At 67.4% G+C, this 54,861-nt stretch carries 54 protein-coding genes (1 of these 54 cut by a window edge); 13 read left to right on the top strand and 41 right to left on the bottom strand.

Annotation, left to right across the window (positions count from 1 at the left end):
- Positions 1-252: 252 nt before the first annotated feature.
- The 15 genes from bioB to GO999_RS15370 all read right to left on the bottom strand — a co-directional run bounded on the left by bioB (position 253) and on the right by GO999_RS15370 (position 15,123).
- On the bottom strand, positions 253-1,335 hold the full coding sequence (bioB, locus tag GO999_RS15440; protein ID WP_011000233.1) for a biotin synthase BioB: 1,083 nt from the start codon (positions 1,333-1,335) through the stop codon (positions 253-255).
- Between the two features lie 35 nt (positions 1,336-1,370).
- The gene (locus tag GO999_RS15435) at positions 1,371-2,165 is read right to left on the bottom strand and encodes an enoyl-CoA hydratase/isomerase family protein (protein WP_020831030.1); all 795 of its coding nucleotides are present in this window, start codon (positions 2,163-2,165) and stop codon (positions 1,371-1,373) included.
- Positions 2,162-3,088 carry a dienelactone hydrolase family protein gene (locus GO999_RS15430; RefSeq protein ID WP_011000235.1) on the bottom strand — a complete coding sequence of 309 codons (927 nt, stop codon included), beginning with the start codon at positions 3,086-3,088 and terminating at the stop codon, positions 2,162-2,164. The genes GO999_RS15435 and GO999_RS15430 overlap by 4 nt, the downstream gene beginning before the upstream one ends.
- A gap of 20 nt (positions 3,089-3,108) precedes the next feature.
- Positions 3,109-4,716 carry a carboxyl transferase domain-containing protein gene (locus GO999_RS15425; RefSeq protein WP_020831032.1) on the bottom strand — a complete coding sequence of 536 codons (1,608 nt, stop codon included), beginning with the start codon at positions 4,714-4,716 and terminating at the stop codon, positions 3,109-3,111.
- Positions 4,717-4,735: 19 nt separating this feature from the next.
- Positions 4,736-5,170 carry a YchJ family metal-binding protein gene (locus tag GO999_RS15420; RefSeq protein ID WP_020831033.1) on the bottom strand — a complete coding sequence of 145 codons (435 nt, stop codon included), beginning with the start codon at positions 5,168-5,170 and terminating at the stop codon, positions 4,736-4,738.
- The gene (locus GO999_RS15415) at positions 5,167-5,856 is read right to left on the bottom strand and encodes an HAD family hydrolase (RefSeq protein ID WP_020831034.1); all 690 of its coding nucleotides are present in this window, start codon (positions 5,854-5,856) and stop codon (positions 5,167-5,169) included. Before GO999_RS15415 ends, GO999_RS15420 begins: the two co-directional genes overlap by 4 nt.
- Complete coding sequence (locus GO999_RS15410) at positions 5,853-6,278, bottom strand: rhodanese-like domain-containing protein (protein ID WP_071015278.1); 426 nt, start codon at positions 6,276-6,278, stop codon at positions 5,853-5,855. The genes GO999_RS15415 and GO999_RS15410 overlap by 4 nt, the downstream gene beginning before the upstream one ends.
- Before the next feature lie 24 nt (positions 6,279-6,302).
- Positions 6,303-6,908, bottom strand: a complete 606-nt coding sequence (locus GO999_RS15405; protein WP_011000240.1) for a 2-hydroxychromene-2-carboxylate isomerase — start codon at positions 6,906-6,908, stop codon at positions 6,303-6,305.
- A 44-nt stretch (positions 6,909-6,952) separates the two neighbouring features.
- Positions 6,953-8,083, bottom strand: a complete 1,131-nt coding sequence (locus GO999_RS15400) for an acyl-CoA dehydrogenase family protein (protein ID WP_011000241.1) — start codon at positions 8,081-8,083, stop codon at positions 6,953-6,955.
- 10 nt (positions 8,084-8,093) lie between these two features.
- Positions 8,094-8,804, bottom strand: a complete 711-nt coding sequence (locus tag GO999_RS15395; RefSeq protein ID WP_211906365.1) for an SDR family oxidoreductase — start codon at positions 8,802-8,804, stop codon at positions 8,094-8,096.
- A 10-nt stretch (positions 8,805-8,814) separates the two neighbouring features.
- On the bottom strand, positions 8,815-9,996 hold the full coding sequence (locus GO999_RS15390) for an acetyl-CoA C-acetyltransferase (protein WP_211906364.1): 1,182 nt from the start codon (positions 9,994-9,996) through the stop codon (positions 8,815-8,817).
- 638 nt (positions 9,997-10,634) lie between these two features.
- Complete coding sequence (can, locus tag GO999_RS15385; protein ID WP_011000244.1) at positions 10,635-11,315, bottom strand: carbonate dehydratase; 681 nt, start codon at positions 11,313-11,315, stop codon at positions 10,635-10,637.
- A 26-nt stretch (positions 11,316-11,341) separates the two neighbouring features.
- Positions 11,342-13,168, bottom strand: a complete 1,827-nt coding sequence (aceK, locus tag GO999_RS15380; protein ID WP_011000245.1) for a bifunctional isocitrate dehydrogenase kinase/phosphatase — start codon at positions 13,166-13,168, stop codon at positions 11,342-11,344.
- Between the two features lie 107 nt (positions 13,169-13,275).
- The gene (locus GO999_RS15375; RefSeq protein WP_011000246.1) at positions 13,276-14,457 is read right to left on the bottom strand and encodes an isovaleryl-CoA dehydrogenase; all 1,182 of its coding nucleotides are present in this window, start codon (positions 14,455-14,457) and stop codon (positions 13,276-13,278) included.
- Between the two features lie 168 nt (positions 14,458-14,625).
- Entirely contained in the window at positions 14,626-15,123 is a 498-nt protein-coding gene (locus GO999_RS15370) for a MerR family transcriptional regulator (RefSeq protein ID WP_011000247.1), read from the bottom strand.
- A gap of 160 nt (positions 15,124-15,283) precedes the next feature.
- On the opposite strand from GO999_RS15370, the gene GO999_RS15365 reads away from it, so the two are divergent.
- Positions 15,284-16,363 (top strand): MBL fold metallo-hydrolase, encoded by a 1,080-nt coding sequence (locus tag GO999_RS15365; RefSeq protein ID WP_016722383.1) that lies wholly within the window; start codon positions 15,284-15,286, stop codon positions 16,361-16,363.
- 19 nt (positions 16,364-16,382) lie between these two features.
- Positions 16,383-16,766 carry an antibiotic biosynthesis monooxygenase family protein gene (locus GO999_RS15360; protein WP_197343789.1) on the top strand — a complete coding sequence of 128 codons (384 nt, stop codon included), beginning with the start codon at positions 16,383-16,385 and terminating at the stop codon, positions 16,764-16,766.
- A 146-nt stretch (positions 16,767-16,912) separates the two neighbouring features.
- On the opposite strand, the gene GO999_RS15355 is transcribed toward GO999_RS15360, so the two are convergent.
- Together GO999_RS15355 and GO999_RS15350 are read right to left on the bottom strand one after the other, a co-directional pair.
- Positions 16,913-18,598 carry an AcrVA2 family anti-CRISPR protein gene (locus GO999_RS15355; RefSeq protein WP_248283718.1) on the bottom strand — a complete coding sequence of 562 codons (1,686 nt, stop codon included), beginning with the start codon at positions 18,596-18,598 and terminating at the stop codon, positions 16,913-16,915.
- Positions 18,599-18,713: 115 nt separating this feature from the next.
- Positions 18,714-18,974, bottom strand: a complete 261-nt coding sequence (locus GO999_RS15350) for a PAAR domain-containing protein (RefSeq protein ID WP_211906791.1) — start codon at positions 18,972-18,974, stop codon at positions 18,714-18,716.
- A 42-nt stretch (positions 18,975-19,016) separates the two neighbouring features.
- On the opposite strand from GO999_RS15350, the gene GO999_RS15345 reads away from it, so the two are divergent.
- Positions 19,017-20,215, top strand: a protein-coding gene (locus GO999_RS15345; RefSeq protein ID WP_197362529.1) for an IS3 family transposase whose coding sequence is annotated in 2 segments (ribosomal slippage) — positions 19,017-19,332 and positions 19,332-20,215 — 1,200 coding nt in all. Because the reading frame shifts where the segments join, the coding sequence is not laid out codon by codon here.
- 154 nt (positions 20,216-20,369) lie between these two features.
- Here the strand turns inward: GO999_RS15345 and GO999_RS15340 are convergent.
- The 10 genes from GO999_RS15340 to argS all read right to left on the bottom strand — a co-directional run bounded on the left by GO999_RS15340 (position 20,370) and on the right by argS (position 33,255).
- Positions 20,370-21,032 carry a hypothetical protein gene (locus tag GO999_RS15340; protein ID WP_019717437.1) on the bottom strand — a complete coding sequence of 221 codons (663 nt, stop codon included), beginning with the start codon at positions 21,030-21,032 and terminating at the stop codon, positions 20,370-20,372.
- Positions 21,033-21,120: 88 nt separating this feature from the next.
- Positions 21,121-22,602 carry a virulence factor gene (locus GO999_RS15335; protein WP_211906363.1) on the bottom strand — a complete coding sequence of 494 codons (1,482 nt, stop codon included), beginning with the start codon at positions 22,600-22,602 and terminating at the stop codon, positions 21,121-21,123.
- Positions 22,599-24,809 (bottom strand): T6SS effector phospholipase Tle3 domain-containing protein, encoded by a 2,211-nt coding sequence (locus GO999_RS15330; protein WP_211906362.1) that lies wholly within the window; start codon positions 24,807-24,809, stop codon positions 22,599-22,601. The genes GO999_RS15335 and GO999_RS15330 overlap by 4 nt, the downstream gene beginning before the upstream one ends.
- A gap of 4 nt (positions 24,810-24,813) precedes the next feature.
- Entirely contained in the window at positions 24,814-27,543 is a 2,730-nt protein-coding gene (locus tag GO999_RS15325) for a type VI secretion system Vgr family protein (RefSeq protein ID WP_408004885.1), read from the bottom strand.
- 49 nt (positions 27,544-27,592) lie between these two features.
- Entirely contained in the window at positions 27,593-27,781 is a 189-nt protein-coding gene (locus tag GO999_RS15320; protein WP_211906360.1) for a hypothetical protein, read from the bottom strand.
- A gap of 379 nt (positions 27,782-28,160) precedes the next feature.
- Positions 28,161-29,006 (bottom strand): helical backbone metal receptor, encoded by an 846-nt coding sequence (locus GO999_RS15315; RefSeq protein WP_016724192.1) that lies wholly within the window; start codon positions 29,004-29,006, stop codon positions 28,161-28,163.
- On the bottom strand, positions 29,006-29,806 hold the full coding sequence (locus tag GO999_RS15310; protein ID WP_021155904.1) for an SDR family oxidoreductase: 801 nt from the start codon (positions 29,804-29,806) through the stop codon (positions 29,006-29,008). Before GO999_RS15310 ends, GO999_RS15315 begins: the two co-directional genes overlap by 1 nt.
- Positions 29,807-29,922: 116 nt before the next feature.
- On the bottom strand, positions 29,923-30,579 hold the full coding sequence (locus GO999_RS15305) for a thiol:disulfide interchange protein DsbA/DsbL (RefSeq protein ID WP_011000252.1): 657 nt from the start codon (positions 30,577-30,579) through the stop codon (positions 29,923-29,925).
- 101 nt (positions 30,580-30,680) lie between these two features.
- A complete protein-coding gene (locus tag GO999_RS15300) occupies positions 30,681-31,391 on the bottom strand; it encodes an SPOR domain-containing protein (protein WP_019717445.1) in 711 nt (236 codons plus the stop codon).
- A 61-nt stretch (positions 31,392-31,452) separates the two neighbouring features.
- The gene (gene argS, locus GO999_RS15295) at positions 31,453-33,255 is read right to left on the bottom strand and encodes an arginine--tRNA ligase (RefSeq protein ID WP_011000254.1); all 1,803 of its coding nucleotides are present in this window, start codon (positions 33,253-33,255) and stop codon (positions 31,453-31,455) included.
- A 179-nt stretch (positions 33,256-33,434) separates the two neighbouring features.
- On the opposite strand from argS, the gene GO999_RS15290 reads away from it, so the two are divergent.
- The gene (locus GO999_RS15290; RefSeq protein WP_011000255.1) at positions 33,435-33,752 is read left to right on the top strand and encodes a DUF1840 domain-containing protein; all 318 of its coding nucleotides are present in this window, start codon (positions 33,435-33,437) and stop codon (positions 33,750-33,752) included.
- 495 nt (positions 33,753-34,247) lie between these two features.
- Positions 34,248-35,672 carry a sensor histidine kinase gene (locus GO999_RS15285; RefSeq protein ID WP_011000256.1) on the top strand — a complete coding sequence of 475 codons (1,425 nt, stop codon included), beginning with the start codon at positions 34,248-34,250 and terminating at the stop codon, positions 35,670-35,672.
- 62 nt (positions 35,673-35,734) lie between these two features.
- Here the strand turns inward: GO999_RS15285 and GO999_RS15280 are convergent, their stop codons facing one another.
- The 6 genes from GO999_RS15280 to GO999_RS15255 all read right to left on the bottom strand — a co-directional run bounded on the left by GO999_RS15280 (position 35,735) and on the right by GO999_RS15255 (position 41,896).
- Positions 35,735-35,875 carry an entericidin A/B family lipoprotein gene (locus GO999_RS15280; protein WP_003264564.1) on the bottom strand — a complete coding sequence of 47 codons (141 nt, stop codon included), beginning with the start codon at positions 35,873-35,875 and terminating at the stop codon, positions 35,735-35,737.
- A gap of 70 nt (positions 35,876-35,945) precedes the next feature.
- Positions 35,946-36,386, bottom strand: a complete 441-nt coding sequence (locus GO999_RS15275) for a response regulator (protein WP_011000257.1) — start codon at positions 36,384-36,386, stop codon at positions 35,946-35,948.
- A gap of 114 nt (positions 36,387-36,500) precedes the next feature.
- A complete protein-coding gene (locus tag GO999_RS15270) occupies positions 36,501-37,133 on the bottom strand; it encodes a response regulator (protein ID WP_003278556.1) in 633 nt (210 codons plus the stop codon).
- 304 nt (positions 37,134-37,437) lie between these two features.
- Positions 37,438-37,824 carry a hypothetical protein gene (locus GO999_RS15265; RefSeq protein ID WP_016724197.1) on the bottom strand — a complete coding sequence of 129 codons (387 nt, stop codon included), beginning with the start codon at positions 37,822-37,824 and terminating at the stop codon, positions 37,438-37,440.
- A gap of 245 nt (positions 37,825-38,069) precedes the next feature.
- On the bottom strand, positions 38,070-40,787 hold the full coding sequence (gene metH, locus GO999_RS15260) for a methionine synthase (protein WP_211906359.1): 2,718 nt from the start codon (positions 40,785-40,787) through the stop codon (positions 38,070-38,072).
- A gap of 68 nt (positions 40,788-40,855) precedes the next feature.
- Complete coding sequence (locus tag GO999_RS15255) at positions 40,856-41,896, bottom strand: homocysteine S-methyltransferase family protein (protein WP_058908192.1); 1,041 nt, start codon at positions 41,894-41,896, stop codon at positions 40,856-40,858.
- Positions 41,897-42,037: 141 nt separating this feature from the next.
- On the opposite strand from GO999_RS15255, the gene GO999_RS15250 reads away from it, so the two are divergent.
- Entirely contained in the window at positions 42,038-42,430 is a 393-nt protein-coding gene (locus GO999_RS15250; protein WP_011000261.1) for a rhodanese-like domain-containing protein, read from the top strand.
- A gap of 133 nt (positions 42,431-42,563) precedes the next feature.
- Here the strand turns inward: GO999_RS15250 and GO999_RS15245 are convergent, their stop codons facing one another.
- The 4 genes from GO999_RS15245 to GO999_RS15230 all read right to left on the bottom strand — a co-directional run bounded on the left by GO999_RS15245 (position 42,564) and on the right by GO999_RS15230 (position 45,964).
- A complete protein-coding gene (locus tag GO999_RS15245) occupies positions 42,564-42,821 on the bottom strand; it encodes a BTH_I0359 family protein (protein WP_003264554.1) in 258 nt (85 codons plus the stop codon).
- 320 nt (positions 42,822-43,141) lie between these two features.
- Positions 43,142-43,981: an alpha/beta fold hydrolase gene (locus GO999_RS15240; RefSeq protein ID WP_071014409.1), complete on the bottom strand. Its 840-nt coding sequence runs from the start codon at positions 43,979-43,981 to the stop codon at positions 43,142-43,144.
- Entirely contained in the window at positions 43,978-45,126 is a 1,149-nt protein-coding gene (locus tag GO999_RS15235) for a DUF3108 domain-containing protein (protein WP_019717450.1), read from the bottom strand. Before GO999_RS15235 ends, GO999_RS15240 begins: the two co-directional genes overlap by 4 nt.
- Positions 45,092-45,964 carry an IclR family transcriptional regulator gene (locus tag GO999_RS15230; RefSeq protein WP_016724203.1) on the bottom strand — a complete coding sequence of 291 codons (873 nt, stop codon included), beginning with the start codon at positions 45,962-45,964 and terminating at the stop codon, positions 45,092-45,094. Before GO999_RS15230 ends, GO999_RS15235 begins: the two co-directional genes overlap by 35 nt.
- Before the next feature lie 84 nt (positions 45,965-46,048).
- Here GO999_RS15230 and GO999_RS15225 point away from each other — a divergent pair, with 84 nt between their 5' ends.
- Positions 46,049-47,041, top strand: a complete 993-nt coding sequence (locus GO999_RS15225) for a fumarylacetoacetate hydrolase family protein (protein ID WP_071014401.1) — start codon at positions 46,049-46,051, stop codon at positions 47,039-47,041.
- A 24-nt stretch (positions 47,042-47,065) separates the two neighbouring features.
- Here GO999_RS15225 and GO999_RS15220 read toward each other — a convergent pair whose 3' ends face one another.
- The gene (locus GO999_RS15220) at positions 47,066-47,953 is read right to left on the bottom strand and encodes an IclR family transcriptional regulator (RefSeq protein ID WP_011000266.1); all 888 of its coding nucleotides are present in this window, start codon (positions 47,951-47,953) and stop codon (positions 47,066-47,068) included.
- 1 nt (position 47,954) lies between these two features.
- On the opposite strand from GO999_RS15220, the gene GO999_RS15215 reads away from it, so the two are divergent.
- Genes GO999_RS15215 through GO999_RS15200 form a run of 4 tightly spaced genes read left to right on the top strand, consistent with a single transcriptional unit; the run spans position 47,955 to position 51,213 of the window.
- Positions 47,955-48,245, top strand: coding sequence for a hypothetical protein (locus GO999_RS15215; RefSeq protein WP_226951766.1), 291 nt, complete (start codon positions 47,955-47,957; stop codon positions 48,243-48,245).
- An 18-nt stretch (positions 48,246-48,263) separates the two neighbouring features.
- Positions 48,264-49,082 carry an enoyl-CoA hydratase/isomerase family protein gene (locus GO999_RS15210; protein WP_011000268.1) on the top strand — a complete coding sequence of 273 codons (819 nt, stop codon included), beginning with the start codon at positions 48,264-48,266 and terminating at the stop codon, positions 49,080-49,082.
- Between the two features lie 43 nt (positions 49,083-49,125).
- Positions 49,126-50,010: a PhaM family polyhydroxyalkanoate granule multifunctional regulatory protein gene (locus GO999_RS15205; protein WP_211906358.1), complete on the top strand. Its 885-nt coding sequence runs from the start codon at positions 49,126-49,128 to the stop codon at positions 50,008-50,010.
- Between the two features lie 27 nt (positions 50,011-50,037).
- Positions 50,038-51,213 (top strand): patatin-like phospholipase family protein, encoded by a 1,176-nt coding sequence (locus GO999_RS15200; RefSeq protein ID WP_011000270.1) that lies wholly within the window; start codon positions 50,038-50,040, stop codon positions 51,211-51,213.
- An 8-nt stretch (positions 51,214-51,221) separates the two neighbouring features.
- Here the strand turns inward: GO999_RS15200 and GO999_RS15195 are convergent, their stop codons facing one another.
- Complete coding sequence (locus tag GO999_RS15195; protein ID WP_016726563.1) at positions 51,222-51,923, bottom strand: glutathione peroxidase; 702 nt, start codon at positions 51,921-51,923, stop codon at positions 51,222-51,224.
- 399 nt (positions 51,924-52,322) lie between these two features.
- Here GO999_RS15195 and GO999_RS15190 point away from each other — a divergent pair, with 399 nt between their 5' ends.
- Positions 52,323-53,192, top strand: a complete 870-nt coding sequence (locus tag GO999_RS15190; RefSeq protein ID WP_011000272.1) for a ferritin family protein — start codon at positions 52,323-52,325, stop codon at positions 53,190-53,192.
- Between the two features lie 77 nt (positions 53,193-53,269).
- Positions 53,270-53,770, top strand: coding sequence for a D-glycero-beta-D-manno-heptose 1-phosphate adenylyltransferase (gene rfaE2, locus GO999_RS15185; protein WP_028852530.1), 501 nt, complete (start codon positions 53,270-53,272; stop codon positions 53,768-53,770).
- A gap of 22 nt (positions 53,771-53,792) precedes the next feature.
- Here rfaE2 and GO999_RS15180 read toward each other — a convergent pair whose 3' ends face one another.
- Both GO999_RS15180 and GO999_RS15175 read right to left on the bottom strand, forming a co-directional pair.
- Positions 53,793-54,611 (bottom strand): SPOR domain-containing protein, encoded by an 819-nt coding sequence (locus GO999_RS15180; protein ID WP_019717455.1) that lies wholly within the window; start codon positions 54,609-54,611, stop codon positions 53,793-53,795.
- Positions 54,612-54,690: 79 nt separating this feature from the next.
- Positions 54,691-54,861: the 3' portion of a type III pantothenate kinase gene (locus GO999_RS15175; protein WP_019717456.1), read on the bottom strand. 717 nt of this gene lie beyond the right edge of the window; only the last 171 of its 888 coding nucleotides appear in the window; the start codon falls outside the window, past its right edge; the stop codon is at positions 54,691-54,693.

Below are 54,861 nucleotides of genomic sequence, written 5' to 3'. Positions count from 1 at the left end.
GTTCCTGCCCTAGATGGCGCCTTGAATTTGTGTTGCAGGGAGGAAAAAAGAGAGGGGCCTGTCTGAGCGAAGCGAGTTTGCCCCTCTCTCCTCCCTGCAACACAAATTCAAGGAGGGGGTCGCCATCTCGGGCGCGCCTTTCTTTGCCTACTTTCTTTGGCAAGACAAAGAAAGTAGGTCGGCCCCGGCAGGGGACGAAAGGGGGATGGACCACCAGCGAAAAACCAGTCCATCCCCCCACCAAAAAATCAATCAATCAGCCGGCGTAATGTCGATATGACAATGCGACGAATGCGAATGCTGCGCCCCCTCCGCCTGATGCAGATGATCCTGCACCTCCACCCGCATCCCCAGCCGCGCCAGCAGTTTGCGATCGGCATCGGCCTCCGGGTTGTCGGTCGTCAGCAGCTTCTCGCCGTAGAAGATCGAGTTGGCCCCCGCCATGAAGCACAGCGCCTGCAGCGCGTCGTCCATCGCTTCGCGGCCGGCGGATAGCCGCACCATGGCCTTGGGCATGGTGATCCGCGCCACGGCGATGGTGCGCACGAACTCGAATGGGTCGAGCGCTTCGTTGCCCGCCAGCGGCGTGCCTTCGACCTTGACCAGGTTGTTGATCGGCACCGAATCCGGATACGGCTCCATGTTGGCCAGCTCGGCGACCAGCCCCGCGCGCTCGTGGCGCGATTCGCCCAGGCCGACGATGCCGCCGCAGCACACGTTGATGCCGGCGTCGCGCACGTGCTCGAGGGTGTCGAGGCGGTCCTGGTAGGTGCGCGTGGTGATGATCTCGCCGTAGAACTCGGGCGCGGTGTCGAGGTTGTGGTTGTAGTAGTCGAGGCCGGCATCCTTGAGCTGCTGGGCCTGCTCCTGCTTGAGCATGCCGAGCGTGACGCAGGTCTCCAGGCCCATCGCCTTGACCCCGCGCACCATGTCGGCCACGGCATCGAGCTGGTGCGGCTTGGGGTTGCGCCAGGCCGCGCCCATGCAGAAGCGGCTGGCGCCGTTCTGCTTGGCGCGGGCGGCGGCTTCGAGCACGGTGTCGATCGGCATCAGCTTCTCGGCCTCGACGCCGGTGTCGTAGCGTGCCGATTGCGGGCAGTAGGAGCAATCCTCGGGGCAGCCGCCGGTCTTGATCGACAGCAGCGTGGAGAGCTGCACCGCGTTGGCGTCGAAGTGGGCGCGGTGCACCTGCTGCGCCTGGAACAGCAGGTCGTTGAACGGCAGCGCGAACAGCGCTTCGATGGCCTCGCGGCTCCAGCGCGCGTTCGGGCTCTGGCCGGGCGTGGGCGGCACCTTGGCGGCATCGGGAACGAAGTTGAGCGGGGCGTGTTGCATGGGACTTCCTTGAAACGAACAAATAATGAATGGGGTCAGGCCGGCAGCAGCCAGTTCGGTTTGCGCTTGCCCAGGAAACTCTGCACGCCTTCGCGGCCTTCGGTGGAGGCGCGGATGGCGGCGATGCGGTTGGCGGTGTCGGCCAGCAGCGCGTCGTCGATCGGCGCGCCGGCGATCTCGCGCACCAGCCGCTTGCTTTCCCGCACCGCGTTGGGGCTGTTGGCCACCAGCGCGGCGGTGAGCGCGTCCACCGTGGCGTCCAGCGCCTCGGCGCCCGCCAGTTCATGGACGAGGCCCAGGCGGTGCGCCTCGGCCGCGGTGAAGCGCTCGGCGGTGATGAAGTAGCGGCGCGAGGCCTGTTCGCCCAGCGCGCGGATCACGTAGGGGCTGATAGTAGCCGGAATCAGGCCGAGCCTGGCCTCCGACAGGCAGAAGTGTGCGGTATCCGCCGCTACGACGATGTCGCAGGCCGACACCAGGCCAACGCCGCCCGCGTAGGTGTCGCCGTGCACGCGGGCGACCACGGGCTTCGGGCAGGCGTGGATGGCGCGCAGCATCTCGGCCAGGCGCAGGGCATCGGCGCGGTTTTCGTCGTCGGAGTAGCCGGCCATCTTCCGCATCCAGTTCAGGTCCGCGCCCGCGCAGAAGGCCGGGCCGTGGCCGGCCAGCACGATGGCGCGCACGCTGTCTTCCGTGGCCAGGGCGTGGAACGCCCCGGTCAGCTCGGCGATGACGGTCTCGTTGAAGGCGTTGCGCACGTCCGGCCGGTTGAGCGTGACCGTGGCCACGGCGCCGTGCTGTGCGAAGGCGAGGGTCTCGAAGGCGTTCATTGCGTGTCCTGGTTGGCATCGGCCGATGCGCTGGCCGGTGTGGAGGCGGGGACGGGGCCGCTGGGCAGGCCAAGCTCGCGCAGGAAGGCGTCGACCTCCGGCAGCCAGATGGGCAAGCCGGCACGGCTGCCGAACATGCCGTGCGAATCGCCCTGGAAGGTGCCGAAGTCGACCAAGCGGGCCTTGCCGCCCGCGCCCGTGTAGGCGGCGAACAGTTTCTCCGGCAGCGGCCTGGGCCAGTAGCTGTCGTTGTCGCCGTAGAACCACAGCGACGGATAGCGCGACTGCTTGCCGTAGTTGCCGAAGGCGTGCACCAGGTTGTCTTCCCAGGCGACGCAGGTGTCGTTGCGCAGGCCGCCCGCGAAATTGACCAGGCCGCGCACGCCGGGGTAGGCGAGCGTGCCGAACGCCATCGTTGTCAGCCCGCCGTGCGACTGGCCCATGACAACGATGCGGCTGCGGTCCACGTAGGGCTGCTGCGTCAGGTAGTCGAGCGCGGCCACCACGTCCTCGGCCTGCACGATGCCGTTGGACTCCACGTTGCAGCCGCCGCCGATGTAGGCGCCGCCCGATCTGGCGAACCCCTGGCGCATCGGCAGCGCCACCACGTAGCCGCGCGCCACCAGCGCGGCGGCCTGCGCGAGGTAGCGGGCACGGTCCTGGAAGGCCGGCTTGCCGTGCGCCTTGCCGTGGTTGAGCACGATCAGCGGAAAGGGGCCGTCGCCGGCCGGCTTGAAGATGGTGGTCTCCAGCCGGATGGTGAAGATGCCGGCCGGCTTGGGCACCTCCACCACCTGCTCGGTCATGCCGGCCGGCGGCGGGTCGTCGGCGCGCGCGGCCGTGGCGAGCAGCAGGGCGCAGCCGAGCACGGCCCATGCGCGGCGCCATCCCGGCCGATGTGCGTGGTTCACGTCGCTCTCCATTCAGTACCGTGGCGGCCCGCCTACATGCGGAACACGCCGAAATTCATCTCGCCGATCGGCGCGTTCAGGCTGGCCGACAGCCCCAGGCCCAGCACGCTGCGCGTATCGGCCGGGTCGATCACGCCGTCGTCCCACAGGCGCGCGCTGGCGTAGTACGGATGGCCCTGGCGCTCGTACTGCTCGCGGATCGGCGCCTTGAAGGCGGCTTCCTCGTCCGTGCTCCAGTGGCCGCCGCGGGCCTCGATGCCGTCGCGGCGCACGGTGGCGAGCACGCTCGCGGCCTGCTCGCCGCCCATCACCGAGATGCGCGCGTTCGGCCACATCCACAGGAATCGCGGCGAATACGCGCGCCCGCACATGCCGTAGTTGCCCGCCCCGAACGAGCCGCCGATGATGACCGTGAACTTGGGCACCTGGGCGGTGGCCACCGCCGTCACCATCTTGGCGCCGTTCTTGGCGATGCCCTCGTTCTCGTACTTGCGCCCGACCATGAAGCCGGTGATGTTCTGCAGGAACACCAGCGGGATCTTGCGCTGGCAGCACAGCTCGATGAAGTGCGCCCCCTTGAGCGCCGCCTCCGAGAACAGGATGCCGTTGTTGGCGATGATGCCGACCGGATACCCCCAGATGCGGGCGAAGCCGCACACCAGCGTGGTGCCGTAGCGCGCCTTGAATTCATCGAAGGCCGAATCGTCGACGATGCGGGCGATGACTTCGCGCACGTCGAACGGCTTGCGCGTGTCGGTCGGGATCACGCCGTAGAGTTCTTCGGCCGCGTAGCGCGGCTCGACCGGCGCATGAATCTGCACTTGCTCGGGCTTGCGGCGGTTCAGGTGGGCGACGATGCCGCGGGCCTGGGCCAGCGCGTGCGCGTCGTTGTTGGCGAAGTAGTCGGCCACGCCCGACAGGCGCGTGTGCACGTCGGCGCCGCCCAGGTCTTCGGCGCTCACCACCTCGCCGGTGGCGGCCTTCACCAGCGGCGGGCCGGCCAGGAAGATGGTGCCCTGTTCCTTGACGATGATCGATTCGTCGCTCATGGCCGGCACGTAGGCGCCGCCGGCCGTGCACGAGCCCATCACCACCGCGATCTGCGGGATGCCCTTGGCTGACAGGTTGGCCTGGTTGTAGAAGATGCGGCCGAAGTGGTCGCGGTCGGGGAAGACGTCGTCCTGGTTGGGCAGGTTGGCGCCGCCCGAGTCGACCAGGTAGACGCAGGGCAGGTGGTTCTGCTCGGCGATCTCCTGCGCGCGCAGGTGTTTTTTCACCGTCATCGGGTAGTAGGTGCCGCCCTTGACGGTGGCGTCGTTGCACACGATCACGCATTCCTGCCCCGAGATGCGGCCGATGCCGGTGATGATGCCGGCGCCGGGCGCGGCGTCGTCGTACATGCCGTGGGCCGCCAGCTGCGAGAACTCCAGGAACGGCGTGCCGGGGTCGAGCAGCTGCTGCACGCGCTCGCGCGGCAGCAGCTTGCCGCGCGCGAGGTGCTTGGCGCGCGCATCGCCGCCGCCGCCCAGGGCGATGCGGGCGACCTTGTCGCGCAGGTCGGCCACCAGCGCACGCATGGCGTCGGCGTTGGCCTTGAAGTCGTCGGCACGTGGGTTGAGCTTGGTCTCGAGTGTCGGCATGGCGGCGGTCGGGTCGGGGTCAGGTCAGGTCGCCGTCAACGTACAGCCAGCGGCCTTGCGGGGATTCGGCGCCGCCCGCGTCCAGGCGGACGAAGCGGCTGGTTTCGTGCAGGCGGTGCGCGCGTCCGCCCACCTTGTAGCGCGCGACGAACTCCACCGTCGCGTGGGTCGGGTCCTGCTGCGCGTGGCGCTTGACGTCCAGGCCGAGCCAGCGCGTGGCGGGCGCATCGGCTTCGCCGCGCTCCAGGTCTGTCGGGCAGGTGGACGGGTGCCAGGTGCGGCGCAGGTAGGCCGTGTCGTGCAGCACATAGGCGCTGTAGCGCGAGCGCATGAGCTGCTCGGCCGTGGCCGGCGCCGCGTCGCCCGCATGGAACGGGCCGCAGCAGCGGCCGTAGGCGCCGGCGCCGCACGGACAGGCCGCGGTCGGGGCCGGGGCGGGCAGGGCGCGCGTCATGCCAGCAGCGCCGGCAGGTGGCGCATGTCGGTGAAGGTGTGCGCGGCGCCGGCGGCGATCAGCGGGCCGGGCGCGTTGCGGCCGGCGTAGGCCAGCACCATCATGCCGGCGGTGTGGCCGGCGGTGACGCCGGTGGGGCTGTCCTCGATCACCACGCAGCGCGACGGCGCCACCCCCAGCCGGCGCGCGGCCAGCAGGTAGACGTCGGGCGCGGGTTTGCTGCGCTCGACCTCGGTGGCGGAAAAGATGCGCGCATCGGTAGGTTGGAAGCGGTGGATCAGGCCGGTGCGGTTGAGCTGCAGCTCGACCTTCAGGCGGTCGGCGCCGGAGGCGACCGCCATCGGCAGACCCAGCGCGGACAGCGCTTCGATGGCCTGCGTCACGTGGGGCACGGCCTGCACTTCGGCTTCCAGCAGCGCATTGCGGCGCGCGTGGAAGGTGGACAGCCAGCCGGCCGGCAGCGGCGCGCCGCGCATCGCGGCAATCGCATCCAGCTCTTCGCGGATGGCCTTGCCGAGGAAGCGCCGGGTGGAGTCCTCCAGGCTGATGTCGATGCCGAGCTCATTGAGCATCTGCCAGATCAGCCGGTTGACGAGGGGTTCGCTGTCGACCAGCACGCCGTCGCAATCGAACAGGATGGCGTCGAAGCGGCGGCCGGCGGGGGCGAGGTGGGAGACTTCAGTCATGCTTTCTTGGTGGGTTTTTCGTAAGCGGCGACCGGCGCGCCGGCCGCCTTCCAGGCGGTGAAACCGCCGTCGATATGCGCCACGCGCCCGGTGTGGCCGGATCCCAGGCCCATGTCCTGCACGGTCTTGGCGGCCAGCGCGCTGCGCCAGCCGGCCGCGCAGAAGAAGACGAAGGTCTTGTCCTGCGCAAAGGCCGGCTTGTGATACGGGGAGTCCGGGTCGACCCAGAACTCCAGCATGCCGCGCGGCGCGTGCAGCGCGTGCGGGATCCCGCACGCGCGCTCCAGCTCGCGGATGTCGCGCACGTCGACGAACTGCACCCGCGGGTCGTCGAGCATCGCGCGGGCTTCGTCCACCGACAGCGTGCGGATCTCGGCCAGGGCCTCGTCGACGAGGGCGCGGAATCCTTTCTTCATCGGCATGCGGATCTCCTTGGCGGTTGGGTATTACACGCGGCCATCGCGCAGCAGGGCCTCGATCTGGTCGAAGCGGTCGAAGCCCCAGAACGGCTCGCCGTCGATGATCACGTAGGGCGAGCCGAACACCCCGCGTGACATGGCCAGGTCGATCTCGGCCTTGAGCTGGTCCTTGATCTGCTGGCTGCCCGCGCCAGCATTGAGCGCGTTGCCGTCGATGCCCAGCGCGTCGGCGATCTTCATCACCTCGGCCGGCTCGCCGATGTTGACGTCGTCGACGAACAGCGCGCGGTAGACGGCCTGCGCGAACCCGATCGCGCGGTCGCCGCCATGGTGGTCGTGCACCCACAGCATGGCGCGCGCCGCATATTGCGTCGGCAGCGGGAAGTGGGTCGGCTTGCGGTAGTCGATGCCGTGGAAGCGCGCGGTGCGCTCGAAATCGCGCCAGGCGTAGTCGCCCTTGAGCGGCTGCTGCGCCAGGGGCGCGCCGCCGGTGGTCTTGAACACCACCCCCAGCAGGATCGGGTGCCACGCCGTCGCGCGGTTGTACTGCTGGGCAAGCGCCTCCACGCGCGTGCTGGCGAAGTAGCCGTACGGCGACGAAAAGTCGAAGTAGAAATCGATGGCCCCGTTCATGATGCACTCCCCCTTGGTTGTTGCCGTTTTCCCAAAAAAAACCGCTACGCGAGCGCGCGGGCGATCAAGATCTTCTGGATGTCGCTGGTGCCTTCGTAGATCTGGCAGACGCGCACGTCGCGGTAGATGCGCTCGACCGGAAAATCGCTCACGTAGCCATAGCCGCCGAAGACCTGGATGGCGTCCGAGCACACGCGCTCGGCCATCTCGCTGGCGTTGAGCTTGGCCATGGCCGCCTCCTTCAGGCACGCTCGCCCCGCGTCCTTCAGGCTGGCGGCGTGCCAGACCATCTGCCGCGCCACGTCGATGCGCGTGGCCATCTCGGCCAGGCGGAACTGCACCGCCTGGTGCGCGAACAGCGGCTGGCCGAAGCTCTCGCGTTCCTTGGCATAGGCCAGCGCCGCCTCGAAGGCCGCGCGCGCCATCCCCACGCTCTGCGCGGCGATGCCGATGCGACCGCCCTCCAGCCCGGACAGCGCCATCCTGTAGCCTTCGCCGGCCGAACCGAGCAGGCAGTCGGCGGGGATGCGGCAGTCTTCCAGCACGATCTGCGCGGTGTCGGACGAGTGCTGGCCGAGCTTGTCCTCCAGCCGCGCGACGATGTAGCCGGGCGTGGCGGTCGGCACCAGGAAGGCGCTGATGCCGCGCTTGCCCGCGGCCTTGTCGGTCACCGCCATCACGATGGCCACGTCCGCGTGCTTGCCGCTGGTGATGAACTGCTTCACGCCGTTGAGCACCCAGTGCTCGCCGTCGCGTGTGGCGGTGGTGCGCAGCGCGGCCGCATCCGAGCCCACGTGCGGCTCGGTCAGGCAGAACGCGCCCAGCATCTCGCCGCGCGCCAGCGGCGCCAGCCAGCGCTGCTTCTGGGCCTCGTCGGCATAGGCCATCAGCATGCTGCACACCGGGCAGTTGTTGACGCTGATGACGGTGGAGGTGCCGCCGTCGCCGGCGGCGATCTCCTCCAGGATCAGCGCCAGCGACAGGTAATCCAGCCCGGCGCCGCCGTAGGCCTCCGGCACCGCCACGCCGTACGCGCCCAGCTCGCCGAGCTGGCGGTGCACGTCCTTCGGGAAGGTGGCGTCGCGGTCCCACGCGGCCGCGTGCGGCACGATCGCCTCGCGCACGAAGGTGCGGATGGCGTCGCGGATCATCTCTTGTTCGGGTGTCAGGAGCATCGTGCCGGCCTCACCATTGGATGCCGCTGCCGTCGTAATTGCGGAAGGCGCCGTTGTCCCCGCGCGTGGCGGCCGCGATCACGCGGCGCATGCCCGCCACGCTCTCGGCCGGCGTGATGGCCGCGCCGGCGCCGCCCATGTCGGTGCGCACCCAGCCCGGATGGAAGGTCAGGCAGATGGCGTTGCGCGCATCGAAGGACAGCGCGCGCAGCGCCGCGTTGACCGCTGCCTTGCTGGCGCGATACAGCCAGCCGCCGTTGCTTTCCATGCCGCCGATGCTGCCCATGCGGCTGGAGACGACGGCCAGTACGCCGCCCGACTCGCCCGCGCCGTTGCGGCCGGCCTCGACCATCGGCAGCACCGTCGGCAGCGCGCTCATCGGGCCCCACACGTTGGTCTGCATCACGGCGTCGAAGTCGGCGCGGCTGACCGGCTCGGCGCGCTGCGTGCGCGGGCCGTAGATGCCCGCCACGTAGATCGCCACGTCCAGCGCCTCGCCGTCCAGCTTCCAGATCAGGCCGGCGATGGCGTTGGCGTCGGTCAGGTCCAGCACGTGGGTCTCGGCGCCCAGCGCCTGCAGTGCCTGTGCGGCGTCCTGGGTGCGCACGGTGGCGATCACGCGCCAGCCGTCGGCCAGGTATTGCCTGACCGTTTCCAGGCCGATGCCGCGCGAGGCGCCCAGGACGAGGGCGGTACGGGAGCGGGAAGACGTGTTCGTCATCGTGCGCGCCTCACAGCAGTTCGATGCCGACCGCGGTGGCCTCGCCGCCGCCGATGCACAGGCTGGCCACGCCGCGCTTGCCGCCGCGGTGGCGCAGCGCGCCCAGCAGCGTGGCGATCAGGCGCGCGCCCGACGCGCCGATCGGGTGGCCCAGCGCACATGCGCCGCCGTTCACGTTCACCTTCTCGTGCGGGATGCGCAGGTCGTGCATGGCCGCCATCGGCACCACGGCAAACGCTTCGTTGATCTCGAACAGGTCCACGCTGTCGGTGCTCCAGCCGAGCTTTTTGAACAGCTTGTCGATCGCCGTGACCGGCGCGGTGGTGAACCAGCCCGGCGCCTGCGCGTGCGTGGTGTGGCCCAGCATGACCGCCAGCGGCGCGATGCCGAGCTGCCTGGCGGTCGATTCCCGCATCATCACCAGCGCGGCGGCGCCGTCGTTGATCGACGAGGACGAAGCGGCCGTCACCGTGCCGTCCTTCTTGAACGCGGGCTTGAGCGAGGGAATCTTGTCGACCTTGATGCGGCGCGGGCCTTCGTCGGTGTCGACCACGGCGTCGCCGGCTTTGCCCGGCACTGTCACCGGCGCGATCTCCCAGCGGAACGCGCCCGATTCGGTGGCTGCCTGCGCGCGCCGCACGGAGTCCATCGCGAAGGCATCCTGCGCCTCGCGCGTGAAGCCGTACTTCTCGGCACAGTCCTCGCCGAAGGTGCCCATGGCGCGGCCCTTGTCATAGGCGTCTTCCAGGCCGTCGAGCATCATGTGGTCGTAGATCATGCCGTGGCCGATGCGGTAGCCGCCGCGGCCCTTCGGGATCAGGTAGGGCGCGTTGGTCATGCTCTCCATGCCGCCGGCCACCACTACGTCCACCGATCCGGCCAGCAGCGCGTCGTAGGCGTTCATCGCCGCGCGCATGCCCGAGCCGCACATCTTGTTGACCGTCGTGCAGCCCACCGACAGCGGCAGGCCCGCGCCCAGCGCCGCCTGGCGCGCCGGCGCCTGGCCCTGGCCGGCCGGCAGCACGCAGCCCATGATGACCTCCTCGATCTGCTCGGGCTTCAGGCCTGCGCGCTCCACCGCCGCGCGGATGGCGGTCGCGCCGAGCTGCGGCGCGGTCAGGCTGGCGAGCTCGCCCTGGAAGGCGCCCATGGGGGTGCGGGCGGCGGAGGCGATGATGATGCGGTCGGACATGGGTGATAGGTCTCCGGTTTTTTCTCTTGCGTTCAGCACTGGTGGTGTTGGTGCATTCCTGTTTTGGCTTCCGCCAGGGCTTGGCACTTGTGGTGCAACCCTTGTTTCATCCCCTGCCGGGGCTGACCTACTTTTCTTTGTCTTGCCAAAGAAAAGTAGGCAAAAGAAAGGCGCGCCCGAGATGGCGACCCCCTCCTTGAATTTTTGATACCGGGCGGGGAAGGGGGCAAACTCGCTGCGCTCAGACAAGCCCCCTTCCTTTTTCCGCCCGGTATCAAAAATTCAAGGCGCCATCTAGGGCGGGAAAAGCAAACCGTTGGTATGCGAGCCCTGTCTGGCGCGTGTTTCGTGCTGCTGAAGTGGTGCTCCGATGGTTTGGCCGTTCTTGCCCTATGCGGCGCCTTGAATTTGTGTTGCAGGGAGGAAAAAGAGAGGAGGCTGTCTGAGCGAAGCGAGTTTGCCTCCTCTCCCTCCCTGCAACACAAATTCAAGGAGGGGGTCGCCGCATCGGGCGCGCCTTTCTTTGCTTACTTTCTTTGGCAAGACAAAGAAAGTGAGTCGGCCCCGGCAGGGGACGAAACCCGGGATGGACCACAAGCACATAACCCAAGCCCATCACCTCCCCCCAAACAAAAGCCTCAATACCCCACAGGCGTAGGCACACTCCCCTTCTTCCCATAATTCAACCAGGCACTCGCCAGCTGGCCATGCAGTTCTTCGTTGGAGTTCACCGCCATCCCCAGATTGCGCAGCAGCCCGTCCTTCACGCCGTAGATCCAGCCATGCACGGTCAGCGGCTGCCCGCGTTCCCAGGCGTCCTGCACGACGGTGGTCAGGCACACGTTGTTGACCTGGTGGATGACATTGAGCTCGCACAGCCGGTCGTGCCGGTCCTGCTCGCGGATCACCGTGCCGAGGTAGGTGTCGTGCTGCTCGGCGACGTCGCGCACGTGGCGGATCCAGTTGTCCGCCAGCCCGAAGCGCTGGTTGGTCAGCGCGGCCTTCACGCCCGAGCAGCCGTAGTGCCCGACCACGGTGATGTGCCGGATCTTCAGCACTTCCACCGCGAACTGCAGCACCGACAGGCAGTTCAGGTCCGAGTGCACCACCACGTTGGCGATGTTGCGATGGACGAACACTTCGCCCGGCGGCAGGCCGATGATCTGGTTGGCCGGCACGCGCGAGTCGGAGCAGCCGATCCACAGGTATTCGGGGTTTTGCTGGTTGGCCAGGCCGGAGAAGAACGCCGGGTCTTCGGCATTGACGCGCTCGACCCACTTGCGGTTGTTCTCGAAGAGTTCCTTGATGCGATGTGGCATGTGTTTCCGTCTTGTTGTTGCGGGGTTCAGGCAGCGGCGCGCCGCAGCGGTGTCGCTGCGTTTCCCGGCGCGCTGTCGCCGTAGCGGTTGACGAAGCGTTCGCTCGCGTCGTACGCGTAGAAATCGTGGGTCTGCCCGGACAGCAGGCGCGCCTTGTGCGCCTGCCACATGGCCGGGTCGAAGAAGTCCGCATGGTGCCTGAGGAAGGCCTCGCGCACGCGCGGATCGCCCAGCAGGAAGGTCCCGTACGTCTGCGGGAAGATGTCGTGCGGGCCGACGCTGTACCAGACCTCGCCCGACATCTCTTCCTCTTCGTTGCGCGGCTGCGGCACGTCGCGGACGTTGCAGTCGGTCAGGTACTCGATCTCGTCGTAGTCGTAGAAGACCACGCGGCCGTGGCGCGTCACGCCGAAGTTCTTGTACAGCATGTCGCCGGGGAAGATGTTCGCGGCGATCAGTTCCTTGATGGCATTGCCGTATTCGATGATGCCGTGCTCGACCTGCGCGTCGGTGCCTTCGTGCAGCCAGATGTTCAGCGGCGTCATGCGGCGCTCGATGTAGACGTGGCGGATCACGATCTCGTCGCTGCCGTCGGCGCCGCGCTGGTATTCGACCATCGACGGCGCGTGCTTTTCCAGCTCCTTGATCAGCGCGTCGTCGAAGCGCGAGAGCGGGAAGGCCACGTCGGAATACTCCAGCGTATCGGCCATGCGGCCCACGCGGTCGTGCTGCTTCACCAACTGGTACTTGCTCTTGATCAGCTCGCGCGTGGTTTCCTTCGGCGGCGGGAAATAGTCCTTGATGACCTTGAACACGTACGGGTACGACGGCAGCGTGAACACCAGCATCACCAGCCCCTTGATGCCGGGCGCGATGATGAACTTGTCCGACGAGTGCTGCAGGTGGTGGAGGAAGTCGCGGTAGAACAGGTTCTTGCCCTGCTTCTGCAGGCCGAGCGAGGTGTAGATCTCGGCGCGCGGCTTGCGTGGCATCAGGTCGCGCAGGAAGGTCACGTAGGCGGACGGGATCTCCATGTCCACCATGAAATACGAGTGCGTGAACGAGAACAGGATCAGCAGTTGTTCCGGCCGCAGCAGCACGGTATCGAGCCGCAGCTGGCCATCGGCGCCGCGCATGATCGGTACCGCCAGCGGGTACGTCTTGTCGCCGTTGATCACGCGCCCGATGATGTACGCCGCGGTGTTGCGGAAGAACAGCGACGACAGCACGTGGATCTGGAAATTCGGCGCGATGCGGAAATCGCCGAAATGCTCGCCCACGGCGCGCACCACGTAGCCGATGTCGCGCGGCAGGTCTTCGAACGGCGCGTCGAGCTGGAAATTGTGCACGATGCGCTCGAGGCAGCCGCCCAGGCCCTCGCGCGAGCCGGGGTAGTAGGCGCGGTAGGTCGGCTTGGTGGGCGACTCCTCGTTCTCGATGTACTCCGTCGAGATGGCCGGCCGCAGGAAGATGAAATCGTTGTTGAAGTACGAGCGGTGCAGGATGCGCGTGCACACCGAGTTGAAGAAGGTCTCGGCGCACTCGGGCTGGTGATGGTTGGTCAGCAGGCCGATGAAGTGCAGCTTGATCTGGCGCCAGATTTCGTCGTCGATGTTCTCGGCGTCGTACTCGTCTTCCAGGATGACCGACGCCTCGCGCACACGCTCGTCGTAGTAGGCGATGCGGTCGCGCTGCAGCTGCTGCAGGCCCTGCCAGTCGCCGGCCTCGAACAGCGCCTTGGCCCGCACGCTCACCTCGCGGAACAAGCGGTAGTGCTTGTCGAACCCGTCGAGCATCGTGCGGGCGACGTCGAAGGCGATCTGCGAAGAGAGAAGCTTGGGAAAATGGGACATGGCGTGCGCGCTCGGGCAGGGCGGGGGCCGCAATGGGTAGATTGTATGGGCTTCGCCGTCCTGCATCGGCGCCTTATCCGTTTCGCCTATGGCGGCCACGCCACCCGTCACATGGTTTCGGCATACAGTTCGCGACCAATCAGCATGCGCCGGATTTCCGACGTGCCCGCCCCGATTTCATACAGCTTGGCGTCGCGCCACAGCCGCCCGGTCGGGAATTCGTTGATGTAGCCGTTGCCGCCCAGGATCTGGATGGCCTCGCCGGCCATCCAGGTGGCCTTCTCGGCGGTGTAGAGGATCACGCCCGCGCAGTCCTTGCGCACCTGGCGCACGTGCTCGCGGCCCAGCGCGTCGAGGTTCTTGCCGACCGTGTACAGGTAGGCGCGGCAGGCCTGCAGCGTGGTGTACATGTCGGCGATCTTGCCCTGGATCAGCTGGAATTCGCCGATGCTCTGGCCGAACTGCTTGCGGTCGTGGATGTACGGGGTCACCACGTCCATGCACGCCTGCATGATGCCGATCGGGCCGCCCGACAGCACGGCGCGCTCGTAGTCCAGCCCGCTCATCAGCACGCGGGTGCCGCCGTTTTCCTCGCCCAGGACGTTCTCGGCGGGCACTTCCACGTTGTCGAACACCAGCTCGCCCGTGTGCGAGCCGCGCATGCCGAGCTTGTCCAGCTTCTGCGCCACCGAGAAGCCCTTCATGCCTTTCTCGACGATGAAGGCCGTCATGCCGCGCGCGCCCAGCTCCGGCTCGGTCTTGCCGTAGACGACCAGCACGTCGCAGTCCGGCCCGTTGGTGATCCACATCTTGGTGCCGTTGAGCACGTAGCGGTCGCCGCGGCACTCGGCGCGCAGCTTCATGCTGACGACGTCCGAGCCGGCGTTGGGCTCGCTCATGGCCAGCGCGCCGATCCACTCGCCCGACACCAGCTTGGGCAGGTATTTCGCCTTCTGCGCCGGCGTGCCGTTGCGGTGGATCTGGTTGACGCACAGGTTGGAGTGCGCGCCATACGACAGCCCGACCGAGGCGGACGCCCGGCTGATCTCCTCCATGGCGATCATGTGCGCCAGGTAGCCCATGCCGCTGCCGCCGTATTCCTCCGCCACCGTGATGCCCAGCACGCCGAGGTCGCCCATCTGCTTCCAGGCGTCCATCGGGAACTGGTCGCTGCGGTCGATCGCTTCGGCGCGCGGCGCCAGCTCTGCCTGGGCCCAGTCGCGCACGGCGGAGCGCAGCATTTCGATGTCAACGCCTAGGTCGAATCTCAGGCCGGGCAGTTCAATCATGGTGGTCTCCTTGGGCGCGGCTCGGGCCGCGACGGTGTCTCGGGTGGATGGCGGTCGCGAGGCGCGCGCCGCTTGTGGCGGGCGCGCCGGATCGGAGGGTGCCGCGCTATTGTATTGACGTTTACGTAAACGTCAACTGTGCCGCCGCCGGTGCGCGCCGTCCGTCGATCAGGCCGCCTTGCGGCGCTTGGGTGCCTTGGCGGCACCGCCGCGCGCCTCGTCCAGCAGGTGGCGGCATTGCGTTTCGTGCTGGTCGATCTCGGCCAACTGGGCGTTGAGGTCTTCCAGCTGCTGCGTCAGCACCGCGCGGTGCTGCGCCAGGAACGTCAGCAGGCGCTCCAGCTGCGGCACCGTATCGCGCGGCGATTCGTACAGGTCCAGGATTTCCTTGATCTCGCCCAGCGACAGGCCGAGCCGCTTGCCGCGCAGCGTCAGCTTCAGGCGCGTGCGCTCGCGGGCGGAATAGACCCGGCGGCGCCCGCCCGGCCCCTGGCGGTCCGGCGACAGCAGGCCCTGGTCTTCATAGAAGCGGATGGCGCGCGGCGTGATGTCGAACTCGCGCGCAAGGTCGGTGATGGTGAAGCTGGCGTCGCCGCCCTCGTCGGGGTCGCCGGCAGCGGGGCCGGCGTCGAGGGGGTGGGCAGCGGACGGAGGAGAGACAGACATACGGCAGGTGATCCTGTGATGACGGGCGCACGCCGGGCGGCCACGTTGGACGTTTTCGCTTAAGATGGAAGGCCGGCTTGCGAATTGACGTTTACGTTAGCGTCAAAGCCGCCAGACCGCAATGCAGCGGCGACAAGAGGATAAGAAAGAGACCCCATCCATGAACGCGCTCGAACACCAACTCGACTATCCCCTGGGCGACACGCTGCCCGCAGGCGGCATCCGCCACCAGGTCGCGCCCGGCATCTACTGGCTGCGCATGCCGCTGCCGTTCGCGCTGGACCACATCAACCTGTGGTTGCTGCGCGATCGCCAGGACGGCCAGGACGGCTGGACCATCGTCGACTGCGGCATCAACCACGAAGCCATCCGCGCGTACTGGGAAACCCTCTTCGCCGACGGGCTCGACGGCCTGCCCGTGCTGCGCGTGCTGGTCACGCACTGCCATCCCGACCACGTCGGCCTGTCGCGCTGGTTGTGCGAAGGCGGCGACCACCAACGCTGGAACGTGCGCCTGTGGATGAGCCTGGGCGATTACGCCTTCGCCCGCATGCTGGTGGGCGGCACCGGCGCGTCCAATGCCGGGGGCGAGTCCGCCGCGCGCCATTTCGCCCGCCACGGCCTGACCGACGCCGAGGCCGTCGAGCGCATCCGCAACCGCAAGGACTACTACAGCACGCTGGTGCCGGGCGTGCCCGAGCAGTACCGCCGCATCATGGACGGCCAGGTCATCGCGATCGGCCCGCACCGCTGGCGTGTCATCACCGGCTTCGGCCACGCGCCCGAGCACGTCGCGCTCTACAGCGAAGATGCCGGCGTGCTGATCTCCGGCGACATGGTGCTGCCGCGCATCTCCACCAACGTCAGCGTGTTCGACATCGAGCCCGAGGCCGATCCGCTCACGCTGTATCTCACCTCGCTCGACAAGTACGAGACGCTGCCGGAAGACGTGCTGATCCTGCCCTCGCACGGGCGGCCGTTTCGCGGCCTGCACACGCGCATCCGCCAGCTGCGCGACCACCACGCCGACCGCCTCGCCGATACGCTGGCCGCGTGCCGGCGCGCGCCGAGCTCGGCACGCGACATCGTCGACGTCATCTTCAAGCGCCAGTTCGACGTGCACCAGATGACCTTCGCGATGGGCGAAGCGCTGGCCCACCTGCACGCGCTGTGGCACCGCGGCGAGGTGGTCCGCGCGCCGGGCGCCGATGGCATCATCCGATTCCACGCACCGGCCTGACGCCGACCAGGAGCCCAGCATGTCCGAACACGACGTTCTCGACGATACCGCCGCCGTGCTGCCGTTTCCCGCACACACGCCGCATGCGCCTTACTACGCGGTGATCTTCTCCTCGCTGCGCACCGACGGCGACAACGGCTACGGCGCCATGGCCGAGCGCATGGTCGAGCTGGCGCGCACCATGCCCGGCTTTCTCGGCATCGAATCCGTGCGCGACGAGGAGGCGGTGACGCAGGGGCGGCCCGGCATCACGGTGTCGTACTGGTCGTCGCTGGAAGCCATCCACGAGTGGAAGAACCAGGCCGAGCACCGCGCCGCGCAGCAGCGCGGGCGCGAGCAGTGGTATGCCGCATACCACCTGCGCATCTGCAAGATCGAGTACGACTACGGGTTCGCGCGCTGACCGGGTCCGGCGCGCCGCCAGGAACGAGAAAACCCGCCGGCTGGCGGGTTTTGTTTGGGGCCGCCAGTATGTAACAGGCGGGCGCGGCTATACCGGCCGTGACGAAGCCGGTTTGTTGTCGTGCAAGCGGAGCCGCTTTTGCCGCATCACAGTCCCAACCGATCCGGCCGCACGATCGTCGGCCCGATGAACACCAGCTTGCGCAGCGATGCGTTCGGTCCGTGCGGTTGCATCTTGAAGTGCGGGCGCCGCCAGTGGCCGCGCACTTCCCGATGCGTTTCGCCTTCCCCAAGCCCGGAGGCTGGCATGGCATCCAGGATCGCCGGTCCAACGATATGCCGGTCATACAGCAGTTCGATCTGCGCGAGCCGTTCGGCTCGCTTGCGCTTGCCCAGGCCGCCGAGGTTTCTCGGGGCATCGGTGTAGGCGCGATCGTCCACCACGTGCGCGTCCCGCACGGCTAGATACAACAGCATCTTCGCCGCATAGTCCAGCGCACTGCGCCAATGCTGGCGGCTTGCCTCGTTTTCCACCTGCGACTGCCGGAAGCCCTCGTCGATCACCTGGAGAATCGTCTTGCCGGACTCCTCCAGTGACAGGTTCAGCCAGCGCATGACTTCGAAGTGCTTTTCATTCGGCGACCTGGATAGCGTGACAACGCTGAGCGAATCCGCCTCCCTGAAGAGCACGATCGCCTCCATCCCGCCCGGCCTGTTCCAGTTCGATGGCTCCGGCGTAATGCACAGCGTGTCCGTCGGCAACGCCAGCATGCCGATCGGGACGTCGTCGGCGATGTAGGCGGCATCGAGCAGCCGGTGCAACGCCGGCGTCGGTTCGTAGAACACACCGTCGCGCACCTCGAATGCCTGCCAGACGGCGCTCATCGAGGCGATGTCGGCCAGTCCCTGGGCCGGCATGCAATTCGTCCCATACGGCAGAACGTAGGTCGTGAAGCCTGGCACTTCTTCGATGAGGCCCCTGCCCGGCTCGCCTTTCAGTACCGCCCCAAGGTCTCTATCGAACGTCGCCTTCACGTGCTCCCGCAGCGTCCGCCAAGCCGCAATCGCGCCCGTCGCACGGTGTCGGATCGCGGGGGGCAGGCGAGCGTACTTCGGCCTCTTGGTCTCGTTGCTTTTCTCCAGCGCCTCGATCAACAGCCGGCGCATCGTCACGGCGTGCCGGCTCCTGATTTCTTCTTGAGTGGGGGTGCCCTCCACCAGTGGCTGCGCTCCACGCTTCTTCATGTAGGCGGACACGAACGTTGGAGGGTGCAGGACTTCGATCTGCATGGCACCCTCGCTCGTCAAATGCCGGCTGTCGTGGGCGAATTCCATATGCAGGTCTTTGCCCAAGTTCATCTGGGCAACCGGCGGAGCCGGCCGCATGCCAAGCCAGCGAGCGAGTTCGGGTTGAACCTTGCGCCAGACGCCATCGGCATCCCAATCGAATTCCTCGAAGTCGCGAGACTTGATCGTGTTGCCGCTGGATATCCACAACGTCACGCCAGGCACGACACCCGCGCAGCAAACGGGTCTTCCGCCGAGTGCAAACGATGCAAGCAGGGCGATCCTGAACACGCTTTGCGTGCTGCGGGTCGGTCCTCCTGAAACACTCAGGCGGGTGCCCTCGCGGAAGCTCCGGATCGCGCCAGCGAGCGAAGTTCGTGCTGCATGCGGCGCCTGCGCAGGGCGTGTGCTGGCGTCCGAGGGGGATACCACCGAGCCATTCGTGTTCGGTTCGAGCTGCGCAGCGTTACGCGGGGAGGCGGGTTCGCTGAGCATCGCTGCGATCTGCGCCTGGTATGAGCCTGTCATGTGTAGAACAGCATCCATGAAGTTTCATGAAGTGGCTGCCGATCACAGCCTTGCGACACAGCAGACTGTGTCTGCCGGAGATCGCCATGCGGCAAGGTCAGCAGGACGAGGTGCGACGCGCAGGCGCCGCGGATCAGGATCGGCCCGATTCCGGCACACTCGAAATCAGTACCGCACCACACGATGTCTTGTGGCCGTCGAATGCGGCGGGTTGGCCGGCGACGATGAACGCCGCATCGCCCTCCGCGATCGTGCAATCTTGATGGCCCGGCACTGGGCAGGAGCAGCGGTCACCTTTGCGGGCCACGGCACGGCCCATGACGCTGCTGGCTGGAGCGCCGGTGGAGCGGCCCCACGTATCTGAGGACACAAGGACACTCTTAAAATAAGGGATAGTCTTGTGCCTATCAGTAAGCCTAGTCATTACGTGGAATCCATCGAAGTTCTGACCGAGCCGGAGCGCCGTCGTCGGCGCACGGCACAGGAAAAAATCGCCATCGTGCAGGAAACGCTGGCACCGGGCGCATCGGTGTCTGCCGTTGCGCGGCGGCACGGCGTGAACCCGAACCAGGTGTTCGGCTGGCGCAAGCAATACCAGGAAGGCAGCCTGGCGGCAGTGCAAGCGGGCGAAACCGTTGTGCCTGCATCGGAGCTGGCCGCAGCCATCAAGGAAATCAAGGAACTGCAGCGGCTACTCGGAAAGAAAACGATGGAAGTCGAAATCCTGAAAGAAGCCGTCGAGTGGGGTCGGTCAAAAAACCTGATTGCGCGCTCGCCCTTGTTGCCGGGGGACGACCATTGAAAACGGTCTGCGAAGTTCTCGGCGTGGCGCGCTCTGGCGTGGCGGTGAAGCAGGTTCGCTCGTCCGGTTGGCAAGATGGTCGCCGTGCCAAGCTGACCGACGACACGGAACTGGTCGAGGAAATCCTGGCCCATGTGGCGCACTTGCCGACCTACGGCTACCGGCGCATCTGGGCGCTGCTGCGACGCAGTCGTGAGATAGTCGGCGCGCCGTGCATCAACCACAAGCGCGTCTATCGGGTCATGCGCGAGCATCAGTTGCTGCTGAGCCGTCCTGGCGTGCGTCGAGACAAGCGGCGACACGACGGTCGGGTAGCCGTGGACCGGAGCAATGCTCGTTGGTGCTCGGATGGCTTCGAATTCCGTTGCGACGATGGCACGCCGCTGCGCGTAACGTTCGCGTTGGACTGCTGCGACCGAGAAGCGATTAGCTGGGCGGCAACCACAGGCGGACATAGCGGTGACGTAGTGCGTGACGTGATGCTGGCTGCGGTGGAACAGCGTTTCGGCACCACGCAGGCTACTCAGCCCATCGAATGGCTGACGGACAATGGCTCGGCCTACATCGACCACCGCACGCGCCGCTTTGCGCGCGAGCTGGGCCTGGAGCCACTGACCACGCCCGTGCGTTCGCCGCAGAGCAATGGCATGGCCGAATCATTCGTGAAGACCATGAAGCACAATTACGTCGCCTATATGGACAAGCCCGATGCGCCAACGGCGCTCTCGCGTCTGGCTGTTGCGTTTGAGCATTACAACGAGCGTCACCCGCACAAAGCCCTGAAATACCGCTCGCCTCGCGAGTTCAGGCGTGCTGCCGCGTCATCAACCTAACGGTGTTCGCGTGTCCTGAGTTACAGGGGCAACTCCAGCCGGTTTCCACACGGCCGCCGTGGCTGGTGAGGTCACCTACTCGGATGATTCCTCGCATCGAATGCCTCCGTTGCTACTTGTCTTTACGAGAAACGAAACGGTCCACAGAGCAGTGTCATGGCCCGACTGCAAGCGCGGCACTTGGAGCAACCAAAACGACGATCAAGGGGAACAACACAACCGCACCGATCACAAGCGCGCCATCGGCCGTCAGGGTCACAGGCGTGGCAAGGAGCCGGACGGCTTTGCCGGCTGGCGTGATCGCGTCAGTCACATTGATTTCGTAGGGCTCGTTGAATGCGGACGGCACCTGCTCCTGCTTGAAACCATCCGTTCGGTAGCGTGTGCCGCTCACAGAACCTTGCAGCGCAAGAACTCCGTAATGCTCTGTAAATCCGTCTGCCAGTGCGCGTTGACGGTCTTCCGCTGTCATGCGGGTGCGGGCGTCATGGACTTGAAGGTTAAATTTTCCGGTGATCTTGTCGCCTTCCGCGACAAAGTCATAGAGAGACGCCGTGACCCGTTTCCGGTAAGGAGCCGACAGCACCGCCTGAAGATGCTCGGGCATATCCAGGATGTAGTGATATTGCTTGCCGAGCACGACGAGTTTCTTGCCGTTTTCGCTTACCAGGAAGCGATCGACCGTTTCCTTGTATCTGCCATCCTCGAACAGCATGGCTGTGCACCCCATCAAATTGGCAGATGCAAGGAACGCACCGGTGGTCAGCAGTGTTCTTCTCTTCATGATGATGTCTTCTCTGTTGCCGATCTCAGGCAAAGATGTATTCGCAATCGGATCGGTGGATCGGTATATGGCATGCGGGAGGCATCGCAGCTGAGAGCAATACTCTGCGTGCTGCCCGCACTTACCAGGAATAGCCCTGCACGGTGCCGTAGTTCTCGCCATGGCGATGGCCCCACCACGGCAAGTACGCGTTGTTCTCGCCGCGGGCGCGGAACCAGTCCTTGTCCGGGTCGATGGGTGTGAGCTTGGACGGCGGGGCCACCACCACGGCGGTGGGGTGCTCGGGATCGGTCGTGCCGGCCACCAGCACGCTGCCGCCCAGGTGGTTGGCGCGGGCAATCGCCAAGGCCATGTTGGTCAGCGCCGAGCCCGCGCCCATGTCGCCCAGCAGGCCCGCCGTGTTGAAGGTCTGCTTCTGGTAGTCGAACTCCAGCATCGTTTCGGTGAGGGTGCGGCTCAGGCCGGCAAGGCGTTCCGATGCGGCATCCGAACCCTTGCCCGCGTCGTGGATGGTGTAGTGAATGTCCGCGATGCCGTGGCCCGCGTTCTTCGCGGCGGCCTCGATGGTGGCCTTCCATGCCTGGATCACGCGGGTGGTGCCGGCCTTGCGTTCGTGGTCGTTGATGTTGCCGGTGGCGGCGCGGCCGATCCAGGCCAGCGGGTCGCGCTCGGTCTTCAGGTCCGGGCCGGCGAGGAACAGCACGGCGAGGTTTTCGTTGATCTTCGCTTCCTTCGACGGGAAGTCGGGCGCGTCCCAGTTCATCACCCACACGCTTTCCTGCGGGTGGGCTTGCAGGTAGTCGAGTGCGGCGTTGAGGGAGGTGAAACCGGCGTTGGCGCCGCCCTGGGTGATGCGCACATCGGGGGGCGTGTCGCGGCTCCACAGGCTTTTGAAATACTCGTTACCGATATTAAAAGCACTCTCCATCTCTTCTCGCAGATACGTCTGCGTCTCGACCGGATCAAGCCGTTTCGCCGGCACCGCCAATTCCACATGGATGCCCGCCAGTTCCCGCCACTCCTTGCGGTCCTTCGAGGCTACCGTATAGAAATACTTCGAGTTCATCGCGTAGCGGTCAGCGAGCAGCACCATAAGCTTGCTGACGTATTTCTCGTAGTACCCGTCGAATGATTCCTTCCCCCAATTGCCGAATGCAACCCCGACAATCTTCTGAAGTGAAGAGTATTTTTGGGGGTTCGTGCGCACCATATCGTCGTTCTTGTTGGGCTTCACCAGCCCCAGCGTCCACAGCAATTGCCACTCGGTCGGGTAGTCGCGTCGTTGCAGCGGGTTCAGCCATTCGAGGCCCACCACTTGCGCCATGAAGGGCTTGGCGGGCTCCACAGCCGCGGGCGCGGCTTCCGCCTTGGGCGTGGCCGCTAGCGCGGAGCGTTGCATGAACGCCGTGCTCAGCAAGAACACCGCGAAGGCCAGCAGGGCCGGCATGATCACCAGTCGCTTCATCAATTCCTCATCGCTGTAAATGCGGGCGCTCGTTTGCTCGGCATGCACCATCCACGCCAGCATCAACCCCGCCGATAACACCAGAATACCCAACGCCAGCCCGAGCCGGCGCGGCCACGTCGCAATCAACATCCTCATGCCACCGCCCCCAGCACCAGATGCACATCACCCTCCCGCTCGTCGACGATACCCGGTGGCATTTGGGCCTCCTCGGCCTTCTTGACCCATTCATGTAATGGTGTCTTCTTCCCCATCACCCCGGACTTGAAATATTGCGCATATATCTTGTTCGGGTGGCCTTTATCCAGCCCGTCCCCGAACCGCCAATCGGCTTCAATGCGCAGCTCGTTCATCTCTTCGAGCGTCAGATAGTTCACCCCAATTGCCACGTCATAGGCGAGCGCCTTCTCCGCATGCATGGGGTTGGTCATGATGGTCGAGTGGTTCGACGGGTTGTTGTTCTTGCCGCTATCCAGAATCTCCACCACCTGCTTGGTCTGCCACGTCTTGTAGCCCTCGGGCATCTCGCTCTTGCCGTCCTCGCCGATCACGTTGCCGTTCGCGTCCACCCAGGCGTGGTTGCCGGTGCGCCGCGCACGCATGCGCACGATGGCGTGGTCTTCGTAGCGCTGCGCGGCCTCGGTTCCCACGTCGCCCTGCGCGGCCATGTCGGCCTGCTTGCCCTGGTAAGTGTCGTAGGGGTCGTCTGTCCGCTTGTCCTCGTCTGCCTTGCGTGCATTGCGCGCTGCCGACTGCGGGTCGTTGCCCTCGTTGAAATCGCTGTGGGCGCTGCCATCGGTCACGGAAGCCACCCTGCCGTAGCGGATCGCCTGCGGGGTGAACGGCTCGTCCAGTGGCGGTGCATTGGCCGTCACCCTCCAGCCCTCGGGCGGATCGGCGTTGACGCGCATCATGTTCAGCGCGGACGTGGCGAGCGTCACGATGTACAGCACCGGAGCCACGGCCGTGGTCCCGACCGTGCCCCACACGGTTTCGTTGCCGCTCAGCGCGCGCACCAGCCCGAACCTGGCGGTCGGCGAGGGTGGATACCAGAAGCCCGGCGTCTCGCTCTTGCCATAGCGCCAGTCGTCTTTCCAGGTGTCGTAGACAGGGGGCTTGTCGCCATTCCACTGGCCCACCGCGAAGCCCGAGGCGAAGACGCGCTGCGTGAACACACCCGCGCCCCCGGTCGCTTTCACCTCGGCATCGCTCATGCCGCGCCAGCCGATGCCCCGCACGGTGGTGGCGGAAATCACCTGATCGTGCGGGCAGCTATAGAGCGTCACGCGGCCGCAGGTCTTGCCGTTGAGCCCGTGCGCCTTGCGGTCGTCCGCCGCGTTGAAGGGCTTGCCGCCGCTCTCGGAGGTGCGCGTGTTGGCCATCTCCTCGTCGATCTCGGCGGCGTCCATATCGCAATCGGCGCGCTTGCGGAGGATGTCGAAGAACGCCTTGAGCGTCCGCGTGCGCGCGCTGTGGGTCTCGCGTCCGCGCCGGCCCGCGCTGTCCTGCGTTTCGCGCTGTGCCCAGTTGTCCATGCCGATGTTCTCTTCCAGGCTGTAGGGCGCGTTCGCCAGCACGTAGGCATCGGCCACGCAGCGCCCGCGCCTGCCCCAGGGGTCCGTGACCTCGGGCATCTGGTCGCCCAGGAAGGCGGCGGTGATGCCCACCATGTTGCCCTGGCTGTGGCACACGACCGTGATGGGCACGTCCGCCTGCTTCTTGCGGATCGACCCGATCAGCTTGGCGAGGCGCAGCGCGGCCAGCACGCCGTAGGAACGCGGCGGGGTGCGATAGAGCGGGCGGTTGGTCGGGTTCATGCCTTGCAGACTGATGAAGCCGAAGGCACGCGTGTCCAGCCCCTCGTGCCACAAGTCCGGCAAGGCGGTGCAGCCATTGGCGAAGGGGCCACCGCCCCAGTAGTTCTGCTCGTTGAGGAAGATCTTGTCGCCGAACTCTTTCAACTCTTCCTTGTTGGCCTTGTAGCCCCAACGGAAGTGGATGGCCGGGGAATAGGAGGGATCGGGCAAGACATAGGTTTCCGCCGCCATGTCCGGATTGAGGAAGCCGTCCGGCGTCAGTCCCTCGATGTAGTGGGCGGGCTTGAGCTGCCCGTCCTTGAACGCGACCTGATCGTCCAGGCGGCCAAGCCGGCGGTTTCCGCCCTTGCACAAGCCCTCCTCGGCGGCGGTGAACCATTCGCCGTCGGAGTTGACGCCGTGCACGAAGATCACGATGCCGGGCAGGGGCGAGCGCTTGACGCAAATCAGTTCGCGGTGGTCGAACAGGGTCAAGCCTGTCACGCTGCCAACGAGGATGCGCGGTGAGTCGGAAGTCGAATCCGTCATGGGTTTAGCTGCGTTTCTTGAAGAAGTTGACGACCAGTTGTTCGAGCCGGCCGCTCTTGACGGCGGAAAGCTCGCCTGAGGCATTGGTCTGGCCCGGCGAGGCGCCTCCGGTGGCTTGCTTGACTTCGCCCTGGTAGCCGCTCGCGGCCGACCGGTCCAGGTCGCGCACCAGCTTGGGCACGCGCCCAACCGCGCCGTGGTCGAACTTGGGCAGGTCCGCGCTCATGCTCGCCGGGCCCTCCCATTGGTGACCGGCATTCTTGGAAACGAACGGACCATTCCCGCCCACCTCGACGGTGTCGCCGTGCAGCTTCAGATAGGCCCCTTCCGGCGTCATGAACACAATCTCTTTGGCGACGCCCACGAGCTTGCCGTCCACGGCTGTCCAGTGGATGTTCTTGGCCGAGTCGATCAGCGTGTCGTCGGCCTGGCTCTGCAGGCGCAGCTTGCCCTGGTTGGCAATGGCCGAGATGCCGTCCTGATGCGCAAAGAGCGACAGGCCGCCGCCCGCATGCAGGTTGGTGCGCTCGCCGCTGGTGATCTGCACATGCTTCTGTGCAACGGTATCGACGTTGCTGCCGGCATAGGTCACCACAGCCTTGGGCGTCGCCAGGCTGATGCCGGCCGGCGCGGTGATGCCGATGGCGGCCTGCGCGGCGGGGTCGCCCTGCGTGGTGCCCGGCTGGTCGGGCCAGCCCTTGATGGTGGCGGCCAGCGCGTCCTGCGGCTGCGCGTCCATCGCAACGCCCTGATGCTGTTCAGCGTAGTCGCCCAGGCTCTTGAACAGGTCCAGGCTGTCCTGCATCAATTGCAGGTATGCCTCGCGCTCCAGTTGCTCGCCGCTGGCCTTCAGGCGCTGCCACGCTGAGAGCAGCATCGCCATGCCGCTGCGCACGGCCACGTGGGCATCGCTGCGCGCCTCCAGCCCTTCGCCGCGCGGCGTGCCCTGGCCTTCTTCGCGCGGGTGGGTCAGGTAGCCGAGATTGATCTGGCTGTGCGCATGCGTGCTGGCAAGCTGGCCGCTGATCTGGCCGGAGGTGTCGTCCAGGCGGAGCTGATTGTGGCCCGGGCCTTTGATCTCCTGGGTCTTGATCCCGGACACGTACCGGTTGCCGGGCAGCGAACCCGTGTTGCTGAACGTGGCCGGCATGTTGTTCCACCCCGGCAAGACAGCCGTGATGTACGGCCGGTCGGGGTCGCCGTTGGCGAAGGCCACGAGCACTTCCATCCCCGCGCGCAACGGCAGGTTGATGCCGTACTGCTGCCCCGCCCAGAGGTTGCCCGCCCGCACCCAGGCACTGTCCCGATCGGTGCCACTGGTGCCCGCGCCTTGCGCGTGTGCGTGGTCTTCGGCGTGCAGTCCGACGAATTGCAGCTTGTAGCGGCCCATCGCATCGCAGTGCACGTCCTCGCCTTGCGGGCCGACGACCACAGCGCTCATCGGCTCGGTACGCGGCAAGTCGATGCGGGGGTCGTAGTCAGGGGTCAGTGGCACACCGCGCAGCACGCAGGTGAAGGTGTTCTCATAGCGCACCTCGGCCTTGTCGCCATCTGAGCGCATCTCGATGTGCCAGCCGCTGGCCTCAGCTAGCGCCCGCGCCTGTTCGCCCAACGTCTTTGGAAAGTTGTTGATGACCTGCTGGTGCTGGCCGGTGACCACGAACTCGCGCTGTCTCGCCTCGCGCCGGTCCACCTGCCGATGGCCGCGCAATGTGAACCAGAAACCGGGCGTCAGGTTGCGCACGTCGCTGGCCGCATACACGCACGCGGCGCGGCGCTCGTGGGCCTGCATGCGCAGCTTGCCCTCGCGCTGGTAGTCCTCGCGCGAATCGCCCGCGTGCGGCCGGTCGACGGCCGCATCCGTCATCAGGCGCGCGAGGTCGTTGCCGGCTTTGCCCTGATCGAGCATCGTATCGACTTCGACCCGATCCACCTTGCCGGTTTCATGATCTGGGCTCGTGCCCGGGATGGCGCCGGGAATCAGGCTGCGCGCCTCGCTCCAGCGGGTGATCGAATCGCGCGCCTTGACGGCGGCGCCGTAGTGGTAGGGCACCGTGCCCGCTGCCGACTGCGGCAGGCGCATCGGATCGTCGCAGAACACTAGTGTGTGCACGGGCGCGTTGCTGGCGGAGCCGTCGCGCGTGCCGGCCTTGACGAAACACCAGATGCCGTCGTGCCGCGTCATGCGATCGAGAAAGCCGTAGTCCGACTCGTCCAGCTGGAGCGTTTGCGCACGCTTTGGGTAGCGTCCACGGTCGAGCAACAGCTCGAAATCGAATACACGGTCCATGGCGGCACTGCGCTGTTGCCACTCGCCCAGCATCGTTTCCAGAATCTCGGGCACGCTCTTTCCGACGAAGGTGCGCATGTTCCGGCGCCCGCGCATCAGGGACATGGCGTCACCGACCGTGAGCCGGTAACTCGTGAGCGTGCCATCGGACTGGCCGGACTGTATGTCCGTGATGACCCCGTTGATCGGGTACAGCACGCCCTCGTCCGTCGCCAGTTGGATTGACACGGGCACGCCGAGCAGATCCTGCTGCGGCAAATCAGGATGCTCCGACAGGCAGATCACCTGGGCCTGAAGGCCGGTGCACAGTCCTTGGCGGATATCGGCGTACTGCGGCACCAATCGGGCCGCGGTGCTTCCTGTCTGGCCAAAGTCCAGACGCATGGCGCGACGGTTCTGGGCGAGCACGCCGAAATGCGCGCGCGGTGGTCGAGTCGGATTCATGTCAGCGTTCATCGATGCAAGAGAAAACGGCGTAACAGACAAACCGCTGTCACGCCGCTCGAGAGGCAAAACAGGATCGAATGCGAAAATTGGAAGATGGCCGCCAGAAAATATTCAACAAATCGAATCGCAGATATTCGAGATATTGAATGGGCTCGACATTGTCGCGCCTTGCCCCCCCCCAAGCCAGCCATGGGTTGGCGGGGAATCCCGTTTCCAGGTTGATGAGTGTATTCATCAGCCTGGCCGGGCACAAGGGCACTTTCGTGCCTTTTTGACCGCGTGCGGTGCGGTGCGCTGCTAGGCGTTTATCTCTTTTGATTTAAGAGCCCGTAACAAAAGAGCACCGTTGAAAAACGGATCGTCAGTCGCCGGTGTTCATGCGTGTTTTCACCGCAGTGGTTTGAGTGCGCTTTTTCCGGCGTGAAGAATCAACGAGGCTCGTGATTCAGTGGTCGGTGTAGGGACGTGCAAAACAGAGGGGCGGCAATGCGTCCGTAATTGCAGTTGTGCAGAACACCCTGGTTGTCTTCGGGCTTGCAGTGCTTGCGCGCTGAGCGGGGCGCTGCTGCTCGCGCCGTCATCAAGATCAGCAGCGCTGCATGTGGGTCCCGGCTTCAGCGCAGCTCGTGCGCCAGCCGCCCCAGGTAGCGCACCCCTTCGATCGCCCGGCTGCCGTACCACGACACCATCTCGCCATCCACGAGGTAGACCGGCTTGCCGATCTGCTTCTCCAGCGCGTCCGCATGGGCCTCGGTGAAGCTGTAGGGCTCGGTGGACAGCAGCACGCAGTCGATGTCGCGCACCACCTCGTCGCTCCAGCGGAACGTGGGATAGCGCGTATCGGGCCGGTTGGGGCGGGCGCAGTCGCCGTGCCTGCCCGTGCCGCATTGCACCGGCGCCGGGTCTTCGGGCCAGGTCTGGCAGCCGATCAGCGCCAGCATGCGTGAGATATAGGTGTCGCGCGCGACGGTCATCCACGGGTCCTGCCAGATCGCGTACAGCACCCGGCGCAGCGGGAACACCTGGCCGCGCAGGGCCGCCAGCTCGCGCGCGAGCGCCTCGGACAGCCGCTGCGCCTGGGCCTCGCGCCGGAAGATGCCGCCCAGCAAGCCGTATAGCGTCAGGTTGTCCTCCGGCGCGCACGGGTGCGTGACGATGACATGGGGGACGAACTCGCGCAGCTTGTCGGCTGTCTCGCGCGTGTTCTCGTCGATGTTGACGATGACGTGCGTGGGCGCCAGCTCGCGCAGCCGGTCGAGCTTGACCGTCTTGGTGCCGCCGACCTTGGGAATGGCCCGCACCGCCTCGCGCGGGTGGATGCAGAAGCCGGTGCGCGCGACGAGCTGTCCGCCCAGGTCCAGCGAGAACAGCAGGTCGGTGATGGACGGCACCAGGCTGGCGATGCGCGGCGTGGTGTCGACGGGGGCGTGCGCCTGTCCGAGCGCGTCGGTGAAGGTCATCAGGAGATTCCGGGGTTGCGGGGCTTGCGCGGCGCGTGCGCGAAGGCGAAGTCGTACAGCCAGCGCGGCAGCACGTGGAGCAGGCCGGCGACCACGCCCATCTGCCACGGCAGCACCTTGAAGCGCGCGCCGCGGTCGATGGCCTGCACGGCACGCTCGGCAAAGCGGTCCGCCGGCATCAGGAAGGGCATCGGATAGGGGTTGTGCTCGGTCATCGGCGTGCGGATGTAGCCGGGCGCAAGGGTGACCACGCGCAGGCCCGGTCGCCGCTTCGGGCTGAACTCCACGCGCAGGCTCTCCATCAGCTTGATCACCGCCGCCTTGGACGCGCTGTAGGCCGCCGCGCCCGGTAGGCCCCGCACGCCCGCCACGCTGGCGATGCCCACCAGCGTCCCGCCCGGCCGGCCGGGTTCGGCGCGCGCGAGCATGGGCCCGACGAAAGGCTGCAGGGTATGGAGCACCCCCATCCAGTTGGTTTCCATCACGGCGGCAAAGGCGGGCAGGTCGCCGGCCTCGCGCAGGTCGGTGCCCACCGAGATGCCGGCATTGGCGATCACCACGTCGGGCACGCCGGCCACGGCCATGAATGCCGAGGCGGCGTCGTGCATCGACCGGGCATCGCGCACGTCCGCGGCATAGCAGTGGACAGCGATGCCCGCCGGCAGCGTCTGCACGAAGCCGTGCAGGGCATCGACGCGGCGCGCGACCAGTCCGAGCGTGGCGCCGCGCGCGGCGTACTGGCGGGCCAGCGCCTGGCCGATGCCGCTCGACGCGCCGGTGATGAAGACGATCTGACTCATGCGGGATTCCTTTTCGACGCAGCGGTCGGGTGGCCGACCACAAAAAAAGCCCGCGCGAAGGCGGGCGTGGGCGACGGCGTCGCGCCCGGGGCTCAGGCTCCGGACGCGGCCTTCCATCACATCTTGTGGTCGCGCACCTGCTGGACGACGTAGTCGAGCGTCTGGGCGGCGCCCACGTTGCTGCCCGCATCCGCAGGCGAGGTGGTGTACTTGCCCTGCACCACGACGGTCGGCACGCCTTCGATCTTGTACTGGTCCGCCAGCTGCGCGGCGCGCTTGGTATTGGCGTTCACGCCGAACGAGTTGTAGGCGTCCAGGAAGGCCTTGCGGTCCACGCCGTTGGCCGCCATGAAGTCGGCGATCTGATCGGGCTCCGACATCGAGCGGTAGTTCTTGTGCAGTTGGTCGAACACGCGGTCATGCAGGGTGCGGCCGCTGGCGTCCTTGGCCTCCAGCTTGCCCAGCGCTTCCAGCGCGTAGTAGATCCGGGTATGCGGTTCCAGCTTGGCGTTGAAGGCAACCGGCACGCGCTTGATCACCACGTCCTTGCCCTGCTTGGCGACCCACGCCGTCCAGGTGTTCTCGAAATCGTAGCAGTGCGGGCAGCCGTACCAGAAGAACTCCGTCACTTCGATCTTGCCGGCCGCCACGGGCTGCGGCGTTTGCAGCACTTTATATTCCTTGCCGGCCGTCGGGGCGGCCTGGGCGGGAGCGGTCATCAGGAAGCCGGCGCCGGTAGCGAGGGCAATCAGGAAAGCAGCGAGTTTTTTCATGGTGGAATGGAAATGGAGCAAAGGCGATCGGTGACCCGATCCTCAGGCTTCTGACCGGCGCCGCCGCATCGGGTTCAGGCGGCGCCATGTCATTTTTGACGTCATTGCCGTGCGAAGCGGATCACCGTGGATTCGACACCGCTGGCCTGCAGGCGCGAGCGCACGGCTGTCATCTCGTCCAGCGAATTGAACGGCCCCAGGCGGACGCGGTATTTGGTGCTGCCGTTCACCTCGCGCTGCGTGACCTTGGCCTCGAAGCCCTGCATGGCGAGGTTGCCTTTCTGGCGCTCGGCGTATTCGGCGGAATCGTAAGCGCCCACTTGCAGGAAGTAGCCGGTCTTGGCCGCATCCTGGCGGGCAATCTCGGCGATCGGGTCGGCCACCGGCTTCTCGGCCGGCGCGGGGGTGACCGGTTTGGGCGGGCGCTGCATCGCGACGCTGCTGCCCGGCTCGGCCGGCTTGGGCGTGGCCGGGGCCTGGGAGGCCGGCTGGGTGCCCGGCTGGTTCGGCTCGGGCACCTGGTCGACCGGCTTGGCCGGCACGCGGCTCCACAGCGGAGCGTTCGGGTCGGCCGGCGGGGCGCTCGCCTGCGGGGCCGGCTGGACCGGAGCCGGCAGCGGATTGACCACGCTGCCCGGCTCGCTCGGCTTGGGTTGCGCACCGTTGCGCGAGACGAACGGCACCGGCGCCTTGGTGATGTATACCGCCACCACCACGGCGATCGCCAGCCCGACGATCAGGCCGAGCACCAGGCCCAGGAACGTGCCGCCCCGCTGCGAGCGGGCACGGGAAGATTGCGTATTGCGTGCCATGTCGATCCTTCTAGATGCGCCGACGATTATAAGAGCGCCGTGTGGCGGGCAGTCGTGCGCCTCACATCTTTTGCGGTGCCGAGACACCGATCACCGCCAGGCCGTTGCGCAGCACCTGGCGCGTGGCCGCCAGCAGCGCCAGGCGGGCACGCTTGACGGCGTCATCGTCCACCAGCACGCGGTCGGCGTTGTAGAAGGCGTGGAAGTCGCCCGCCAGGTCGCGCAGGTAGAAGGCGACGGCGTGCGGCGCCAGTTCGCGGGCGGCGTCGGCCAGCATGTCCGGGAAGGCGGCGATGCGCTGGACCAGCGCGACGGCCTGCGGGCTGGCTTCCGGGCCCGCCACGGCGGCCAGGTCGGCCCCGGCGAGCGAAGCCGCGTCGCCGCCCTCGCGCGCATGCCACTGCTCGAACACCGAGCAGATCCGGGCGTGGGCGTATTGCACGTAGTACACCGGGTTCTCGTCGCTCTGCTTGAGCGCCAGGTCCACGTCAAAGACGAATTCCGTATCCGCCTTGCGCGACAGCAGGAAGAAGCGCACCGCATCGCGGCCGCGCGTGAAGCGCCCGGGCCAGTTCGGCGCGCCCGATTCGACGCAGGCGCGGATGGTGTCGACGCCGGCTTCGGACTCGGCGTCGCCGTTGCTCCATTCGATCAGGTCGCGCACGGTCACGTAGGAGCCGGCGCGCTTGGAGATCTTCACCTCGGCGCCGTCCTTCATCACCGTCACCATCTTGTGCAGGACGTAGTCGGGGTAGCCCTTGGGGATGCCGAGATCCAGGCCCTGCAGGCCGGCGCGCACACGGGCGATGGTGCCGTGGTGGTCGCTGCCCTGCACGTTGATGACCTGCGTGAAGCCGCGCCCCCACTTGGTGGTGTGGTAGGCCACGTCCGGCACGAAGTAGGTGTAGCTGCCGTCGGACTTGCGCATCACGCGGTCCTTGTCGTCGCCGTCGTCGGTGGTGCGCAGCCACAGCGCGCCCTCCTGCTCATAGGTCTTGCCGGCGGCGATCAGCGCATCGACGGTCTGCTGCACCTTGCCGTCGGCGTACAGCGACGATTCGAGGTAGTAGTGGTCGAACTTCACCCCGAAGGCCTGCAGGTCGATGTCCTGTTCGTTGCGCAGGTACGTGACGGCGAACCGGCGGATGGCCTCGATGTTCTCCACGTCGCGCGCGCCGGTCACCGGCTCGCCGTCGGAGGCGCGCACGGTCTTGCCGGCGAGGTAGTCGGCGGCGATGTCGGCGATGTAGTCGCCGTTGTAGGCGGCCTCGGGCCAGCCGGTGTCGCCCGGCTTGAAGCCGCGCGCACGGGCCTGCACCGAGACGGCCAGGTTGTGGATCTGCACGCCCGCATCGTTGTAGTAGAACTCGCGATGGACCTTGTGGCCCTGCCACTCCAGCAGGGCGGCCAGCGCATCGCCCAGCGCCGCCTGGCGGCCGTGGCCGACGTGCAGCGGGCCGGTCGGGTTGGCCGAGACGAACTCCACCAGCACCGGCGCGCCGTCATGGAGGTCGGCGGCACCGTAGCGGTCGCCCTCGGCGAACACGGCGGCGAGCACATCGGTGCGGGCGGTGGGCGACAGGCGCAGGTTGATGAAGCCCGGGCCGGCGATTTCCACCGCCGAGACGAGCCGCTGGCCGCGCGCATCGGCGCGGATGCCGTCGGCGATGCGGTTGGCGAGTTCGCGCGGATTGGTGCCCAGCGGCTTGGCCAGCTGCAGCGCGACGTTGCACGCGATGTCGCCGTGCGCGGCCTGCTTGGGGCGCTCCAGGACGATTTCCGGTCGGTTCGTGCCTTCCGGCAGCAGGGTGCCGACGGCGTCGGACAGCAGTTGGGAGATCGTCTGTTTGTGGGAGGGCAGCATAGGAAAGCCATGACGCCGGCCGTGTCGGAACCGTTTGAAATCCAGTTCCGGCGCGACCAGTTGCGTTGTTCGGGGAAAAGTACGAAATTTTATCAGGTGAGCCGCGGTCTGAGCCTGATCCGCCTGTGCCCCGGCCAGCGGCGGTAACCCTACGACCCAACCACGGGAAGACCGAAACCATGATCACCTTTACTTCGCACGCTTCGCAAAAGTTCTCCATGCAGAAGGATCTCGCCATGGTGCTGCTGGGCGTGATCGGCAAGACGCTGGGCGAACGCGGCGTCATCACGCCCGAAGAGATGCCGCACGCCATCGAGCGCCTCAAGCGCGCCATCAAGGACGACACGCACCACGCGCACATCCAGGTGGCCGAGCTGTCGGCCCAGCCCGACGAGGAGGAGGACGAGCCGCCGCATCTCGGCCAGCGTGCCTACCCGCTGCTCCACATGCTGGAGGAGTCGCTGCAGGAGAACGCCAACGTCATGTGGGGCGTCTGAGCCCCGGACGCAACGCCATGCCCGGCTGCCCGCCAGGGCGGTCCGGGCGTCCGGCCACAAGCGGGCTGGGCACGGGAAGACCGCCGACGGCACTCGCCGATGCCGCCGTATCCGAGCGCGGCCCCGCCGGACAACACTTCCGCGTGCTGTTTCCACCATCGTCAGCACCCCATCCGGCACGCACCGCATCACGGGAGCGCGGTCGCCGGGCCGCGGGTCTTGCCCGGGTCGCTCGCGATGGCGATGCGCCCGGACCCGGAACAGTCCGCACGACACAGGCATCGCGAAGACGACGCACAGGATTCCGGCAAGGCTCGCGGCGCCGGCGGCAGGGCCTGCAACGGGCTTGCCGGCATATGCGGCGAGCCCGGCACAGCGGGTTGTCCACAGGTGTCGCCCCGACCGCCTGGAGGTATGATGCGATTTGCTATAAAAAACACACACAAACGCGCGCCGCGCCGGGCGGCCTGACGCGTTGCTCACGGTCTGCGTGCCATGCGGTCATCTCTGCGCTCCACCCTGCTGCTTGCCGGCGGCATCCTGCTGACGCTGGGCGTGCTGATTGCGTCCGAGACGGGCAACATTCGCTTGAGCCAGGGCTACCGGCAGGTGATCCAGTCGCAGCAGGCCGAAACCGCCATCAATGAACTGCTCGCCGAACTCGTCAACGCGGAGGCCGGCCAGCGCGGCTTCCTGCTCACGGGCAAGGACGAGTACCTCGATCCCTACAACAAGGCCATCCCGCACATCCACGCGCTGATGGCGGAAATCCGCGACCACTACGCCAACGACCCCGAAGCGCTGAAGCTGTTCTCCGATACCGCGCTGCAGGTCAGCCGCAAGCTCACCGAGATGGAGCTCACGCTGATCTACGGCAAGCGCGACCTGGAGGTGGCGCTGGACCTGATCCGCACGGATTTCGGCAAGGCGTCGATGGAGGCGGTGCGCCAGGGCCTGGACCGGCTGCGCCAGCGCGAGATCGGTACGGTGGCGCGCAGCCTGGAGCACGCCGAGCGCGATCTGGCGCTGTCGCGCTACGGCATCGCGCTGATCACCGCGGTCAACATCATCCTGCTGGTGGTGCTGGGCATGCAGCACGCCAGGCGCCTGGCCGCCACCGAGCGGGAGCGCGACAAGCTCGAAGAGGAAAGCCAGAAGCTCGACCGCATGGTGCGCGAGCGCACGCGGCAGCTGTCGGACCTCGCCGCCCACCTGCAGCGTGTGACCGAGGACGAGAAGACGCGCCTGGCGCGCGAACTGCACGATGAGCTGGGCGCCCTCCTGACCGCCACCAAGATGGACCTGCACTGGCTGCGCTCGCGCATCACGGTCTCCGAGCCGGCCGTGGCGGACAAGATCACGCGCGTGATGGCCCACGTCGACCAGGGCATCCAGATCAAGCGCCGCCTGATCGAAGACCTGCGGCCGACCATCCTGCTCAATCTGGGCCTGGCCGAGGCCATCACGCAGCTGACCGAAGACGTCGGCACGCGCAATCAGTGGCAGACCGAGGTCAGCCTGCCCGACGAGATGCCCAAGCTCACCGACGACGCGGCCATCGCGCTGTACCGCATCGTGCAGGAGTCGCTGACCAACGCCTCGAAGTATGCGCACGCGACCATCGTCTCCGTGGCGCTGGATGCGAGCGAGGAGGGCGTGCGGCTGCGCGTGCGCGACAACGGCCGCGGCTTCCCGGCCGACCTCGAGCGCCGGCGCATGGTTGGCCATCATGGCCTGCTGGGCATGGAGCAGCGCGCCATCGCGCTGGGCGGCACACTGACGATCGACTCGACGCCGGGCGGCGGTGTCACCATCATCGTCGAGCTGCCGCCGACCGATGCGGTGGTCGACCGCGGCGATGCCGGCAACGGGCCGGCAGGGGACATTCCCTTGGCAGGCAAGGGCAACGCGCTGGTCTGATGCGCGCCGCCCAATAAAAAAGCCCCGTAGCGGGGCCTGTTCGTCATACCGCCCGAGGCGGCTTACATCTTCTGCTTGGCGTTGTCGGCGGCGTTTTCCAGTTTCTGGCCGCCGCTCTGGATGTCCTTGCCGGCGCCGGCCATGGTGTTGCAGCCGGCCAGCAGCATGCAGGACAGGGCGAAGACGGCACACAGGGTTTTCATCGCAGACTCCTCGGTCGTGGGGAAAAGGGATGAGGGATGGGGATGCCGTCCGGGACGATGCCCGTGCCGCTCAGTGGTGGGGGTGATGGTCCGCCTGCGGACGCGGGCGGACCATGCCCGCGCGCTCTTCGATGACCTCGAACACCTTGTCGAGCTCGAGCGATTTGTCGAAGAAATAGTTGGCGCCCGCTTCGAAGCAGCGCTGCCGGTAGGTCGGCACCTGGGCGTGGTTGGTGTAGACGATGCGCACGCTCGGCGACGCCTGGTCGCGCAGCGACTGCAGCACCTTGAAGCCGTTTCCCTGGCGCAGTTGCAGGTCCACGATGACGACGTCGTAGTGGCCTTGCGCCAGCAGGCGCAGTGCCAGGTCTTCCGTGTCTGCCCATTCCACCACCGCCACGAAGGCGGAGGCCTTGAGGTACTCCAGCACCATGCCGCGCAGCACGGGGGAATCCTCGATCAACAGGACGCGCAAGCCACGGGTGGAGAGGGTGACGGCTTGATCCAGCATGCGTTGATGGTAGCCAGCGGGTTTAGTGGGTGCTATCGGATGTTGTCCTACATGCCAACAGGGTTTGCGGCCGATGCCGGGGTCTCGGGGCCCCACCGTTCGGCCGCAGCGGCGTCATTCCACCAGTCCGTTCTTGATGGCGTAATACGTCAGGTCGGCGTTCGACTTCATGCCCATCTTTTCCAGGATGCGGGTGCGGTACGTGCTGACCGTCTTGACGCTCAGGAACAACTCTTCGGCGATGATCGAGACCGATTGGCCACGCGCCAGCTTGCAGAAGATCTGGAATTCGCGCTTGGACAGGGTCTGGTGCAGCGGCTGGTCGGTCGGCTTCTCCAGCCCGCCGATCAGCAGTTCGGCGACCGTCGGGCTCACGTAACGGCGCCCTTGCGAGACGGTGCGGATGGCCTTGACGAGTTCGTCCGGCGCGCTTTCCTTGGTCAGGTAGCCCGAGGCGCCGGCCCGGATCAGGTTGATCGCGTACTGGTCTTCCGGAAAGGTGGACAGGATCAGCACCGGCAGGTCCGGGTGACGCTGCCGTACCAGCTTGAGCGTGTCGATGCCGTTGCGGTCGGGCATGGAGATGTCCAGAACCACCACGTCGAAGGTTCCGGTGCGCAGTTGCTCCATCACCTCTTCCCCGCTGGCCGCCTCCCCCGCCACTTCGATGTCCCGCTCTTCCGACAGGAACTGCCGAAGACCGGCGCGGACGATTTCATGGTCGTCCGCAATCAGGACGCGAATCATGCTGCTCCTTGTCGACGTCGCGTGCGGCGGCGTTCCCGCGCGCATGCGCCGTGCTTGTTGGTTCGATACGACAGCGATTGTATCGGACTGTGGCGTCAAACCGGAGCGGTCCGCATGGGCCGCGGGCACGGTATCGCTCAGCGCTGCCGTCGACGCTCTCGGATGTGCGTGAATCACAACACTGGCGATGGCCCTTCCGGATGCCGGCGGCCGCTGAAAAGAACATCGGAAAACAGAACGGGGCGGATGGTTCCGCCCCGTGGATGCCGCAGCGCCGGGCCGGAGCCCGGCCGGTCTGTCGGGATTACTTGGTCTGCGTGGCTGCGCCACCGCTGACGCTGGCGTCGACGCTCGCGCCGCCGGTGGCTTCGGTCTTGGCGCCCTTGACGACGTGGCCGGCCTTCTCGGTCGCCTTGCGGGCCAGCTTCTCACCATGTGCCTTGTGCTCGTGCACGGCCTTGGCGCCTTGCTCGGCCTTGTCGCTCAGTTGGCTCTTCACGGCGTCGGTGCCCACCTTGGCACCGGTGTCGGCCTTCAGGCCCAGGCCGGCGGAGCCTTGCGCCGGAGCGACGGCAGCCGTGCCGTTGGTCTGCAGCGAGGCGCCGACGTCGGCCGACGGGGTTTGCGCATTGGCGTAGGCCGAAGCAGCAGCGATGGCGATGGCGGACAGGGAGAGCAGCAGCTTGTTCATGGAAGAGACTCCTTTCGTTCTGGACGGCCACGCGAGGGATTCGTCGCGGCTTCACTCTGTGTCGGTGCGGTGAGTGAGCGTTCAGTCTAGGGGACGCTCCATGGTTACGACTGTTAGGGGGTGTAAGCCTTTGTAATATCGGACGGCAACCGCTTGAAACGCCCCGCAACCCAATGCCGGCGCGGCTTGGCGGGATGACGGACATGGCGATCCGGTCGCCATGTCTTAAACGTCTTGTCACAGATTTACAGGTTGGGTGCCAGGGCGCGCTCCACATTGCGGCGGTCTTCCCCGCTGCGCGCGGCCATGTCGTCCACCTGGTCCTGGCCGATCTTGCCGATCGTGAAGTACGTGCTGTCCGGGTGCGACAGCTGGAAGCCCGAGACCGACGCGGCCGGTGTCATCGCCAGCGCCTCGGTCAGGTTCATGCCGATCTCCTGCGCGTCGAGCACGCGGAACAGGTTGCGCTTGACGGTGTGCTCCGGGCAGGCCGGGTAGCCGGGCGCCGGGCGGATGCCGCGGTATTCCTCGCGGATCAGCGCGTCGTTGTCGAGCGTTTCGTCCGGCGCGTAGCCCCACAGGTCGCGGCGCACACGGGCGTGCAGGCACTCGGCGAAGGCTTCGGCGAAGCGGTCGGCCAGGGCCTTGAGCATGATCGCGCTGTAGTCGTCGTGGTCGGCTTCGAAGGCGGCTTCGCGCTTGTCGACCCCGATGCCGCCCGTCACCGCGAAGAGGCCGATGTAATCGGCGATGCCGGTGTCCTTGGGGGCGATGAAGTCCGCCAGGCAGCGGTTCGGGCGCATCACGCCGTCGATGATCGGGCGCTCGCTCTGCTGGCGGATGTTGCGCCAGGTGAGGGCGACTTCCGAGCGGGTCTCGTCGGTGTAGATCTCGATGTCGTCGTCGTTGACGGTGTTGGCCGGCAGCAGCGCGATCACGCCGTTGGCCGTCAGCCAGCGTCCGGCGATCAGGCGCGCGAGCATGCTCTTGCCGTCGGAGAACACGCGGCGGGCCGATTCGCCGACGATCGCGTCGTTGAGGATGTCGGGGAATTTGCCGGCCAGGTCCCACGTCTGGAAGAACGGGCCCCAGTCGATGTACTGCGCGAGCTCGTTCAGGTCGTAGTTGCGGAACACGCGGCGGCCGACGAACTTGGGCTTGGGCGGCGTGTAGTTCGACCAGTCGATCCGGGTCTTGTTGGCGCGCGCGGCGGCCAGCGACACCATCGGCATGGCTTTCTTGCTGGCGTGCTGGGTGCGGATGCGGTCGTAGTCGGCGTGCAGCTCTTCGATGTAGCGCGCGGCGGCCTCGTCGGACAGCAGGCTGGAGGCCACGCTCACCGAGCGCGAGGCGTCGGGCACGTACACGACCGGGCCTTCGTAATTGGGCGCGATCTTTACGGCGGTGTGCACGCGGCTCGTGGTCGCGCCACCGATCAGCAGCGGGATCTTCTTCACGCGGAAGTACTCGTCGCGCTGCATCTCGGAGGCCACGTAGGCCATCTCTTCCAGCGACGGTGTGATCAGGCCCGACAGGCCGATGATGTCCGCGCCCTCGACCTTCGCCTTGGCCAGGATCTCGTTGCACGGGACCATCACGCCCATGTTCACGACTTCGAAGTTGTTGCACTGGAGCACGACGGTGACGATGTTCTTGCCGATGTCGTGCACGTCGCCCTTCACGGTGGCGATGACGATCTTGCCGCGCGAGCGCACGTCGCCGCCGGCGGCCGCGATCTGCCGCTTCTCTTCCTCGATGAACGGGATCAGGTGGGCCACCGCCTGCTTCATCACGCGGGCGGATTTCACCACCTGCGGCAGGAACATCTTGCCCGCGCCGAACAGATCGCCGACGATGTTCATGCCGTCCATCAGCGGGCCCTCGATCACCTGGATCGGGCGGCCGCCGGCGGCAAAGATCTTCTGGCGAACTTCCTCGGTGTCTTCGACCACGTAGTCGGTGATGCCGTGCACGAGCGCGTGGGCCAGGCGCTTTTCCACCGGCTCCTGGCGCCAGGCGAGGTTCTCCTCGCGCTTGGCGCCGCCGCCCTTGTAGCGGTCGGCAATTTCCAGCAGGCGGTCGGTCGCATCCGGGCGGCGGTTGAGCACCACGTCTTCCACGCGCTCGCGCAGTTCGGGGTCGAGGTTCTCGTACACGCCCAACTGGCCCGCGTTGACGATGCCCATGTCCATGCCCGCACCGATGGCGTGGTACAGGAACACGGTGTGGATGGCCTCGCGCACCACGTCGTTGCCGCGGAACGAGAACGAGACGTTCGACACGCCGCCGCTCACCTTGGCGTGCGGCAATTTCTGCTTGATCCAGCGCGTGGCCTCGATGAAGTCGACGGCGTAGTTGTTGTGCTCCTCGATGCCGGTGGCGACCGCGAAGATGTTCGGATCGAAGATGATGTCTTCCGGCGCAAAGCCGACCTGGTTCACGAGGAAGTCATAGCTGCGCTTGCAGATCTCGGTCTTGCGCGCGAACGTGTCGGCCTGGCCCTGCTCGTCGAAGGCCATCACCACGGCGGCGGCGCCGTAGCGCTTGATCAGCTTGGCGTGGTGGGCGAACTGTGCCTCGCCTTCCTTGAGCGAGATCGAGTTGACGATGGCCTTGCCCTGCACGCACTTCAGGCCGGCCTCGATCACCTCCCACTTGGACGAGTCGATCATGATCGGCACGCGCGCGATGTCCGGCTCCGATGCGATCAGGTTCAGGAAGCGCACCATCGCCGCCTTGGAGTCGAGCATGGCCTCGTCCATGTTGATGTCGATGACCTGCGCGCCGTTCTCGACCTGCTGGCGTGCCACGGCGAGCGCCTCGTCGAACTGGCTGTTGAGGATCATGCGCGCGAACGCCTTGGATCCGGTGACGTTGGTGCGTTCGCCGACGTTGACGAACAGCGTGTCCTCGCCGATGTTGAACGGTTCGAGGCCGGAGAGGCGCATGAGGTGGTCGGTCATGGTGTGCGGGGTTCGGTCGTGCGGGGGCGTGGTCGCCCGGCTTCAACGGGTTGCCGTGGGGCTGGGTCTCAGGCGGCTTCGCGGTACTGGCCTGGCCACGCGCGCGGCTTGCGCTGCGCCACGCGCTCGGCGATCGCCCGGATGTGCTCGGGCGTGGTGCCGCAGCAGCCGCCGACCAGGTTCACCAGGCCGGCGGCCGCGAATTCGTCGACCAGGCTGGAGGTGACCTCGGGCGTTTCGTCGAAGCCGGTGTCGCTCATCGGGTTGGGCAGGCCGGCGTTGGGGTAGCACGAGACGGCGGTGTCGCAGATCTTGGCCAGCTCGGCGATGTACGGGCGCATCAACGCGGCGCCCAGCGCGCAGTTCAGGCCGAAGGTGATCGGCTTGGCATGGCGCAGGCTGTTCCAGAACGCTTCGACGGTCTGGCCCGACAGGATGCGGCCCGAAGCGTCGGTGACGGTGCCGGAGATCATCACGGGCACGCGCTCGCCGGAGTCTTCGAAGAGCTGGTCGATGGCGAACAGCGCGGCCTTGGCGTTGAGCGTGTCGAAGATGGTCTCGACCAGGAAGACATCGGCGCCGCCTTCGAGCAGTGCCTTGCCCTGTTCGTAGTAGGCGTCGCGCAGCTGGTCGAAGCTGATGTTGCGCGCGCCCGGGTCGTTGACGTCGGGCGAGATGCTGGCGGTCTTGGGCGTCGGGCCGAAGGCACCGGCCACGAAGCGGGGCTTGTCCGGCGTGCCGTACTTGTCGCAGGCCTCGCGTGCCAGGCGGGCGGCGACCACGTTCATCTCGTAGGCCAGCTCCGCCATCTTGTAGTCTTCCTGCGCGACGGTGGTGGCGCCGAAGGTGTTGGTCTCGATCAGGTCCGCGCCCGCGGCCAGGTACTGCTCGTGGATCTCGCGGATGACCTCGGGGCGCGTCAGCAGCAGCAGTTCGTTGTTGCCCTTCACGTCCACCGGATGGCTGGCGAAGCGCTCGCCGCGGTATTGCGCCTCGGTCAGCTTGTAGCGCTGGATCATGGTGCCCATCGCGCCGTCCAGGATCAGGATGCGCTCGCGCAGCAGCGCGGGCAGGTTGGCGGCACGGGTGTAGGGCAGGGGCGCGGTCATGGAGGACTCCGATAGGTTGGCCGGGCAAGCGATCGAATTTGCGGCCAAAGGCGAATTTTACCAGTCGCATCAAGGACTTGACGGCATTGCCGGGAGCCGCGCTCCTATAATTGCAATCACCCCCTTCACGTTGATGCAATCATGCAACTGCTCGACCCCGCCGACGCCCACGTTTTCCTGCAGCGAACGCCCGCCGCGCTCTTCATCGATTGCCGCAGCGAGATGGAGCACCTGTTCGTCGGCCACCCGGCCGGCTCGCACCACGCGGCATGGAACGATGGCCCGCACTGGGAGATCAATCCGGAGTTCGTGCCGACGGTGCGCAAGCTGTCCGGCCACGGCATCGACCGGCCGATCGTGCTGATCTGCCGCAGCGGCAACCGCTCGGCGGCGGCCGCGCAGGCGCTGGAAGCGGCGGGCTTCCGCGAGGTCTATGTGGTCCGCCACGGCTTCGAGGGCGACCTGGATGCGACGCGGCATCGCAACACGCTCAACGGCTGGCGGCATGCCGGTCTGCCGTGGGAGCAGTGTTAGCCGGCGCCTATGGCGCCGATAGCCGCCTGCCCGCAAAGGAAAAAACGCCCGCAGCCGCCAAGGCCCGGGCGTTTTTTCGTGGGCCGGACGGGCCGGCCCCTGGCGGCGCAGCGTGCGCCGCCGCGATGTCCTGTCAGTGCATGACCACCGGCTGCATCATTACCGTGTCGAACTTGCCGAGGAAGGCATCCACCTCTTCGACCGTCGGCTCGCTGGCGATCAACCGCTTCACGTCCTCGCGGAAATGCTCGGCGAGTTCGCCGCCGAGGAAGATCTCGCGCTTGAGGTTCTTGTCCACGATTTCGTAGCCGCCAGCGGACAGGGTGGCGTGTTGACCGTCGGCACCGAATTCGACAACGCAGTAGTTGTCGCTGTTGTAGATCATTTGCATGGTGCACCTCCGGGCGGAAACATCGTGTTGCTGTTGTTGGACTGCTCAAACACTGCACCGGGTAGATGGGGCCCGAGGCCGAGACTTCAAGGGTGATCGGTCCCGCGCCGTCGGCCCGTTTCTGCCCCATCTATCCCTTGGGCTTAATAATTGGCCACAAAGTTCGCAAACGCGAGGTCCAATGTGTGACGCCCGTTGCGATCGCGTAACAAGACCTTTCCGCCTCTGCCCCGAAAGACGCAAGCGCGCATCCTCCATCCGACCGGTGGACAGCGCGCCGTGTGCGCGGCGCCTGTAGCTCGATCGCGTGCGGCGACGCTTCAGGGCGTCTCGCACTGACTGCCGCATCCCGCGTGCCCGAGGAACTCGTCCAGATCGGTGAGGAAGGCCTCCTCCTGTTCGATGGGAGCCAGGTGGGCCGCATGCGGCATCACTTTCAGACGCGCGTTCGGCAGGCTTCCGGCGATCGCGCGCGCGACGTCGGGCGGCGCGCCCGCGTCGTCTTCGCCGACCACCACGAGGGCCGGGCAGGCAATGCGCGGCAGCGCATCGCGCGTGTCGAGCGCTTTGATGGCAAGGCAGGCGCCGACATAGCCTTGCGGCGGGGTGGCCAGCAGCAGCGCGCGGATGCGCGCGGCCACCTCGGGATGCGCTTCGCGGAACGGCGTGGTCAGCCAGCGCTGCAGGGTCGGCTCGACGATGCCGGCCATGCCGTGCGCCTCGACCTGGCCGATGCGGTCATCCCACATGGCGTGCGCGGCAACGGGCGTATGGCAGACCGTGTCGCACAGGGTCAGCGACAGCAGCCGCTGCGGGTGCCGTACGCCCAGGATCTGCGCCACCATGCCGCCCATCGACAGCCCGACGAAATGGACCTGCGGGATCGACAGCGCATCGAGCAGGCCGGCCGCGTCGTCGGCCATCTGGAACAGCGTGTACGCGCCGTGCGGCGCCGTCGTGCCGCCATGGCCGCGCGCGTCGTAGCGCAGGACCCGGTGGCGCGACGCGAGGCGGTGCGCGATGCTGTCCCACATCTGGTGGTCCACGCCGAGCGCGTGCGCGAGCATGATCCACGGCCCGTCCGCGCCGTCGATGCGGTAGCGGATGCGGATGCCGTTGGCATCGGCGTGGCCCGATTCGGTGATGGCGTCTGCGGTCATGGTGTGGCTCCGTTGGGGGCGGTGTCCTGAGACAGGTAGACGAGCTCGAACTGCATGCCGCTGGGTTCGGTCTGGCGCAGGCGCACCGGCAGCCAGCCGCGCTCGGGGGCGAGCCAGATCTCGACACGGCGCGCATCGCCCTCGCGGCGCGGCAGCCGCACGAAGTGCTCCGCGCGGACTGCGCCGTCCGGCGTGTCGACCATGTCTTCGCCGACGCGCTGCACGCGCGCGAGCTCCACGCTGTCGGTGTCGGCGATGGGCATGTCGAGCGTCACTCCCTGGCTGGCCAGCCGTGACGGATTGCCCCGGCCCAGTCCGGTCAGCTGCAGGAAGACACTGAAGCGGTCCTGGACGCCGTTGGGCAGCGGCAGCACCGAAGGGCTCCGGGTGAATGTGATGACCGGACTGCCCGGCGTGCCGGAGGCGGGAGCGGGATCGACGGTGCGGTGGAAGGTGGTGACGTCCGGCTGTCGGCGTCCGCGCACTTCCTCGTAGCGCAGCGGCGCCAGGCCGAAGGCGTCGACGTTCCCGGTGCTGCGGAAGGCCAGCGCGCCGAAGAACAGCGGTAGTGGAATCTCGACGGCCAGCGTGTAAGTCTTGCCGTCGGTGGCCCAGCGGATCATGCCGTTTTCGTTGCGCACGCCGTTGACGTAGGTGGCGTAGTGCAGGGTGGCCGAGGGCGGCAGCGCGAAGCCGGGGCCGGGCGGCGCGGCGGGCGCATCGGGGCGTTCGGCGCCGAGATCGGTGACCACGCCGGTATCCGCCGATGCCTGGGCGCCGGTGCCGGTGAGTTCCGGCAGTTCGGTGTCTGCCATGTCAGGCACCGTTGGTGCCGGCTCCGGTGTTGGTGTCGGCGCGTGCTGCGGATGGGGGCGCGGCGCGGGCGGCCGCGGCTTGGCTGCCACGGATGCCGGTGCGGGCGGGGCTGGCGGATGCACGGGCTCCGGCTGCAGCAGCAGGGTCGGCACGACCTGCTCGGGGGCGGGCGGCCACGTCACCTGGTGGCTGCGCGCGACCCAGATCACCGCGATGCCGTGCGCCAGCAGCGCGGCCAGCGCCACCACGCCCCAGCGCCGCCAGCGGCGTGTGCGCGTGCCGGTGCCCGGCGCGTCAGGATTGCGGGTGGTGGAGCGGAACGTATCCAAGATCGGCGGAAAGCTGTTGTACGGCCTGCCGCAAGCGCCGCTCCAGCGGGCCGTCGGCCGTGGTATCGAATGTGCTCTGGGCACCCAGGGCGAGCAGCGCCAGGCACAGCTGGCCGTTGGCGTCGAACACCGGCAGGGACATCGCATTGATGCCCGGCAGCACGCCGCCATGGATGCGCGACACGCCGCACGCGCGCACTTCGGCGCAGAGGGCATCGTACGCTTGCAGCGTGCGCGGGTGCTCGGGGTTGCCCGCCGTGGCACCGGCGGCGGCCAGCGCGTCCAGTTCGCGCTGGATGAAAGGCAGCGTCTGCGCGCGCGGCAGGTAGGCGCCAAACACGCGGCCGGTGGCCGAGTTGAGCATGGGCATGATGTCGCCCAGGCGCAGGCTGACGGTGATCGGTTGGCTGGCCTCTTCCCAGTGGACGATGGCCGGCCCCTGGTTGCCCCATACGGCCAGGCCGATGGTGTGGTCGATCTCGTCGCGCAGCGCGGCGGCGGCGGGGCGGGCGCGGCGCATCGGGTCCTGCCGGTTCAGGCTCACCAGCCCCATTTCGCTGGCGAAGGGGCCGAGGTCGTAGCGGCCCTCGGGCGTCTGCGTGACCAGTCCCAGGCGCGCGAAGCTGACCAGGTAGCGGTGCGCCTTGGCCGGGTTCATCGGCGCGGCGCGCGCGAGATCGCGCAGCATCATCGGGCCGTTGCTGCGCGCGAGCACATCGAGCAGGCGGAAGCCGACTTCGATGGACTGGATGCCCGTGCGCGCGGGCGCGTCCGCTGCGGAGTCGGCTTCGGGATCCAGGTCCGGATCGGCGTCGGCGGGCGGCGTGGGGCGGGGCATGGCGGTGCGGGACGGTCGGTTCGGGTCAGTGTAGCCGATGCATGGTGTAGCATCCGCGCAGCCTGTTCCCGCCCTTGTACCGATATGAAACTCGCCACCCTCAAGGATGGCTCGCGCGACGGCCAGCTGGCCGTGGTGTCGCGCGACCTGAAGACCGCGCACTTCGCCACCCACATCGCCGGGACGCTGCAGCGCGCGCTCGACGACTGGTCCTTCCATGCGCCGCAGCTGCAGGCGCTGTACGAGCAGCTCAACACCGGCCGCGCCCGGCATCCGTTCCCCTTCGTGCCGGCCAACTGCATGGCGCCGCTGCCGCGTGCCTACCAGTGGGCCGACGGCTCGGCCTACCTCAACCACGTGGAGCTGGTGCGCAAGGCCCGGGGCGCCGAGATGCCGCCCGAGTTCCGGACCGATCCGCTGATGTACCAGGGCGGCTCGGACGATCTGGCCGGCCCGCACGATCCCATCGTCTGCCGCAGCGAGGCCTTCGGCATCGATTTCGAAGCCGAGGTGGCGGTCATCACCGGCGACGTGCCGATGGGCACCGGGCCCGCCGCGGCCGGCGAGGCCATCCGCCTGGTCATGCTGGCCAACGATGTGTCGCTGCGCAATCTGATTCCCGCTGAGCTGGCCAAGGGCTTCGGTTTCTTCCAGAGCAAGCCGGCCACGGCGTTCTCGCCGGTGGCGGTGACGCCCGACGAGCTCGGCGACGCGTGGCGCGAGCGCAAGGTGCATCTGCCGATGACGGTGCACTGGAACAGCAAGAAGGTCGGCCAGCCCGACTGCGGCATCGACATGGTGTTCGACTTCGGCCAGCTGATCGCGCACATCTGCAAGACGCGCAACGTGCGCGCGGGCAGCATCGTCGGCTCGGGCACGATCTCCAACGCGGACCGCGGCAAGGGCTACTGCTGCATCGCCGAGAAGCGCATGCTGGAGACGATCGATGCCGGCGCGCCCGTCACGGAGTTCATGCGCTATGGCGATACCGTGAAGATCGAGATGTTCGACGGCAACGGCGCTTCGGTCTTCGGCGCGATCGACCAGGAAGTGATGGCGCCCGACGCGCAGCGATGAGGCACGCGGTGCCGGTCCGGACGGTTACGCCGGCGCCGGTCGGCGTCCCCGCTTGGCCGGCACGGCGGCCCCGGCCGTCAGCGCGTGGCCGTGGTAGCCCAGGCGCAGCGACAGCGCCCGGCCGGCTTCGCGCAGCAGCCGCGCGGGCGCGCCGCCTTCGTCGGCGTCGAACACGCTGGACAACCCCAGCGCGGTGATCGCGCCGGCCAGCCTGCCTTGCGCATCCAGCACCGGCACGGCCACGGAGTTGATGCCGTGGACCAGCGTGCCGGTGATGCGCGCCACGCCCTCGTGCCGCACGGCCTGCCAGCGGGCGCGGCAGTTCAGCCAGTCGGTCAGGCCGACGCGGGCCGCGCCCGGGCCGTGCAGCTCGCGGTCGATCAGCGGGGCGATCTGGGTTTCCGGCATCCATGCCGCGCAGGCCTGGCCGGTGGCCGAATTCAGCAGCGGCATCACCGAGCCGACGCGCACATTGATCGTGACCGGCTTGTCGCCGTCTTCCCAGCGCACGATGACCGGTCCGCGCTCGCTCCACACCGACAGGAACACGCTTTCGTTCAGGCGCTCGGCCAGCTTGGGCAGCATGAGGCTGCCTTCGCGCACGAAATCGACGTCGGTCAGGGCGGACAGCCCCACCTGCAGCGCCTGCGTGCCGAGGCGATAGCGCGCGGAGGCGGGGTCCTGCTCGACGAAGCCCATGCGTTCGAGCGACACCAGGTAGCGGTGCACCTTGGCGCGGGGCATGCCCAATTGGCGGCCGAGTTCGGAGACGGCGTGCGCGCCGCCGGTGCGAGCCATGGCCGACAGCACCGTCAGCGCGATCTCGGCGGACTGGATGCCGGTGCCGGCACGTTCGGCCGGGGCGCTGTCCGGCGCGGCGGCGTCGGCCGGGAGATCGTCGTCGAGAGGCATCTTGAAGCCCTGGGTGTCACTTTCTAAGATACGCGTTACGGAAGAAGATACAACCGATGCGGCGGTCTTGCATCGCGGAAGCACGGGGGATGCCGTGAGGCTGTTGCTCTTTTCCGTGCAGGACCATGATCCGGACGGCCCTCGCAGTCTGACCCAACTGCACGCGGACGTCATCGCTCAGGCTCGCCATGTCGAGGCTCTCGGCTACGGCACCTTCCGGGTGGCCGGGCACCGCTTCCACATGGACGGGGCGGTGCCCAAGCCGGAAGTCTTCCCGATCCGCTATGCTTGATGCACATTCCGCCACGCCATGAACTCGCTCGCCCCACGCTTTGCCCGTTACCAGGCGCTGACGCTCGTGCAGCACGGCCCCATCCTCGAGATCGTGATGGGGGCGGCGCAGTCGGCCAACCGCAAGCTGTCCACCGCCGACGCCGGTCTGCATCGCGAGCTGGCCGAGATCTGGCGCGACGTGTCGGCCGAGCCATCGGTGCGCGTGGCGCTGATCCGCGGCGAGGGCCGGGGCTTTTCGGCCGGCGGCGACCTGCACCTGGTCGAGCAGATGGCCGATGACTTCGAGGTGCGCACCCGCGTCTGGCACGAGGCGCGCGACCTGGTCTACAACCTCGTCAACTGCGACAAGCCCGTTGTCAGCGCCATGCATGGCCCGGCGGTGGGCGCGGGGCTGGTGGCCGGCTTGCTGGCGGATATCTCGATCGCGGCCCGGGACGCGCGCATCGTCGACGGCCATACCCGGCTGGGCGTGGCGGCCGGGGACCATGCTGCGATCGTCTGGCCGCTGCTGTGCGGCATGGCCAAGGCCAAGTATTACCTGCTGCTGTGCGAATCGGTGTCGGGCGAGGAGGCCGAGCGGATCGGGCTGGTGTCCCTGGCGGTGCCGGAGGCGGAGCTGGTCAACCGCGCCTTCGAGATCGCCGAGCGGCTGGCGGCGGGTTCGCAGACGGCCATCCGCTGGACCAAGTACGCGCTCAACAGCTGGTTGCGCCTGGCCGGGCCCACCTTCGATACCTCGCTGGCGCTCGAATTCATGGGGTTTGCCGGGCCGGATGTGCGCGAGGGCATTGCCAGCCTGCGCCAGAAGCGGCCGCCCGACTTCGATGCCGCCTGAGCGCGGCGTTCAAAAACGATTTCCAGGTAGGAGACACCACACCATGTTCACGCAGATGCCCAACTTCGCCGAAGGCGGCTTCGAATTCCTGCGCAAGCTCTGGGGCGGCGGGTTCGCCGGCATGACCGGCGGCGGGATGCCCGGCATGGCCAATTTTGCCGCGCCGCCGATGGATCTGGAGGAGCTCGACAAGCGCATCCACGACCTGCGCGCGGTGGAAAGCTGGCTGCAGCTCAACGCCAGCCTGCTGCGCACCGCCATCCAGGGGCTGGAGGTGCAGCGCGCCACGCTGGTCGCCCTGCAGACCTTCGGCTCGGCGCTGTCGCCCGAAGCCGTGCGGGCCGCGTTCGACAATTTCTCCGGCAGCGAGGCGCCGGCCGCCGAGGCCGCCGCGGAGCCGGAGCCCAAGCCGGCATGGCCGCATACGTCCACGGCCGCCAGGCCGGACCGGACCGAAGCCGAGGCACCGGCCGCCCGGGCCGAGGCCGCCGCGCAGGTCGAAGCGCAGGCGCAGGCTGCCGCGCGGGCGGCTGCGGCGGCGCTCGATCCGTCGCCGTGGTGGAACCTGCTGCAGCAGCAGTTCAACCAGATCGCCAGTTCCGCGGCAGCGGCCATGCCGATGCCGCAGGACTTGATGCCGGGCTTCCCGGGCGGCTTCCCCGGCTTTGGCGGCGCGCCCGGCGCCGAGGGGCTGGACAGCGCGCCCGAAGATATCGAAGGCGAGGGTGGTGCAGCGGGCGGCAAGCGTCGCGCGCCGGCCGGCGCGTCCGCCAAGGCGGCGCCCAAGACCGCGGCCAAGCCCGCCAAGGCCCCGGCCGGCAAGCGCGCGAAAGCGCCCGCGTCGCCCAAGCCCGCCGGGAAGGCGGCCGCGAAGAAGAAGGCCCCGGTCAAGGCCGCCGCGCCCAAGCCGACATCCGATGCGTCCTGATCCTCGCGCTTGCACCAACCCGCACGCATGGATTCGACCGCGCTACTGTTGATGGGAGGCGGATCGCGCGCCGCCTACCAGGCGGGCGTGCTGCGCGGCATCGCGCGGCTGGCGCGCGAGTGTGCGCCGGATGCGGTGGGCTCGCCGTTCGACGTGATCTGCGGAACGTCGGCCGGCGCCATCAACGGCGTCGGGCTGGCGCGCGGCGCACAGGATTTCCTGCAGGCCACCGAGGCGCTGGTGCAACTGTGGGCCAAGCTCCATGCCGACCGCGTGTACCGCACCGATGTCGGCCGCGTTGGCGCCAGCGGCGCGCGCTGGCTGACGGCGCTGGCCTTCGGCTGGATGACCGGCCGCACCCCGCGCGCCCTGTTCGACAACACGCCGCTGCGCGAACTGCTGCTGGAGCAGCACGATGCGCAGCAACTGCAGGCAGCCTTCGATGCCGGCGCCCTGCGCGCGCTGGCGGTCACGGCCCTCAGCTACACCACGGGGCGCCATGTCACGTTCTATCAGTCGCCGCATGTCGTGCTGCCGTGGCGGCGCTCGCAGCGGATCGCCGTGACCGACACGATCGGCGTGCCGCACCTGCTGGCCTCGTCGAGCATCCCTTTCCTGTTTCCCGCCGAGCCCGTGCAGCTCGAGGGCAACGACGAATGGTTCGGCGACGGCACGATGCGGCAGATGTCGCCGCTGTCGCCCGCCATCCACCTGGGCGCGAGCCGCATCCTCGTGGTGGGGGCGGCCTCGCGCCAGCAGCCGGGGTGGTACGACACGGTGCCGGCATCGGGCTACCCGTCGCTGGCGCAGGTGGCGGGGCAGGCGCTGGCGAGCGTGTTCCTCGACGGGCTGTCGGCCGACATCGAGCGGCTGCAGCACGTCAACGCCATGGTCAGCCGCAACCCCGAGATCGCCGATGCGCGCGACGGATGGCGCAAGATCGAAGTGCTGGTGATGTCGCCGTCCGAGCGCATCGAGCTGATCGCCGCCCGCCATGTGCAGCGGCTGCCCGGCACCGTGCGCGCGCTGCTCAGGCCGCTGGGCGGCACCGAGGCGCGCGGCGCGGCCTTCGCCAGCTATCTGCTGTTCGAGCCGGAGTTCACCCGTGAGCTGATCGACCTCGGCGAGCGCGATGCGCTGGCCCGCCGCGACGAGCTGGCCGCCTTCCTGTACGGTGTGGTGCCGGACACGATGGCGGCTTGAGCCGGCGCTCAGCGGGGCGCCGGTTCGGCGAGCAGGGCGTCGATGCGCTTGATGAGGGCCGGATCGCCCGGCTCGACCTTGCTCGGGTACACCGCCACCACGCGGCCGCTGCGGTCCAGCAGGTACTTGTGGAAGTTCCACTTGGGTGGCTGCCCGGTCTGCTGGGCGAGCCAGTGGTAGAGCGGCGCCGCCGCTGGCCCCACCACCGAGGTCTTCGAGAACATCGGGAACTTCACGCCGTACGTGTTGTAGCAGAAGTCGGCGATCTGCTTGCCGGTGCCCGGCTCCTGCTCGAAGTCGTTGGAGGGGAAGCCCAGCACGGTCAGTCCCTTGTCGCGGAACCTGGCGTACAGCGCTTCGAGCCCCTCGTACTGGTAGGTGTAGCCGCAATAGCTGGCGGTGTTGACCACCAGCACCACGCGGCCGGCGTACTGGCACAGGTTCTGCGGCGCGTCGTCCTGCAGGCGCCTGACGCGGAAATCGAGGGCGGTTGGGCAGGGGCCCGCAGCGGCGGGCTGCGGTGCCGGGGCGGCCTGGGCGCCGGCGGCCGCGTGGCCGGTGCGCGGCAGCAGCAGCGCGATGATCGCAATGACGATGGCGATCGCGATGATCAGCAGGTGATGCCGGCTCAGCACGCCCGCAGTGCGCCGGCGGGCGAGCCGGTCGCGTGCGCGGGCAAGGGCAGGCGCGGCGAGGGAAGGCGACGACATGGCAGTCTCCGGAATCGCGGGCAGTGCATGGAATGTCTTCAGTCTAGGGTATAACGCTCGCGGAACCTGCCGCAGCGCGAAGTGCGCCAGGCGTTGCTTGTCGCCACCGGGCGCTGTCGCACTTCCTTCCTATACTGGGGAAGCGCCGGGCGACGACCCGGTCCGCTTCGCCCCACAAGCGCGGCTGATCGCCGCTACAGCACATCGCGGCGCACCGCGAGGCCGCGTGTCTGCGGAAGACGCGCCGAGGGGGTCGCCCAGACACGTCACATTCCGTGGTCCCGGCAGGCCTGTTGTCAAGAGGAAACGGGCGGATGCGTTTCACGCCTCCGCAGACATGAAAAAGCGGGGACAGTCACCTTGTCTGCTAGAATCCGCCTGCAAATTCAAAGGCTTACCATGCTCTATCCCGAATTGTTCAAGTCGTTGGAAGCGGTCCGCTGGAATATGGAAAAGGATATTCCGTGGGACCAGTTCGACGCATCGCTCCTGACCGATGCGCAGGCGCAGACCATCAAGATGAACGCCATCACCGAGTGGTCCGCCCTGCCGGCCACCGAGATGTTCCTGCGTGACAATCGCCACGATTCCGATTTCTCGGCGTTCATGAGCGTGTGGTTCTTTGAAGAACAGAAGCACTCGCTGGTGCTGATGGAATACCTGCGCCGCTTCCGCCCGGACCTGGTGCCGACGGAAGAAGAGCTGCACAACGTGCGCTTCGAATTCGACCCGGCCCCGCCGCTGGAAACGCTGATGCTGCACTTCTGCGGCGAGATCCGCCTGAACCACTGGTACCGCCGTGCTTCCGAGTGGCACACCGAGCCGGTCATCAAGTCGATCTACAAGCATCTGTCGCAGGACGAAGCCCGCCACGGCGGCGCCTACCTGCGCTACATGAAGAAGTACCTGGGTCAGTTCGGCGACAACGCCCGCAGCGCGTTCGCCAAGATCGGCGTGCTGATGGCTTCCGCCCGCCGCACCGAGAAGCCGCTGCACCCGACCAACCTGCACGTCAACAAGGCGCTGTTCCCGCAGGACACGGTGCAGTCGCGCCTGCCCAACCCGGACTGGCTGGAGCACTGGCTGGACGAGCAGATCAAGTTCGACGCCGGCTGGGAAAAGAAGGTGATCGAGCGCATCCTGCACAACATGTCGCTGCTGTTCGAGCGCACCTTCGAGACCGTGCAGGACCTGAACCGCTACCGCAAGGACCTCAACGCGCGCCTGGTCGGCCAGTCCGGCACGCCCGCGTCCGAGCAGCCGGCCTGACGCCCGGCGCCTGCCACTGAGCGGCCCATCGGTTTCGATGGGCCGTTTTGTTTCCAGCCTCCGTTTTTTCGCCGCCCATGTCCACTCTCCGCCAGCCCGCGCCCATGTTCGAACAGAAGCTCTGCGACTCCGCCGACGTGGAGGCCCGCGTGCGCGCCTTGCCGCGCCCGCTGGTCTTCACCAACGGCGTGTTCGACATCCTGCATCGCGGGCACGTGACCTATCTCGCGCAGGCGCGCGCGCTGGGAGCCTCGCTGGTGGTGGGCGTGAACACCGACGCCTCGGTGCGCATGCTGGGCAAGGGCGACGATCGTCCGCTCAATGCCGAGGCGGATCGCCTCGCGGTACTGGCCGCGCTGGAGTCGGTGAGCCTGGTGGTGCTGTTCGCCGAACGCACGCCGGTCGAGCTGATCCGGCGCGTGCGCCCCGACATCTACGTCAAGGGCGGCGACTACGACATCGACACGCTGGAAGAAACCCGCGTCGTGCGCGGCTGGGGCGGGACGGCCTTGGCGATTCCGTTCGACCACGACCGCTCGACGACGCAGCTGCTCAAGCGCGTGCGCGCGACGTCCTGAGTTCCGGAGCGCCGGCGCCGCTTCAGTGCGCGGCGGCCAGGGTGGCGGCCTGCGGCGCCGTGCAGGCGCGCAATTCATCGGCGCCCAGGCGCGTCTTGAGGGTGGCCAGCTGGGCCGCGAGGTCCGGTGCGGCATCGCCCGATGCCGTGATGCGCAGCCATGCGCGCGAGGCATTGCGGTGCGTTTCCGTCAGCACGGCGGTGCGCACGTCGTGGGCGCGCAGATCGTCCAGCCGCTGCTGGGCGCGACCCTTGTCGCGGAACAGCCCGAGCGAGACCACGAATCCGCCCGCTTCCTGCACGATGGCCGAATCGGCGACATTGCGGCGCTTGAGTTCGGTCACCTTGCGGTCGGCGTCTTCGCGCGTTCCGCGCGCGGGCATGTGGACCCACCAGCGGATGTCATCCTGGCGCGTCACCCGCTCGACCTGCACGCCTGCGAGCTGGCGCAGCTGATCGGTGCCGCGCGCGGCCTGGGCGTCGGTCAGGCCGCCGAGCTCCATGCAGTTGGCGGCGGTGGTTGTGTCGGCCGCGGCGAGCGCGGTGCGTTCGATGGCCGGGCCGGCATCGCTGGCGGCGGCGGGCGCCGAAGCCGCTTCCGGTGACGAGGCGGCGGGCGCAGGCGTGGGCGCTGGGGCTGCCTTGGGCGCGGCGGGCGTGGAAGCGGACGCCGGCTCCAGGAGGCGGATGTCTTCGGTGCGGATCTGGCGCTGCATGCGATCGGGCTCGCGCTCGCTCTCGAACCAGGCGGACGGAATATCGGGGCCGAACACGCCCAGGTTGGCGGCCAGCAAGACGCCGTTGGCGAGCAGCAGAAGCAGCAGGGCGAGGCGAAGCGTCATGGTGCGGGAATCGGCGTCGGACGGTGGTGCGGAATGCAGGAACACGGCTACAACAGGGAAACGGGAACGGCGATGGCGCTCAGGCTTGCGTCGCGGCGCCGGGGCGGCCTTCGTGGCCGGTGTGCGCCAGCACCTGGAGGCCGAGCAGCACCAGATTATCGTGCATCTGGAACGGCATGCGCAGGTGCGGAGCGAGTGCCGCGCGCGCGCCGCCGCTCAGCACGCAGCGGTACGGCCCCGGGTATTGCGC

The sequence above is a fragment of the Ralstonia nicotianae genome (genome assembly GCF_018243235.1).
In the GTDB taxonomy this organism is placed as follows: Bacteria; Pseudomonadota; Gammaproteobacteria; order Burkholderiales; family Burkholderiaceae; genus Ralstonia; species Ralstonia nicotianae.
This window is presented reverse-complemented; position numbering and strand designations above follow the sequence as displayed.

What these genes read in the sequence shown, in the direction of transcription:
- bioB (WP_011000233.1), bottom strand. Translation starts at nt 1,335, where the DNA reads ATGCAACACGCCCCGCTCAACTTCGTTCCCGATGCCGCCAAGGTGCCG.
- GO999_RS15435 (WP_020831030.1), bottom strand. Translation starts at nt 2,165, where the DNA reads ATGAACGCCTTCGAGACCCTCGCCTTCGCACAGCACGGCGCCGTGGCC.
- GO999_RS15430 (WP_011000235.1), bottom strand. Translation starts at nt 3,088, where the DNA reads ATGGAGAGCGACGTGAACCACGCACATCGGCCGGGATGGCGCCGCGCA.
- GO999_RS15425 (WP_020831032.1), bottom strand. Translation starts at nt 4,716, where the DNA reads ATGCCGACACTCGAGACCAAGCTCAACCCACGTGCCGACGACTTCAAG.
- GO999_RS15420 (WP_020831033.1), bottom strand. Translation starts at nt 5,170, where the DNA reads ATGACGCGCGCCCTGCCCGCCCCGGCCCCGACCGCGGCCTGTCCGTGC.
- GO999_RS15415 (WP_020831034.1), bottom strand. Translation starts at nt 5,856, where the DNA reads ATGACTGAAGTCTCCCACCTCGCCCCCGCCGGCCGCCGCTTCGACGCC.
- GO999_RS15410 (WP_071015278.1), bottom strand. Translation starts at nt 6,278, where the DNA reads ATGCCGATGAAGAAAGGATTCCGCGCCCTCGTCGACGAGGCCCTGGCC.
- GO999_RS15405 (WP_011000240.1), bottom strand. Translation starts at nt 6,908, where the DNA reads ATGAACGGGGCCATCGATTTCTACTTCGACTTTTCGTCGCCGTACGGC.
- GO999_RS15400 (WP_011000241.1), bottom strand. Translation starts at nt 8,083, where the DNA reads ATGCTCCTGACACCCGAACAAGAGATGATCCGCGACGCCATCCGCACC.
- GO999_RS15395 (WP_211906365.1), bottom strand. Translation starts at nt 8,804, where the DNA reads ATGACGAACACGTCTTCCCGCTCCCGTACCGCCCTCGTCCTGGGCGCC.
- GO999_RS15390 (WP_211906364.1), bottom strand. Translation starts at nt 9,996, where the DNA reads ATGTCCGACCGCATCATCATCGCCTCCGCCGCCCGCACCCCCATGGGC.
- can (WP_011000244.1), bottom strand. Translation starts at nt 11,315, where the DNA reads ATGCCACATCGCATCAAGGAACTCTTCGAGAACAACCGCAAGTGGGTC.
- aceK (WP_011000245.1), bottom strand. Translation starts at nt 13,168, where the DNA reads ATGTCCCATTTTCCCAAGCTTCTCTCTTCGCAGATCGCCTTCGACGTC.
- GO999_RS15375 (WP_011000246.1), bottom strand. Translation starts at nt 14,457, where the DNA reads ATGATTGAACTGCCCGGCCTGAGATTCGACCTAGGCGTTGACATCGAA.
- GO999_RS15370 (WP_011000247.1), bottom strand. Translation starts at nt 15,123, where the DNA reads ATGTCTGTCTCTCCTCCGTCCGCTGCCCACCCCCTCGACGCCGGCCCC.
- GO999_RS15365 (WP_016722383.1), top strand. Translation starts at nt 15,284, where the DNA reads ATGAACGCGCTCGAACACCAACTCGACTATCCCCTGGGCGACACGCTG.
- GO999_RS15360 (WP_197343789.1), top strand. Translation starts at nt 16,383, where the DNA reads ATGTCCGAACACGACGTTCTCGACGATACCGCCGCCGTGCTGCCGTTT.
- GO999_RS15355 (WP_248283718.1), bottom strand. Translation starts at nt 18,598, where the DNA reads ATGGATGCTGTTCTACACATGACAGGCTCATACCAGGCGCAGATCGCA.
- GO999_RS15335 (WP_211906363.1), bottom strand. Translation starts at nt 22,602, where the DNA reads ATGAGGATGTTGATTGCGACGTGGCCGCGCCGGCTCGGGCTGGCGTTG.
- GO999_RS15330 (WP_211906362.1), bottom strand. Translation starts at nt 24,809, where the DNA reads ATGACGGATTCGACTTCCGACTCACCGCGCATCCTCGTTGGCAGCGTG.
- GO999_RS15325 (WP_408004885.1), bottom strand. Translation starts at nt 27,543, where the DNA reads ATGAATCCGACTCGACCACCGCGCGCGCATTTCGGCGTGCTCGCCCAG.
- GO999_RS15320 (WP_211906360.1), bottom strand. Translation starts at nt 27,781, where the DNA reads ATGAATACACTCATCAACCTGGAAACGGGATTCCCCGCCAACCCATGG.
- GO999_RS15315 (WP_016724192.1), bottom strand. Translation starts at nt 29,006, where the DNA reads ATGACCTTCACCGACGCGCTCGGACAGGCGCACGCCCCCGTCGACACC.
- GO999_RS15310 (WP_021155904.1), bottom strand. Translation starts at nt 29,806, where the DNA reads ATGAGTCAGATCGTCTTCATCACCGGCGCGTCGAGCGGCATCGGCCAG.
- GO999_RS15305 (WP_011000252.1), bottom strand. Translation starts at nt 30,579, where the DNA reads ATGAAAAAACTCGCTGCTTTCCTGATTGCCCTCGCTACCGGCGCCGGC.
- GO999_RS15300 (WP_019717445.1), bottom strand. Translation starts at nt 31,391, where the DNA reads ATGGCACGCAATACGCAATCTTCCCGTGCCCGCTCGCAGCGGGGCGGC.
- argS (WP_011000254.1), bottom strand. Translation starts at nt 33,255, where the DNA reads ATGCTGCCCTCCCACAAACAGACGATCTCCCAACTGCTGTCCGACGCC.
- GO999_RS15290 (WP_011000255.1), top strand. Translation starts at nt 33,435, where the DNA reads ATGATCACCTTTACTTCGCACGCTTCGCAAAAGTTCTCCATGCAGAAG.
- GO999_RS15285 (WP_011000256.1), top strand. Translation starts at nt 34,248, where the DNA reads ATGCGGTCATCTCTGCGCTCCACCCTGCTGCTTGCCGGCGGCATCCTG.
- GO999_RS15280 (WP_003264564.1), bottom strand. Translation starts at nt 35,875, where the DNA reads ATGAAAACCCTGTGTGCCGTCTTCGCCCTGTCCTGCATGCTGCTGGCC.
- GO999_RS15275 (WP_011000257.1), bottom strand. Translation starts at nt 36,386, where the DNA reads ATGCTGGATCAAGCCGTCACCCTCTCCACCCGTGGCTTGCGCGTCCTG.
- GO999_RS15270 (WP_003278556.1), bottom strand. Translation starts at nt 37,133, where the DNA reads ATGATTCGCGTCCTGATTGCGGACGACCATGAAATCGTCCGCGCCGGT.
- GO999_RS15265 (WP_016724197.1), bottom strand. Translation starts at nt 37,824, where the DNA reads ATGAACAAGCTGCTGCTCTCCCTGTCCGCCATCGCCATCGCTGCTGCT.
- metH (WP_211906359.1), bottom strand. Translation starts at nt 40,787, where the DNA reads ATGACCGACCACCTCATGCGCCTCTCCGGCCTCGAACCGTTCAACATC.
- GO999_RS15255 (WP_058908192.1), bottom strand. Translation starts at nt 41,896, where the DNA reads ATGACCGCGCCCCTGCCCTACACCCGTGCCGCCAACCTGCCCGCGCTG.
- GO999_RS15250 (WP_011000261.1), top strand. Translation starts at nt 42,038, where the DNA reads ATGCAACTGCTCGACCCCGCCGACGCCCACGTTTTCCTGCAGCGAACG.
- GO999_RS15245 (WP_003264554.1), bottom strand. Translation starts at nt 42,821, where the DNA reads ATGCAAATGATCTACAACAGCGACAACTACTGCGTTGTCGAATTCGGT.
- GO999_RS15240 (WP_071014409.1), bottom strand. Translation starts at nt 43,981, where the DNA reads ATGACCGCAGACGCCATCACCGAATCGGGCCACGCCGATGCCAACGGC.
- GO999_RS15230 (WP_016724203.1), bottom strand. Translation starts at nt 45,964, where the DNA reads ATGCCCCGCCCCACGCCGCCCGCCGACGCCGATCCGGACCTGGATCCC.
- GO999_RS15225 (WP_071014401.1), top strand. Translation starts at nt 46,049, where the DNA reads ATGAAACTCGCCACCCTCAAGGATGGCTCGCGCGACGGCCAGCTGGCC.
- GO999_RS15220 (WP_011000266.1), bottom strand. Translation starts at nt 47,953, where the DNA reads ATGCCTCTCGACGACGATCTCCCGGCCGACGCCGCCGCGCCGGACAGC.
- GO999_RS15210 (WP_011000268.1), top strand. Translation starts at nt 48,264, where the DNA reads ATGAACTCGCTCGCCCCACGCTTTGCCCGTTACCAGGCGCTGACGCTC.
- GO999_RS15205 (WP_211906358.1), top strand. Translation starts at nt 49,126, where the DNA reads ATGTTCACGCAGATGCCCAACTTCGCCGAAGGCGGCTTCGAATTCCTG.
- GO999_RS15200 (WP_011000270.1), top strand. Translation starts at nt 50,038, where the DNA reads ATGGATTCGACCGCGCTACTGTTGATGGGAGGCGGATCGCGCGCCGCC.
- GO999_RS15195 (WP_016726563.1), bottom strand. Translation starts at nt 51,923, where the DNA reads ATGTCGTCGCCTTCCCTCGCCGCGCCTGCCCTTGCCCGCGCACGCGAC.
- GO999_RS15190 (WP_011000272.1), top strand. Translation starts at nt 52,323, where the DNA reads ATGCTCTATCCCGAATTGTTCAAGTCGTTGGAAGCGGTCCGCTGGAAT.
- rfaE2 (WP_028852530.1), top strand. Translation starts at nt 53,270, where the DNA reads ATGTCCACTCTCCGCCAGCCCGCGCCCATGTTCGAACAGAAGCTCTGC.
- GO999_RS15180 (WP_019717455.1), bottom strand. Translation starts at nt 54,611, where the DNA reads ATGACGCTTCGCCTCGCCCTGCTGCTTCTGCTGCTCGCCAACGGCGTC.